45 protein-coding genes (2 of these 45 running past the window's edge) are annotated in these 57,671 nt (G+C 63.9%); 22 read left to right on the forward strand and 23 right to left on the reverse strand.

Going from position 1 to position 57,671, the window contains the following annotated elements; all coding sequences use genetic code 11:
* The 6 genes from ASG57_RS25795 to ASG57_RS25820 all read left to right on the forward strand — a co-directional run.
* Positions 1–1,538, forward strand: the 3' portion of a protein-coding gene (locus tag ASG57_RS25795; RefSeq protein ID WP_057198058.1) for an AMP-binding protein. It extends 13 nt beyond the left edge of the window; only the last 1,538 of its 1,551 coding nucleotides appear in the window; its start codon lies off the left edge, out of view; it ends in the stop codon at positions 1,536–1,538.
* A 372-nt stretch (positions 1,539–1,910) separates the two neighbouring features.
* Positions 1,911–3,509, forward strand: a complete 1,599-nt coding sequence (locus ASG57_RS25800) for an ABC transporter substrate-binding protein (RefSeq protein WP_024337002.1) — start codon at positions 1,911–1,913, stop codon at positions 3,507–3,509.
* Positions 3,510–3,551: 42 nt separating this feature from the next.
* Positions 3,552–4,499: an ABC transporter permease gene (locus ASG57_RS25805; protein ID WP_057198060.1), complete on the forward strand. Its 948-nt coding sequence runs from the start codon at positions 3,552–3,554 to the stop codon at positions 4,497–4,499.
* A 9-nt stretch (positions 4,500–4,508) separates the two neighbouring features.
* The gene (locus tag ASG57_RS25810; protein ID WP_057198061.1) at positions 4,509–5,402 is read left to right on the forward strand and encodes an ABC transporter permease; all 894 of its coding nucleotides are present in this window, start codon (positions 4,509–4,511) and stop codon (positions 5,400–5,402) included.
* Positions 5,402–6,409, forward strand: a complete 1,008-nt coding sequence (locus ASG57_RS25815) for an ABC transporter ATP-binding protein (RefSeq protein ID WP_024336999.1) — start codon at positions 5,402–5,404, stop codon at positions 6,407–6,409. Before ASG57_RS25810 ends, ASG57_RS25815 begins: the two co-directional genes overlap by 1 nt.
* The gene (locus ASG57_RS25820; protein ID WP_057198063.1) at positions 6,406–7,392 is read left to right on the forward strand and encodes an ABC transporter ATP-binding protein; all 987 of its coding nucleotides are present in this window, start codon (positions 6,406–6,408) and stop codon (positions 7,390–7,392) included. The genes ASG57_RS25815 and ASG57_RS25820 overlap by 4 nt, the downstream gene beginning before the upstream one ends.
* Here the strand turns inward: ASG57_RS25820 and ASG57_RS25825 are convergent.
* The 8 genes from ASG57_RS25825 to ASG57_RS25860 form a co-directional block, all read right to left on the reverse strand.
* Positions 7,364–8,176: a hypothetical protein gene (locus ASG57_RS25825; RefSeq protein WP_057198065.1), complete on the reverse strand. Its 813-nt coding sequence runs from the start codon at positions 8,174–8,176 to the stop codon at positions 7,364–7,366. The two genes, ASG57_RS25820 and ASG57_RS25825, sit on opposite strands and share 29 nt — an antisense overlap.
* Before the next feature lie 180 nt (positions 8,177–8,356).
* The gene (locus ASG57_RS25830) at positions 8,357–10,333 is read right to left on the reverse strand and encodes an acetyl/propionyl/methylcrotonyl-CoA carboxylase subunit alpha (RefSeq protein WP_057198067.1); all 1,977 of its coding nucleotides are present in this window, start codon (positions 10,331–10,333) and stop codon (positions 8,357–8,359) included.
* The gene (locus tag ASG57_RS25835) at positions 10,330–11,946 is read right to left on the reverse strand and encodes an acyl-CoA carboxylase subunit beta (RefSeq protein ID WP_057198069.1); all 1,617 of its coding nucleotides are present in this window, start codon (positions 11,944–11,946) and stop codon (positions 10,330–10,332) included. The genes ASG57_RS25830 and ASG57_RS25835 overlap by 4 nt, the downstream gene beginning before the upstream one ends.
* A 114-nt stretch (positions 11,947–12,060) precedes the next feature.
* Positions 12,061–12,927, reverse strand: coding sequence for a beta-keto acid cleavage family enzyme (locus ASG57_RS25840; RefSeq protein ID WP_024336994.1), 867 nt, complete (start codon positions 12,925–12,927; stop codon positions 12,061–12,063).
* Positions 12,928–13,064: 137 nt separating this feature from the next.
* Positions 13,065–13,865, reverse strand: a complete 801-nt coding sequence (locus ASG57_RS25845) for a helix-turn-helix domain-containing protein (protein WP_057198071.1) — start codon at positions 13,863–13,865, stop codon at positions 13,065–13,067.
* A gap of 211 nt (positions 13,866–14,076) precedes the next feature.
* Complete coding sequence (locus ASG57_RS25850) at positions 14,077–14,733, reverse strand: glutathione S-transferase family protein (protein ID WP_057198073.1); 657 nt, start codon at positions 14,731–14,733, stop codon at positions 14,077–14,079.
* Positions 14,730–15,896, reverse strand: a complete 1,167-nt coding sequence (locus ASG57_RS25855) for an acyl-CoA dehydrogenase family protein (protein WP_057198075.1) — start codon at positions 15,894–15,896, stop codon at positions 14,730–14,732. Before ASG57_RS25855 ends, ASG57_RS25850 begins: the two co-directional genes overlap by 4 nt.
* A 126-nt stretch (positions 15,897–16,022) precedes the next feature.
* Positions 16,023–17,159 carry an acyl-CoA dehydrogenase family protein gene (locus ASG57_RS25860; protein ID WP_057198077.1) on the reverse strand — a complete coding sequence of 379 codons (1,137 nt, stop codon included), beginning with the start codon at positions 17,157–17,159 and terminating at the stop codon, positions 16,023–16,025.
* Between the two features lie 263 nt (positions 17,160–17,422).
* Between ASG57_RS25860 and ASG57_RS25865 the strand changes: the two genes are divergently transcribed.
* Positions 17,423–18,973, forward strand: a complete 1,551-nt coding sequence (locus ASG57_RS25865) for an acyl-CoA synthetase (protein ID WP_057198227.1) — start codon at positions 17,423–17,425, stop codon at positions 18,971–18,973.
* Positions 18,974–19,046: 73 nt separating this feature from the next.
* Entirely contained in the window at positions 19,047–20,270 is a 1,224-nt protein-coding gene (locus ASG57_RS25870) for an ABC transporter substrate-binding protein (RefSeq protein WP_024336988.1), read from the forward strand.
* Positions 20,271–20,350: 80 nt separating this feature from the next.
* On the opposite strand, the gene ASG57_RS25875 is transcribed toward ASG57_RS25870, so the two are convergent.
* Positions 20,351–21,121 carry a helix-turn-helix domain-containing protein gene (locus ASG57_RS25875; RefSeq protein WP_057198079.1) on the reverse strand — a complete coding sequence of 257 codons (771 nt, stop codon included), beginning with the start codon at positions 21,119–21,121 and terminating at the stop codon, positions 20,351–20,353.
* Between the two features lie 187 nt (positions 21,122–21,308).
* Here ASG57_RS25875 and ASG57_RS25880 point away from each other — a divergent pair, with 187 nt between their 5' ends.
* The 4 genes from ASG57_RS25880 to ASG57_RS25895 all read left to right on the forward strand — a co-directional run bounded on the left by ASG57_RS25880 (position 21,309) and on the right by ASG57_RS25895 (position 27,605).
* Positions 21,309–23,570: a marine proteobacterial sortase target protein gene (locus tag ASG57_RS25880; protein WP_057198082.1), complete on the forward strand. Its 2,262-nt coding sequence runs from the start codon at positions 21,309–21,311 to the stop codon at positions 23,568–23,570.
* Positions 23,571–23,709: 139 nt separating this feature from the next.
* Positions 23,710–24,279 (forward strand): class GN sortase, encoded by a 570-nt coding sequence (locus ASG57_RS25885; RefSeq protein WP_057198229.1) that lies wholly within the window; start codon positions 23,710–23,712, stop codon positions 24,277–24,279.
* 141 nt (positions 24,280–24,420) lie between these two features.
* On the forward strand, positions 24,421–26,637 hold the full coding sequence (locus tag ASG57_RS25890; protein WP_057198084.1) for an acetate--CoA ligase family protein: 2,217 nt from the start codon (positions 24,421–24,423) through the stop codon (positions 26,635–26,637).
* A gap of 146 nt (positions 26,638–26,783) precedes the next feature.
* Positions 26,784–27,605 (forward strand): MlaD family protein, encoded by an 822-nt coding sequence (locus ASG57_RS25895; protein ID WP_057198086.1) that lies wholly within the window; start codon positions 26,784–26,786, stop codon positions 27,603–27,605.
* A gap of 66 nt (positions 27,606–27,671) precedes the next feature.
* On the opposite strand, the gene ASG57_RS25900 is transcribed toward ASG57_RS25895, so the two are convergent.
* The 8 genes from ASG57_RS25900 to urtA form a co-directional block, all read right to left on the reverse strand.
* Positions 27,672–28,712, reverse strand: a complete 1,041-nt coding sequence (locus ASG57_RS25900) for an aliphatic amidase (RefSeq protein ID WP_024336983.1) — start codon at positions 28,710–28,712, stop codon at positions 27,672–27,674.
* Positions 28,713–28,757: 45 nt separating this feature from the next.
* Positions 28,758–29,135, reverse strand: a complete 378-nt coding sequence (locus ASG57_RS25905) for an FmdB family zinc ribbon protein (RefSeq protein ID WP_057198088.1) — start codon at positions 29,133–29,135, stop codon at positions 28,758–28,760.
* A gap of 95 nt (positions 29,136–29,230) precedes the next feature.
* Positions 29,231–30,460, reverse strand: a complete 1,230-nt coding sequence (gene fmdA / locus ASG57_RS25910; RefSeq protein ID WP_024336981.1) for a formamidase — start codon at positions 30,458–30,460, stop codon at positions 29,231–29,233.
* 28 nt (positions 30,461–30,488) lie between these two features.
* Positions 30,489–31,178: an urea ABC transporter ATP-binding subunit UrtE gene (gene urtE, locus ASG57_RS25915; protein WP_024336980.1), complete on the reverse strand. Its 690-nt coding sequence runs from the start codon at positions 31,176–31,178 to the stop codon at positions 30,489–30,491.
* Positions 31,179–31,401: 223 nt separating this feature from the next.
* Entirely contained in the window at positions 31,402–32,157 is a 756-nt protein-coding gene (urtD, locus tag ASG57_RS25920) for an urea ABC transporter ATP-binding protein UrtD (protein WP_024336979.1), read from the reverse strand.
* 10 nt (positions 32,158–32,167) lie between these two features.
* Positions 32,168–33,310 (reverse strand): urea ABC transporter permease subunit UrtC, encoded by a 1,143-nt coding sequence (urtC, locus tag ASG57_RS25925; RefSeq protein ID WP_057198090.1) that lies wholly within the window; start codon positions 33,308–33,310, stop codon positions 32,168–32,170.
* 17 nt (positions 33,311–33,327) lie between these two features.
* Positions 33,328–34,254, reverse strand: coding sequence for an urea ABC transporter permease subunit UrtB (gene urtB, locus ASG57_RS25930; RefSeq protein ID WP_024336977.1), 927 nt, complete (start codon positions 34,252–34,254; stop codon positions 33,328–33,330).
* A gap of 133 nt (positions 34,255–34,387) precedes the next feature.
* A complete protein-coding gene (gene urtA / locus ASG57_RS25935; RefSeq protein WP_024336976.1) occupies positions 34,388–35,647 on the reverse strand; it encodes an urea ABC transporter substrate-binding protein in 1,260 nt (419 codons plus the stop codon).
* A 171-nt stretch (positions 35,648–35,818) separates the two neighbouring features.
* Between urtA and ASG57_RS25940 the strand changes: the two genes are divergently transcribed.
* Positions 35,819–39,190: a hybrid sensor histidine kinase/response regulator gene (locus tag ASG57_RS25940; RefSeq protein WP_024336975.1), complete on the forward strand. Its 3,372-nt coding sequence runs from the start codon at positions 35,819–35,821 to the stop codon at positions 39,188–39,190.
* Positions 39,180–40,100 carry a response regulator gene (locus tag ASG57_RS25945; RefSeq protein WP_024336974.1) on the forward strand — a complete coding sequence of 307 codons (921 nt, stop codon included), beginning with the start codon at positions 39,180–39,182 and terminating at the stop codon, positions 40,098–40,100. Before ASG57_RS25940 ends, ASG57_RS25945 begins: the two co-directional genes overlap by 11 nt.
* 223 nt (positions 40,101–40,323) lie before the next feature.
* On the opposite strand, the gene ASG57_RS25950 is transcribed toward ASG57_RS25945, so the two are convergent.
* Positions 40,324–41,826 (reverse strand): flavin-containing monooxygenase, encoded by a 1,503-nt coding sequence (locus ASG57_RS25950; RefSeq protein WP_057198231.1) that lies wholly within the window; start codon positions 41,824–41,826, stop codon positions 40,324–40,326.
* 125 nt (positions 41,827–41,951) lie between these two features.
* The gene (locus tag ASG57_RS25955) at positions 41,952–42,710 is read right to left on the reverse strand and encodes a S1 family peptidase (protein ID WP_024336972.1); all 759 of its coding nucleotides are present in this window, start codon (positions 42,708–42,710) and stop codon (positions 41,952–41,954) included.
* A 109-nt stretch (positions 42,711–42,819) separates the two neighbouring features.
* Here ASG57_RS25955 and ASG57_RS25960 point away from each other — a divergent pair, with 109 nt between their 5' ends.
* Positions 42,820–43,455: an HAD-IA family hydrolase gene (locus tag ASG57_RS25960; RefSeq protein ID WP_057198091.1), complete on the forward strand. Its 636-nt coding sequence runs from the start codon at positions 42,820–42,822 to the stop codon at positions 43,453–43,455.
* Positions 43,456–43,537: 82 nt separating this feature from the next.
* Here the strand turns inward: ASG57_RS25960 and mtnA are convergent, their stop codons facing one another.
* From mtnA to ASG57_RS25975, 3 genes are all read right to left on the reverse strand, one after another.
* On the reverse strand, positions 43,538–44,644 hold the full coding sequence (gene mtnA, locus ASG57_RS25965; RefSeq protein WP_057198093.1) for an S-methyl-5-thioribose-1-phosphate isomerase: 1,107 nt from the start codon (positions 44,642–44,644) through the stop codon (positions 43,538–43,540).
* Positions 44,645–44,677: 33 nt separating this feature from the next.
* Complete coding sequence (locus ASG57_RS25970) at positions 44,678–45,553, reverse strand: S-methyl-5'-thioadenosine phosphorylase (protein WP_057198095.1); 876 nt, start codon at positions 45,551–45,553, stop codon at positions 44,678–44,680.
* Positions 45,554–45,821: 268 nt separating this feature from the next.
* Positions 45,822–46,094 carry a phosphopantetheine-binding protein gene (locus ASG57_RS25975; RefSeq protein WP_057198097.1) on the reverse strand — a complete coding sequence of 91 codons (273 nt, stop codon included), beginning with the start codon at positions 46,092–46,094 and terminating at the stop codon, positions 45,822–45,824.
* 359 nt (positions 46,095–46,453) lie between these two features.
* On the opposite strand from ASG57_RS25975, the gene ASG57_RS25980 reads away from it, so the two are divergent.
* From ASG57_RS25980 to ASG57_RS26010, 7 genes are all read left to right on the forward strand, one after another.
* Positions 46,454–47,671, forward strand: coding sequence for an acyl-CoA dehydrogenase family protein (locus tag ASG57_RS25980; RefSeq protein WP_024336967.1), 1,218 nt, complete (start codon positions 46,454–46,456; stop codon positions 47,669–47,671).
* 42 nt (positions 47,672–47,713) lie between these two features.
* Entirely contained in the window at positions 47,714–48,694 is a 981-nt protein-coding gene (locus ASG57_RS25985; RefSeq protein WP_057198100.1) for an amino acid--[acyl-carrier-protein] ligase, read from the forward strand.
* A gap of 40 nt (positions 48,695–48,734) precedes the next feature.
* Positions 48,735–49,610: an acyl-CoA acyltransferase gene (locus tag ASG57_RS25990; protein WP_024336965.1), complete on the forward strand. Its 876-nt coding sequence runs from the start codon at positions 48,735–48,737 to the stop codon at positions 49,608–49,610.
* A gap of 204 nt (positions 49,611–49,814) precedes the next feature.
* Entirely contained in the window at positions 49,815–52,682 is a 2,868-nt protein-coding gene (locus ASG57_RS25995; RefSeq protein ID WP_057198102.1) for a PAS-domain containing protein, read from the forward strand.
* Between the two features lie 204 nt (positions 52,683–52,886).
* Entirely contained in the window at positions 52,887–53,864 is a 978-nt protein-coding gene (locus tag ASG57_RS26000; protein ID WP_057198104.1) for a tripartite tricarboxylate transporter substrate binding protein, read from the forward strand.
* A gap of 177 nt (positions 53,865–54,041) precedes the next feature.
* On the forward strand, positions 54,042–54,527 hold the full coding sequence (locus ASG57_RS26005; RefSeq protein WP_024336962.1) for a tripartite tricarboxylate transporter TctB family protein: 486 nt from the start codon (positions 54,042–54,044) through the stop codon (positions 54,525–54,527).
* A gap of 3 nt (positions 54,528–54,530) precedes the next feature.
* A complete protein-coding gene (locus tag ASG57_RS26010; protein WP_024336961.1) occupies positions 54,531–56,039 on the forward strand; it encodes a tripartite tricarboxylate transporter permease in 1,509 nt (502 codons plus the stop codon).
* Between the two features lie 98 nt (positions 56,040–56,137).
* Here ASG57_RS26010 and ASG57_RS26015 read toward each other — a convergent pair whose 3' ends face one another.
* On the reverse strand, positions 56,138–57,671 hold the 3' portion of the coding sequence (locus ASG57_RS26015) for a bifunctional diguanylate cyclase/phosphodiesterase (RefSeq protein ID WP_057198107.1). Its footprint extends 161 nt past the window's final position; the window shows 1,534 of its 1,695 coding nt (coding positions 162–1,695); the start codon falls outside the window, past its right edge — the gene reads right to left on this strand; it ends in the stop codon at positions 56,138–56,140.

Raw genomic sequence — 57,671 nt, forward strand, 5'->3', positions numbered from 1 at the left:
ACCATGCCCGCCTGCGCCCGCTCCAGCCCGCCTTCATCATGGCGGGCACAGGCGAGTCAGTCACCTATCGCGAACTCGAGGCACGCAGCAATCGGCTGGCACATCTGTTTCGCAGGCACGGCCTGAAGCGGCTCGATCATTATTCGGTCTTCATGGAGAACAATTCGCGCTACCTTGAAGCCTGCGGCGCGGGCGAACGCTCCGGTCTCTACTACACCTGCATCAACTCCTTCCTGACGCCGGGCGAGCTCGCCTATCTCCTCGCCAACAGCCAGTCGCAGATCTTGATCACGTCTGTCGCCAAGCTCGACATCGCGCGGGAGGCGATCCAGGCCTGCCCCGATATCAAGCTCTGCATCGTGGCCGATGGCCCCGGAGAGAGCGAGCGCATCGTCGGTCTTGCCGAGGTGACCGCCGGCCTGCCGACAACGCCGATCTCGGATGAATGGCTCGGCACCGCCATGCTCTATTCGTCCGGCACGACGGGACGGCCGAAAGGAATCCTGCGGCCCCTGCCGGAGGAGCCGCCGAAGCACAATCTGCCGCTGTTCGATTTCCTGACCAAGCTCTGGCACTACCGTGAGGGCATGGTCTATCTGTCGCCCGCACCGCTCTATCATTCCGCGCCGCAAGCCGCCGTGAACCTGACGATCCGCATGGGCGGCACCGTCATCATCATGGAAAGCTTCGACCCCGAGCGTTACCTTCAGCTGGTCGAGCAATGGGGCATCACCCACACCCAGCTGGTGCCGACGATGTTCTCGCGCATGCTGAAGCTGCCGGATGAAGTGCGAAATCGCTACGACGTGTCCTCGCTGGAGATTGCGATCCACGCGGCCGCGCCCTGCCCGGCCCAGGTCAAGGACGACATGATCAAATGGTGGGGACCGATCATCCACGAATATTACGGCGCGACCGAGGGCCTCGGCTTCACGGCCTGCAACAGCGAGGAATGGCTTGGTCATCGCGGCACCGTGGGCAAAGTGCTGCTCGGCGACCTGCACATCCTCGACGAGAACATGCAGGAGTGCCCGACCGGCACGCCTGGCCAGGTCTGGTTCAAGACGGCAACGCCGTTCGAATATTTCAACGATCCCGAGAAGACCAGGGAGGCGCGTTCGCCCGACGGCAGCATGAGCACCGTCGGCGACGTCGGCTATGTCGACAAGGACCGCTTTCTCTATCTCACCGACCGCGCGACCTTCATGATCATTTCAGGCGGGGTGAACATCTATCCTCAGGAATGCGAGAATCTGCTGATCACGCATCCCAAGGTGGCCGATGCCGCCGTGTTCGGCGTGCCCAACGCCGATCTCGGCGAAGAGGTGAAGGCCGTGGTGCAACCGATGCCCGGTGTGGTGCCCGGGCCGGCCCTGGCCGAAGAGCTGATCGCGTTCTGCGCCAAATCACTTTCGCGGCAGAAGGTGCCGCGCTCGGTCGATTTCGAGAAGGAGTTGCCGCGGCTGCCGACCGGCAAGCTCTACAAGAGGCTGCTGCGGGACCGCTACTGGGGCAACAAGGCGTCGCGGATCGTCTGAGGGCTGCAACTCCATCCGCCATCGTCCCGGACAAGCGCAGCGCAGATCCGGCACTTTGGCCATAGGGAGTGGTTTGGCGAAGATTCGGAGTTGCCAGTTCGCTCCGCAACTTCTCCCTGTGGGTATGGTCTCGGGTTGGCGACGTCGTCGCGCCCCGGGACGACAGTGAGATTGGCGAAGCAGCTGCGCGCAATATGATGCAGGAACCTTCCCTTCGCACTGCACTCTCACATTGTGCGAAGACGAAAGCCCTGCGGCCTTGCGTCATCCGAATTGTCGAGGCGGCCCGCGCCTTGCGGGTTGCCTCGATGCGCGCGCCTCGCTATCGTCAGACAAACAGGCCGCAAAAGGCCGTGTCCAGGGAGGATGAGCATGCGGAGCGTGTGGGCGCTCGCCGCGACGGCGGCGTTATCTTTGCTGACGATCTCAACCGCAACGCTCGCCGCCGAGCCCAAGCAGGGCGGGATTCTGCGGATGTATCACCGCGACAGTCCCGGCAATGCCTCGATCCACGAAGGCGCGACCTACTCGCTCAACGTTCCCTTCATGCCCGTGTTCAACAACCTCGTCATCTACAAGCAGGACGTGGCGCAGAACAGCATGGACAGCATCGTCCCCGAGCTCGCGGAGAGCTGGGCCTGGGTGAACGGCAACAAGACGCTGACCTTCAAGCTGCGCCAGGGCGTGAAATGGCACGACGGCAAGCCATTCACCTCGGCCGACGTCAAATGCACCTTCGACATGCTGATGGGCAAGGCGCAGCAGAAGTTCCGGCAGAACCCGCGCAAGAGCTGGTACGACCAGGTCAGCGACATCTCGACCAACGGCGAGTCCGAGGTCTCGTTCAATCTGAAGCGGCCGCAGCCCTCGCTGCTGGCGCTGCTCGCCTCCGGCTACACCCCGGTCTATCCCTGCCATGTCTCGCCGGCGGAGATGCGCACGCATCCAATCGGCACCGGCCCCTTCAAGTTCGTCGAGTTCAAGGCCAATGAATCCATCAAGCTGACCCGCAATCCGGACTATTGGCGCAAGGGCCGGCCTTACCTCGACGGCATCGAGCTCACCATCATCCCGAACCGCTCGACCGCGATCCTCGCCTTCGTCGCCGGCAAGTTCGACATGACGTTTCCGACGGAGGTGACGATCCCGCTGGTGAGGGACGTCAAACAGCAGGCCCCGAACGCGATCTGCGAGATCGCGCCGACGAACGTGTCGACCAACATCATCGTCAATTCGTCCTCGCCGCCGTTCGACAATGTCGACATTCGCCGCGCCATGGCGATGGCGCTCGACCGCAAGGCTTTCATCTCCATCATGTTCGAGGGCCAGGGCGACATCGGCGGGACCATGCTGCCGCCGCCGAACGGCCTGTGGGGCATGCCCAAGGAGATGCTGGAGACCATTCCCGGCTACGGGCCCGACGTGAAGGCCAACCGCGAGGAGGCGAAGAAGCTGATGCAGAAGGCCGGCTACGGGCCAGACAAGCATCTGGCCGTGAAGGTCTCCACACGCAACATCCCGATCTATCGCGACCCCGCGGTGATCCTGATCGACCAGCTCAAGACGATCTATATCGACGGCGAGGTCGACGTCGTCGAGACCGCGAACTGGTTCCCGAAGGTCGCGCGCAAGGACTACATGATCGGGCTCAATCTCACGGGCAACGCGGTGGACGATCCCGACCAGTCCTTCTACGAGAACTATTCCTGCGGCTCGGAGCGCAACTACACCAATTACTGCAACAAGGAGATCGAGAAGCTGTTCGACGTGCAGTCGCAGGAGACCAATATCGAGAAGCGCAAGAAGCTGGTCTGGGACATCGACAAGAAGCTGCAGGAGGACGTCGCGCGCCCCATCGTCTTCCACAGCCGCATGGGCAGCTGCTGGCAGCCCTACGTCAAGGGTCTCACCGTCATGACCAACAGCTCCTATAACGGCTATCGCTACGAGGATGTGTGGCTGGACAAGTAGCGCACGCCGCGGGCGGTTGACGGGTTCGACGGGAGGCGGTGCATGTTTGCCTATCTGGTGCGGCGCCTGTTCCTGATGCTCGTGACCCTGTTCGGGATCTCGATCGTCATCTTCTTCCTGCTGCGCATCGTCCCCGGCAACATCGTCGACATCCTGTTCGCCGCCGCCGGCTATGTCGATCCCGCCGACAAAGCCAATCTGGAAAAGGAGCTCGGCATCGACCGGCCGCTGATCGTGCAATACTGGCACTGGATCAGCGGCTTCCTGCGCGGCGATTTCGGGTATTCCTACGTCTCGGAAAAGCCGGCGCTTCAGGAGATCCTGCCGCGGATTCCGATCACGGCGCGCCTCGCCGGCCTCGCGCTGCTGTTCTCGGCATCGATCGGCATCCCGCTCGGCGTCATCAGCGCGGTGAAACAGGGGACGAAGCTCGACTACGCTTTGCGCGTCGTCAGTCTCAGCGGATTGTCGCTGCCCTCGTTCTGGCTTGGTCTTCTGATCCTGACCGCCTCCGTGGCGATGTTCGGCCAGATGCCGATCTTCAACCCGAATCCGCAGACCTGGCTGGAAGCGTTCGCAACCTACGCCGTTCCGGCCGCCGCCGTGGGCTTCCGCAGCGCGGCGCTGACCATGCGCATTACGCGATCCTCGATGCTGGAGGTGCTGCGGCAGGACTATATCCGCACGGCCCGCGCCAAGGGCGCGTCCGAGGCGACGGTAAACTATCAGCACGCGCTGAAGAACGCGATCCTGCCGGTCATCACCGTGATCGGCATCGAGGCGGCATTCCTGATCGGCGGCCTGATCGTGACAGAGACAGTGTTCAACATACCGGGCGTCGCGCGCTATTTGGTCGAGGCGATCCGCTGGCGCGACTATCCGATCGTGCAGAACCTCGTGATGTTCATCGCGGTGGTGGTGGTGTTCGCCAATTTCGCCGTCGACATGCTCTATGCGGTGTTCGACCCGCGGATCAGGTATACGGATTAGGAGATCAGCTTGGCCGCGATCGACTTCGACGTTGAACTAAGGCGGGCCGGCGCGCATGCGACCGGCGGCTGGCGGCGCGTGCTGTTCATGGCGCAGCGGCATGTGCTGGGCGCAGCCGGCCTCGTCATCATGACATTGTTCGTGTTGACTGCGATCTTCGCCGACTTCATCGCGCGTTATGATCCGCTGACGGTCGATTCCGCTCGCGCGCTGGCCCGCCCGAGCCTGGCACACTGGATGGGCACCGATTCATTCGGCCGCGACGTGTTCAGCCGCATCATCCACGGGGCGCGGATCTCGCTTGCGGTCGGCCTCGGCTCGACCGCTCTCGGCGGCACGATCGGCGTGATCGTCGGGCTGACTTCGGGCTATCTCTCCGGCTGGGTCGACCTCGTGTTCCAGCGCGTCTCCGACGTTCTCCAGGCGCTGCCGCTGCTGGTGCTGGCCCTGGTAATGACAGCGGCGCTCGGGCCCTCGCTGCCCAATGTCATCATCGCCATCGCCATTCCGCTGATCCCGACGGTCGCCCGCGTGATCCGCGCCAACACGCTCGCGCTGCGCGAACAGCAATTCGTGGAGGCCGCCAAATCGATCGGCATGAGCGAGACGCGGATCGCGCTGCGCCATGTGCTGCCGAACACGCTGGCGCCGCTGATCGTGCTGGCGACCGCTCAGCTCGGCTCGACCATCCTCACGGAAGCCTCGCTGTCCTTCCTCGGCCTCGGAATCCCCGAGCCTTATCCGTCGTGGGGGCGCATGCTCTCCGAATCCGCCGCCGAATATGTCCGCACCGCGCCGTGGCTCGTGATCTTCCCGGGTATCGCGATCAGCCTCGCCGTGTTCGGCGCCAACCTGTTCGGCGACGCTCTGCGCGACATCCTGGATCCAAGGCAACGCGGCTGATGGCGGACACAACCGATCTCGTGCTCGACGTGAAGAACCTGAAGACGGTGTTCTTCACCAATTCCGGCCTGTTCAAGGCCGTCGACGATCTTTCCTTCAGCGTGAAACGCGGCGAGACGCTGGCGATCGTCGGCGAATCCGGGTGCGGCAAGAGCGTGACCGCGCTTTCCCTGATGCGGCTCGTGCCCGATCCGCCCGGTCGTATCGTGGGGGGCTCCGTCTCGCTCGAAGGCACCGACCTGCTGGCGCTGAGCGAAGCGGAGATGCGGTCCGTCAGAGGCAATCGCATCTCGATGATCTTCCAGGAGCCGATGACCTCGCTCAATCCGGTGATGCGGATCGGCGACCAGATCGTCGAGGCGGTGCGGCTGCACCGGAACATCCCTTCGAAAGAGGCACAAGGCATCGCGGTCGAGATGCTGCGGCTGGTGCGCATCCCCGAGCCGGCGCGGCGCGCACGGGAATATCCGCATCAGCTGTCCGGCGGCATGCGCCAGCGCGCGATGATCGCGATGGCGCTGGCGTGCCGTCCGGTGCTGCTGATCGCGGACGAGCCGACCACCGCGCTCGACGTCACCATCCAGGCGCAGATCCTGGCGCTGATCCTCGATCTCCAGAAGGAACTCGGCACCGGTCTCGTGCTGATCACGCACGATCTCGGTGTCGTCGCGCAAACGGCGCAGCGTGTGATCGTGATGTACGCAGGCCGAAAGGTGGAGGAGGCGAGCGTCGAGGCGCTTTTCGCCTCGCCCAAGCATCCCTATACGCGCGGGCTGATGGCCTCGATCCCGACGGTGCCGGCATCCGGAGTCCCGGCGCAGGCGCGACTGAACGAAATCCCCGGTACCGTGCCATCGCTGGTGCGGCTGCCGAAGGGCTGCGCCTTCGCACCGCGCTGCAAGCTCGCCATCAAGCGTTGCGAGGCCGAATATCCGCCGCTGGCGGACTGGGGCGGCGGCCATCTCGCGGCGTGCTGGCGCGCGGAAGAGGTTGCGGAGGTGGCATGACAGAGGCGCTGCTCGAAGTCACCGACCTCAAGAAGCACTATGCGGTGCGTGCAGGCGTGCTGCGCCGGCAAGTCGGCACGGTGCATGCGGTCGATGGCGTTTCATTCGCGGTTGGCGTAGGGGAGACGCTCGGCCTGGTCGGCGAATCCGGCTGCGGCAAATCCACTGTGGCGCGGAGCGTGCTGCGGCTGGTCGAGCCGACATCGGGGCGAATCCGCCTCGTGGGAGAAGACATCACCCATCTCTCCAAGTCCGATCTTCGTCCGCACCGCCGCTCGATGCAGATCGTATTTCAGGATCCTTTTGCTTCGCTCAATCCACGCATGACGGCGGGCGACATCGTCGGCGAGCCGCTCGCCGTGCATGGCCTCGCGACCGGCAAGGCGCTGGAGGCCCGCGTCGCGCAGCTGTTCGATCAGGTGGGCTTAAGGCCCGACCAGATGCGCAACTTCCCGCATCAATTCTCCGGCGGCCAGCGCCAGCGCATCTGCATCGCGCGGGCGCTGGCGCTGGGGCCTCGCCTGATCGTGTGCGACGAGCCGGTGTCCGCGCTCGACGTTTCGATCCAGGCGCAGGTGATCAACCTCCTGATCGATCTGCAGCGCCAGCACGGCTTCTCCTATCTCTTCATCGCCCACGATCTCGCCGTGGTCGCTCATATCAGTCACCGCGTGGCCGTGATGTATCTCGGCCGCATCGTGGAGATCGCCGGCAAGGATGAGCTGTTCCGCAATCCGCGGCATCCCTACACGCAGGCCCTGCTCGCCTCCGTGCCGATCGCCAATCCGCTCGCCAAGAAGCTCGCGCCGCTGGTTGATGGGGATGTGCCGAGCCCCGTCAATCCGCCTTCCGGCTGCGCGTTTCACACGCGCTGCCGGTTTGCGTTGGATCGGCGCAGGACGGAGCGGCCGGCGCTGGTGGATGCGGGCGACGGGCATCAGGTGGCGTGTCTGCTCAACGAGGGCACGGGACGGAGCCAGTAGGGTTCAACACTCGGATCACCGGCCACGCCGCCAGAGCCGCGGCAAGATGCTTGAGCGTGTGGCCCGAGATGACGTGCCCGGTCGCTTCGAACACGGCTGCATCGCCGAGCTCAAACAGTTTGGCCAGCACGTAGAAGAGCAGCACGCCGCCGAGCCGCACCCCAATCGCGCCCCGCCGCGGCCGCGTCAACGCCAGCCCCATGGCGAGCGCCATGCCGCCGAACTGCACCACCACCCAAGGCGCGAGATTCTCGCGTGCCACCCAGGCAGCCAGCAGGCCCGCGATCATCGTCAGCACCAGCACCGCTTCGCCTGCGCGTGTGCTGATCCGCTCGCTGGCAGCAATCCCAAGGAATCCCGCAAACGCCACCGCCATGCCGAGGCGATCGGCTACGAGTCGCTCCGGCGCATATGGGTCCAGATGATAGAAGCCCGAGCCCAGGCCAGTGAGGATCAGTCCCACGAAGAACCAGCTTGCGCCCACAGGCGCATCATTGCGGGCGCGCAGCCGCTCGGAGCCCCAGACACCCATCGCAACGAACGCGAGGTTGCTCAGCACGTCCCCCGCATTGGGTATACCCAGCCAGGAGCGGTTATCGACAAAATGCGCGACGTGCCAGGCGGCGGGAGGCAGCGCCGGTGCGAGGAGCGCGGCCAGCGTCAGGACGAAGAGAGCGCCGAACAGCCAGCTTTCGCGCATGGTTGGTGCGGCAAACGCCAGCGCGCTCGACGATGTCGGGAGCGCAGCAGCGGCGTCTCGGGCGGAATCAGTTGCGCGCAACATACGAGCCTCCAGATTATTGAACAGCGTTCAATATTTGTAGACTGAAAATGAACAAGGTTCAATATTGCCTGCAAGCGTGCGATCGCGCGCCACATCTCTCTGAGAGCGTTTGCTTTTCCTGATCAACAGACGCTGGGCTGGGGTGTGCCCATTCGCCCGGCCAACTCCGCATTCGGGGCGCTAGCCCGCCCCGATCTCCGCCACGATCCGGCCCGTGGTCACCTGCTCGCCCTCGGCAGCGTCGATCGCCGTGACGACGCCGTCGATGCCCGCCTTGTGGACGTGCTCCATTTTCATCGCCTCCAGCGTCAGCACTGGCTGGCCGGCGGTGACGCGGTCGCCCGGCTTCACCAGGACGGCGACGACGCGGCCGTTCATCGCGGCGCGAACCTTGCCGTCGCCACCATTGCTGGCTGCAGCCTTCGGCGCCGCGAGCGTGAGATCGACGACCGCGAGCGGGATCCCGCGATGCTGGACGTAGAGCCGATCGCCGTCACGGAGGAAGTTGGCGCTGTCCATCAGGCCGTCATGGCGAAAGCGGATCATATCGGCCGCGAGCTGGTCGATTTCGAATCTGTCCTGGCGGTCACTGGAGGCGACGGTGTAGCCGCCATCGCGCTCTCGCGTGATGTCGAGCTCATGGGCGTGGCCGGCGATTTCGATCTTCGCCGGCAGCGGAAACGTCGCCGCGAGGCTTCGCCCGACCTGCCAAGACGGCGCGCGTGGATTGGTGACGTAGAGTAGCAAGCCCGCCAGCGCCACGTCGAATGCACCGTTCGCATCCGGCGCCAGCAGTTCGTCGCGATGCGCGCCGATGAAGGCCGTGGTCGCCTCACCCCTGGCGAAACCGGGATGACGCAAGCAGGACATCAGGAATGCCTGGTTGGTGGTCACACCGAACGCGGTGAGTTGCTCGAGACCGACGATCAGCCGCCCCCGCGCCTCCTCGCGCGTAGTGCCATGGCTGATGACCTTGGCGATCATGGAATCGTAGAACGGCGGGATCTCCGTGCCGGATTGCAGTGCATGCTCGACGCGGATGCCGTCCGGCACCTGCCAGCGCGCCATGCGGCCCGACTGCGGCATGAAATCCTGCGCGGCGTCTTCCGAACAGAGCCGCACCTCGATGGCATGGCCGGAAAACTTGATGTCCTGCTGCTTGATCGGCAGCGGCTCGCCGCGCGCGACGCGCAGCTGCAACTCGACGAGATCGAGCCCGGTGATCCCTTCCGTTACGGGATGCTCGACCTGGAGCCGCGTGTTCATCTCCATGAAGTAGAACTCGCCGCGGGCGTCGAGCAGGAACTCGAGCGTGCCGGCGCCCTCGTAGCGCAGCGCCTTTACCGCGGCGACCGCGACCTCGCCCATCTTCGCGCGCAGCTCCGGCGTGACCGCGGGCGAGGGCGCTTCCTCGATCAGCTTCTGGTGCCGCCGCTGCACCGAGCAATCGCGCTCGCCGAGGTGGATGGCGTTGCCGTGACTATCCCCGAACACCTGGATCTCGATGTGGCGCGGGTTCTGAATTGCGCGTTCCAGGATGACGGTAGAATCGCCGAACGCGGCCTTCGCTTCCGAACGCGCACTGCGTAGCGCATCGGGGAAAGATGTGGCGTCAGTGACGAGCCGCATGCCGCGCCCGCCGCCGCCGGCAACCGCCTTGATCATCACGGGGAAGCCGATCTTCTTGGCCTCCGCGAGCATGACCTCGTCGCTCTGATCGGCTCCCTGGTAGCCGGGCACGATGGGAACGCCGGCCTTCTTCAAGATCTCCTTGGCGCCGGCCTTGTTGCCCATTGCCTCGATCGCCTGCGGCGAAGGGCCGATGAAGACGAGGCCCGCTTCCTTGCAAGCGCGCGCAAATTCCTCGTTCTCGGCGAGAAAGCCGTAGCCGGGATGGATCGCCTCCGCGCCGCTGGCCCTTGCCGCTGCAATGATCGCTTGGATGTTGAGATAGGATTGCGCCGGCAAGGCTTCTCCGATGCGCACGGCCCGATCGGCCTGACGCACGTGGAGCGCATCGCGATCGGCGTCCGAATAGACCGCGACGACGCCGAGGCCGAGCTTTCGCGCGCTGCGCATCACGCGCAGCGCGATCTCGCCGCGATTGGCCACCAGAACCCTAGAGAACGGCCGGTGCTGCACTGATCCGTTCCTCATGGGCGGGCCACCGAAAACTGCATGCGCTGGGGCGTGCGTGCGTCGCCCTCGCGACAGATCGCGAGCACTTCGGACAGCACCGCGCGGGTGTCACGTGGATCGATCACGCCATCGTCGAGCACGCGCGCGCTGGTGGAGAACACGTCCATCTGGCCGTCGAACACGCCGATGATCTGTGCCTTCATCGCATCGAGCTTGTCCTTCTCGACCGGCTTGCCGCGGCGCGCGGCGGCAGCTTCGGTCACGATCGCCATGGTTTCGGCGGCCTGCTCGCCACCCATCACCGCGGTCTTGGCGTTGGGCCAGGAGAAGCAGAAGCGCGGATGGAAGCCGCGGCCGCACATGCCGTAATTGCCCGCGCCGAACGAGGCACCGCAATAGATGGTGATCTGCGGCACGGTCGCCGACGTCACCGCCTGGATCATCTTGGAGCCGTGCTTGATCATGCCGGCTTCCTCATAGGCCTTGCCGACCATGTAGCCGGTGGTGTTGTTGAGATAGAGCAGCGGCGTGCGGGTCTGGCAGCAAGCCTGGATGAAATGCGTCGCCTTATTCGCGCCGGCGGGATCGAGCGGGCCATTGTTGGTGATGATACCGATCGCCTGTCCCCCGATGCGGGCGTGACCGCAGACAGTCGCCGGGCCGTAGTTCGGCGCCATCTCGGTAAAATCGGAATCGTCGACGATGCGCGCGATCACCTGCTTCATGTCGACCGGACGCTTGTGGTCCATGGGCATGATGCCGAGCAACTCGTCCTGGTCATAGCGCGGCGGCTTGAACTGCGGAGCCACCCTGCCCGGCCGCTCCCATTCCATCGCGGCCATGATCTCGCGCGCGATGCGCAGTGCATCGCGATCGTCCTCGGCGAGATAGTCTCCGAGGCCTGAGACTTGGGTGTGCATCTCGGCGCCGCCGAGCTCCTCCTCGGTCGCGATCTCACCGGTCGCAGCCTTCAGCAGCGGCGGGCCGGCCAGGAAGGCGCGGGTGCGGCCGCGGACCATGACGATGTAGTCTGAGAGGCCGGTCTGGTAAGCACCGCCCGCCGTGGAGGAGCCGTGCGTGACGGTGACGACGGGAAGCCCTGCCGCCGAGAGCCGGGCAAGATTACGAAAGATGTTGCCACCGCGGATAAAATCCTCGACGCGATAGCGCAAGAGGTTGGCGCCGGCGCTTTCGACGAGCTGCACGTAAGGCAGCTTGTTCTCCAGCGCAAGCTCCTGCACCCGCAGCGTCTTGTCGAGGCCATAAGGCTGGAGCGCGCCGGCGTCGATGCCGGCGTCGTTGGCGCTGACCATGCAGCGGACGCCCGAGACGAAGCCGATGCCGGCGATGACACCCCCGCCGGGCACGCTCTTGTTGGGATCGGGAACGTCGAACATGTAGCCGGCAAGCGTCGACAGTTCGATGAACGGCGCGCCGGGATCGAGCACCAGGGCGACACGTTCGCGCGGCAGCAGCTGCCCGCGCGTGTGGAAGCGGTCCTTTGCCGCGGCGGAGGCCGCGCGTGTGCGATCCTCCAGCGCGCGCATGCGGTCGATCAGGCCGAGCATGCCGTCGCGGTTGGCCTGGTAGGCGGCGCTGCCGGGGGAAATGGTGTTTTCGAGGATGGACATCACTTGATCCTGCTCGTCATTGCGAGGAGCGAAGCGACGAAGCGATCCAGACTGCTTCCGCCGAGAGACTCTGGATTGCTTCGCTTCGCTCGCAATGACGGGTGAGGCGATACTTTACCGATTCGTCCCGAAGATCTTCCGTGCCTCCGCCGGGCTCGCGATCTCGCGACCTGCGCGTCTGGCGCATGCGGCGACGGCTTCGATCAGCTGCCCGTTCGACGTCACCTTCTTGCCGTCGGCGAGGTAGAAGGTGTCCTCGAGCCCCGTGCGCAAATGACCGCCGAGTTCGGCGCAGCGCTGGTGCAGCGGCCAGATCTCTTCGCGGCCGATTGCGGTGACCTGAAAATGCGCCTCGGGACGCTTGAGCTTGATCAGGATCGGCAGCAGCTCGGGATCAGCGGGCATTCCCGACGCCACACCCATCACGAAGTTGTATTCGAGCGGGCCCTTGTACATGCCGACCTGATGATACATGCCAACGCAGCGGACGATGCCGACGTCGAAGCACTCGAACTCGGGGATGGTGCCGACCGCGTTCATGACGTCGAGATAGTCCTTCACCTTCTCGACCGCATTGTCGAACATCATCGGCGGCCACGCCCAGGTGTTGTCGGCCTTCACCTTCAGGTAGTTCAGCGAGCCGGCGTTGCAGGCGGCGATCTCCGGCCTGGTCTCGCGAATGCAATCGAGCGCGCCCGAATAGTTCGGCCCCGACACGCCCGAAGTGTGGTTGATGATCACGCCGGGGCACGCTTCGCGGATCGCCTGCTGGATCTCCTTGCTGACTGCGACCTCCCAGGACGGCAGGTGCCCCTTGCCCGGCGCCTGCTGGCGCAGATGGATGTGCATGATGGATGCGCCGGCATCGAACGCAGCCTTGGCCTCGCGCGCCATCTGCTCAGGCGTCACGGGCACGTTGTGCTGCTTCGGATCGGTGAGCACGCCGTTCAGCGCGCAGGTGATGACGGCCTTGTCGGTCATGCCCGTAATGTCTCGCAGGTTGAGGATTCAACGCTTGCGATCATGTGACGCGCGACATGCGGCTTCTTGCGCGGAGAAGCTGGAAAAGCGAGCGGTTATAGGGTGAGTCAGCCGATGGCGTAACCCACCCTACGAAGCTACGAAGCCTCCGCCAGCCGCACCGTCTCGGTGCTGCGATAGATCGCCAGGTCTCGCGAGCCGACGAAGATCGCGCGCGGCTTCAAGCCGTAGAAGCGACGGATCGAGTGGCTGAAATGCGTGGAATCGGGATAACCGATATCCTGCGCGAGATGGGCGAGGTTGAGGTCCTGGTTGGCGAAGTGCAGCAAATGCCGCGCGCGCTTCCAGGCGCGGAAGGACCGGAACGAGATGCCGGTCTCTTCCTTGAACAGGTGCAGGAAGCGCGAGGCGGAGAGGCCAGCTTCAGCGGCACAGGTGTCCGCCGTCACCGGCTCGCCGGAGAAGCGCTCGATGCGAGCAACGGCACGCATCACGCGCGGATCGAGCACGCGGCGCGGCAGCGCCTCGCCAAAGCACATTTCGTCGAATTCAGCTGTGGTGATGTCGCCATAGCGGCGCTGACGCAGCAGCGCATAGGCGGCGAGGATCTTGCGGGCATAGGCCGCCTTGTCCGGCCCGCGCAGCCGCTCGGCCAAAGCCTCGATCACGCCATCCGGCATGCTCTCCGGCTCCAGGGTTACGCTGATGACGGTGCGATAGTCGCTGGCGATGGTGTGCCGCTGGTTCGGCAGGGTCACGATCAACTCGTCCGAGAGATGGAGGTCGTCGATCGTCAGGTGCAGGCTGCCCTTCACCGCAACATAGACGTGGCAGCAGCCCGGGGTTCGCTTGCGGGGGCGACCGAGCAGGCCGGCATAGAATACCCGCTCCGGCGTGATCAGCATCAGATGGTCGGATTCGCGACCTTTATCTTCCATTGGGGTCCTCCTCGCGCGGCTCTCTGGCCGCTGCGGACGGAGGTCACCTTAGCGGAAATTTGCGCGCTGTCACGATAGGATAGCGCTGTCACGGAAACACGGTGAGCCGTTCCGGGGGCCCACAAGACCGAACCCGGAACCTTAAGATCCTCAGGTGCGCAAGGCTCACCGGAGTTCGACGCTGCGCATCGCTCCGAGTGGCTTCCGAAACTTACGCCCTCACCCTCGGCGCAACATTCTGCTCGGCGCCAGCCTTCTGTTCCGCGGCAACTGCACGCTTAAATCCGTCACGCTGCTGCAGACGAGCCCAATAGGCTGCGACATTTGGCCCAAAATCCTTGGCAAGGCCGATGTTCTCGGCAAGCCGGAGTGCATAACCGATCACAATGTCGGCGGCGGTGAAGCGGCCCCCGCACAATGTTTCGGCATTTGCCGTCGCTGCCTCCACCGCACGCAACCGGCCCAGGAACCATTTGGCGTAGTCGCCGGCGACCTGCGGGTTGCGGCGCTCCTCCGGCTCGAGCTGGGTGTATCGGAGCACCAGCGTTTGCGGAAAGGTTAACGTAGCGTCGCTGAAATACATCCAGTTCAGGAAAGCGCCATAGGCGGGATCTTCGGGACCGACCATCAAGGGGGTCGGGCCGTATTTGATGCCGAGATAATGGCAGATGCCGGAGGACTCCGTCATTTTGGTCTCGCCGTCGACCATGAAGGGAATGGTGCCGAGCGGATTGAGCGCAAGATATTCCTTGGCAAACACCCGCGGCGGGAAGGGCAGCATCTTCAGTTCATACGGCAGCCCCATCTCTTCCAGCATCCAGAGCGGACGAAACGAGCGCGCCGCGTCGCAGTGATAGAGCGTGATCATGAGGCCTTCCCTTTGCTGCCGGGCAGCGTGCCCATCATCTTGCATAGAACCATCAGCATGACCTCGTCGGCGCCACCGCCGATCGAGGTCAGGCGGCTGTCGCGATAGGCCCGACTGACCGGCGTCTCGTTGGTAAAGCCCATTCCGCCCCAATATTGCAAGCAGGCGTCGGTGAGCTCGCGGCCGAGTCGGCCGGCCTTCAGCTTGGCCATGGTGGCGAGCCTGGTCACGTCCTCGCCTGCGACCAGCTGCTCGCCCGCACGATAGATCAGCGCACGCAGCAGCTCGACCTCGGTCTGCATCTCCGCGAGCTTGAAGTGCACGACCTGGTTGTCGAGAATGCTCTGGCCGAAAGCCTTGCGATTGCGGGTGTACTCGATGGTTTCGTTGATGATGTACTCATGCGCCTTGAGACAGGCGGCCGCGCCCCACAGCCGCTCCTCCTGGAACTGGATCATCTGGTAGGTAAAACCCTTGCCTTCCTCGCCGATCCGGTTGCACTTGGGCACGCGGACGTTGTCAAAGAATATCTGCGCGGTGTCGGAGGAGCGCATGCCCATCTTGTCGAGCTTCCGCGCCACGGTGACGCCCTTGCTCTTCATGGGAACGCAGATCAGCGACTTGTTGCGATGAACCGGCCCGTCGCCGGTATTCGCGAGCAGGCAGATCCAGTCGGCCTGGGTGCCGTTGGTGATCCACATCTTGCCGCCGTTGATGACGTAATCGTCGCCATCCGATCGCGCCTGGGTCTTGATCGAGGCGACGTCGGAGCCTGCACCTGGCTCGGAGACGCCGATGCAGGCCACGTAGTCGCCGGCAATCGAGGGCGCCAGAAACTCGCGCCGCACCTCATCCGAGCCGAACCGCGCCAGCGCGGGCGTCGCCATGTCGGTCTGGACCCCGATCGCCATCGGCACGCCGCCGCAGGTAATCGCGCCAAGCTCCTCCGCCATCATCAGCGCATAGGAATAGTCGAGGCCCGATCCGCCGAACTCCGCGGGCTTGTTCAGCCCGAGGAAGCCGAGATTGCCCATTTTCTTGAACAGCTCATGCGCCGGGAAGATGTCGGCCTTCTCCCATTCATCGACATGAGGATTGATCTCGTTCGCGATGAACTTTTGCAGGCTGCGGCGGATATCGTCGTGGTCAGCTTTGAATAGCATTCGATCCTCTCGTCATTCCGGGGCGACGCGCAGCGTCAAACCCGGAATACATTCTTCTACGACACGTGCGGCCCGATGGATTCCGGGCTCATGCGCGCCGCGCACGCCCCGGAACGACGGCATCGATCACAGCCCCATCTGCCGCGACGCCAGATCCTTCATGATCTCCTCGGTGCCGCCGCCGATGGCATTGACCTTGACCTCGCGGTAGATGCGCTCGGCCTTGATGCCGCGCATGAAGCCGGCACCGCCGAAGATCTGCACCGCCTCGGAGGCGCAGAAGGCCATGGTCTGCGTCGCCTGGTTCTTCATCATGCAGATCTCCGCGACCGGGCTTTCGCCCTGCTCAAGCCGCCAGGCCAGCATCTCCAGCATCGCTTGCGAGGCCGCAACCTTCTGCGCCATGTCGACGATCTTGTGCCTGATGACCTGGTGCTGCGCCAGCGGCTTGCCGAAGGTCTTGCGCTCCTTTGCGTAAGCGATCGCCTCATCGAGGCAGACGCGGGCGAAAGCGGTGCAACTCGCCGCCATGCCCATGCGCTCGCTGTTGAAGTTCTGCATGATGATCTTGAAGCCCTGCCCCTCCTCGCCGATGAGGTTTTCGGCCGGCACGCGGCACTCGTCGAAATGCAGCGTCGCGGTGTCGGAGGCCCACCAGCCCATCTTCTTGAGCTTGGTCCTGGACAGGCCGGGCGTGTTGCCCTCGATCAGGAGCAGGCTGACGCCGCCAGCGCCCTCGCCGCCGGTGCGCACCGCAACGGTCAGATAGTCGGCGCGCATCCCCGAGGTGATGAAGGTCTTTTCGCCGCTCACGACGTAGTGATCGCCGTCGCGCCGCGCCCGGGTGCTCAGGTTCGCGACGTCGGAGCCGCCACCCGGCTCGGTGATCGCGAGCGCGGAGATCTTCTCGCCTGCAAGAATTTGCGGCAACACCCGTGCCTTGACCGCGGGGCGGGCTGCCCGGGCGATCGGCGGCGAGCCGATGGTGTGGCTCATCAGGCTGGCACTGACGCCGCCGGCACCGGCCCGTGCGAGCTCTTGGCTCGCAACGATCTTCATGAACTGGTCGGCGGCAATCCCGCCATATTCCTCGGGAAAGCCGAGTCCCAAGAGGCCGATCTCGGCGGCCTTGCGATAGAGCGCGCGCGGGAATTCACCGGCCTCGTCCCATTCATGAGCGAACGGGGTGATCTCCTTCTCGACGAAACGTCGCATGACGTCGCGGAAGGCGTCATGCTCGGCGGTATAGAACGGGCTCTTCATCGCAGTCTCGCCCTGTTGGGATTCGCTCGTCCACCATGGCTGGAACCTTGACGGCTCACTTGCGCGGAGTGGCTGACCGCAGTCGAGCTTCCGGGCGAGGAGCAAACTAGCAACTCAACGCAAGACGATTTTCGCCGCGCACAGGCCAACTCTGGCGCAAAAAAACGTTGCTGCACAGACTCCGGCTGGCCCGAGGGCCACGCCGGGCATGGTGCATCGTGCAGCAGGAAGTGGGCGGCACAAGGCCGCCGATGGAGGAATTCTTGGCCGTTCGTTACTACGATTGGATCGCCCATCATGGCCGCCGCACGCCGAACAAGGTCGCGGTGATCGATCTCGCGAGCGATCGCCGCTTCACCTATTCTCAGCTGGATGCCCGCGTCTCGCGCCTGGCCTCGTTTCTGCGCCACCGGCTCGGCGTCTCGCGCGGCGATCGCGTCGCAGTGCTGGCGTTGAACACGACCGATACGCTCGAGGTGCAATTCGCGTGCGGGCGGCTAGGCGCCATCTTCGTGCCGCTGAACACCCGCCTTACCGTTCCCGAGCTCCAGTTCATCACGTCCGACTGCGCGCCGAAGGTGATGATCCATGACGCCGACCTGGCCGAGACCGCGCTCGCCGTCGCAAAGCTCTGCAACGTTCCGACCAGCCTGCTGCTCGGCCCGGGGGGCGCCTACGAGGCCGGAATCGCCGCCGCAAACCCGCTCGACCGAGCCGAGGAAGTCACGCTCGATGACGTCTCGACCGTCATGTACACGTCCGGCACGACCGGGCATCCCAAGGGCGCGACCATCACCCATGGCATGACCTTCTGGAATTGCGTCAATCTCGGCGGTCCCGCCTGCATCGGCCCCGCCTCGGTGCTGCTCACCGTGCTGCCGCTGTTCCACACCGGCGGGCTCAACTGCTATACCAATCCCGTGCTGCATGCCGGCGGCACCGTGATGATCATGCGCGCCTTCGATCCCGGCACCGCACTCGGCCTGATCAACGATCCCGCGCAGGGCATCAACGTGTTCTTCGGCGTGCCCGCGATCTACCAGTTCATGGCGCAGCATCCGGCATTCGCGACCACCGATCTCAGCCGGCTCATTGTCGGCGGTGTCGGCGGCGCACCAATGCCGGTACCGCTGCTGAAAGTATGGGAGGCGCGCGGTGTCGCGCTACAGCAGGGCTACGGCATGACCGAGACCTCACCGGCCGTGCTGGTGCTCGACCGCGAGGACGCGGCGCGCAAGGCCGGCTCCGCCGGCAAGCCGGTGCTGCACACCGAGGTGCGTATCGTCCGCCCCGACGGCAGCGATGCCGATGTCGGCGAACTCGGCGAGCTCTGGGTCAAGGGCCCCAACATCACGCCCGGCTATTGGAACAGGCCGGAGGCGAACAAGACCTCCTTCACCGACGGCTGGCTGCATACGGGTGACGCCACGCGCGTGGACGAAGAAGGCTTCTACTACATCGTCGATCGCTGGAAGGACATGTACATTTCCGGCGGCGAGAACGTCTACCCGGCCGAGGTCGAGAACGTCCTGCACCAGCTCAATGCCATCGCCGAGGCTGCCGTGATCGGCATCCCTGATGCTCAGTGGGGCGAGGTGGGCCTTGCCATCGTCGCCGTCAAGCCAGGACAGAAGCTGACGGAGGGCGAGGTTTTCGCCCATTGCGCGGCCAATCTCGCGCGTTTCAAATGCCCGCGCCAAATCCGCTTCGTCGATGCGCTGCCGCGCAACGCCACCGGCAAGATCCACAAACCCACCTTGCGCAAGGAGTTCTCGGTCGCCTCAGAGATCGACAAGAAAGTCGCCAACGCCTGATCGAAGCGCCCCTCGCGGGGCGCTTTTCTTTTGACGTGCCTGCCTACTCAACAAGAAACTCCAAGGAATTTCCATGAAGAACAAGAAAATCGCCCTGCTCGCGGCGGCAACGGCCCTGACCTTGCTCTCGGCTCAAAGCGCCTTTGCGCAGAAGAAGTACGACACCGGCGCCAGCGACACCGAGATCAAGATCGGCAATGTCGAAGCCTATTCCGGTCCGGCTTCCGCCTACGGCATCATCGGCAAGACCGAGGAAGCCTATTTCAAGATGATCAATGACCAGGGCGGCATCAACGGGCGCAAGATCAACTGGATCTCCTATGATGACGGCTATTCGCCGCCCAAGACCGTGGAGCAGGTGCGCAAGCTGATCGAGAGCGACGAGGTATTTCTGGTCTTCAACGCGCTGGGCACGCCGACACAGACGGCCGTGCAGAAATATCACAACGCGAAGAAAGTGCCGCAGCTCTTCCTGGCCACGGGTGCCAGCAAATGGAACGACCCGAAGGGCTTTCCCTGGACCATGGGCTTCCAGCCAAGCTACCGGGTCGAGGCGCGGATCTTCGCCAAGTACATCCTCCAGGCCAAGCCCGATGCCAAGGTCGCGATCTTCTATGCCAATGACGATTTCGGCAAGGATTACGTCGCCGGCATCAAGGAGATCTTTGGCGAGAAGGCCTCCTCGCTGATCGTCGCGGAGGAGAGCTATGAGACCACCGAGCCGTCGATCGATTCCCACATCGTCAAGCTGAAGGGCACCGGCGCCAACGTGTTCGTCAACATCTCGACGCCGAAATTTGCCGCGCAGGCGATCAAGAAGATCGCCGAGCTCGAATGGAGGCCTATGCACGTGATGACGGACGTCTCGATCTCGATCGGCGCAGTGATGAAGCCTGCCGGGCTCGACGCGTCGGAAGGCGTGCTGTCGGCGAGCTATCTGAAGGACGCATCGGACCCGCAATGGAAGGACGACGAGGGCATGAAGAAGTTTCTCGCCTTCGTCGACAAGTACATGCCGGGCGCCAACGTCGCCGACACCAACATCGTCTACGGCTATGCCGCCGCGCAGACCCTGGTCCAGACCTTGAAGCAGTGCGGCGACAACCTGACGCGGGAGAACGTGATGAAGCAGGCCGCGAGCCTGAAGGACTTTGCGCCCGACACGTTGATTCCAGGTATCAAGATCAACACCGGTCCCAACGACTTCGCGCCGATCGAGCAGCTCAAGATGATCCGCTTCAAGGCCGGCCAGTGGGAGCTGTTCGGTGATATCATCAGCGCGGAAACGGGCGGCTAGCTCGCATCAGCTGAATTAACCAACCCAGATAGCGGCCGGAAGGCCGCTATCTTTTTTGTGCAGGTGATCTCGGAGCCAGGCTATGCCGGCAGGAAGAGCGCAAAGGGCTCTTCCACCGTCCGACGCAAATGCTTTCGATACAGGGCGTAGTTGCCGTCGTCGGGCGCGACGCGCCCCAAGGACGGGTTCGGGATGTTCCTGAGCGGCACATAGGCAATGGGCGCAGCGATCGGCGTGAGCTGCGAACCGGGCCCGGCGCGGAGCGTCGAGATGATGCCGTACATCTCGCCGGAAACCGTCGGCCGCGACACCGTGATCACGCGGTGCTGGCCGTGCTTGATGATGACGAGGTAGATGAAGCCGGACTGATGGGGAACGGCGACTTCGCCGGTATGCTCGTAGGCGGCATCGGTCCGATCGCCCTCCCGAAAGACCAGCGACGAGACCTTCGGCTCCCACACGATCTCGGTGCGATAGGCAAAGATCGCATCCTTGTCGCCGAACGAGGGCCGCAGGGTGACATAGACGTCCTCGAGCCAGGTGACCGCGCGATGCGCATAGGAGCCGAGGCTGTCGGGCGCGACATCGCTCGCGGCCAGAGGCGTCACCATGACTGCGCTTCTGCGCAGGGAGACGCCGAGTGCCTGCTCCAGCCGGACCGTGGTCGCGAGCGTGAACGGCCGTCGGCCGCCAAGCACCTTTTCCAGCGTCGACAGGCTGAGCTTGGCCTGCTCGGCCAGCGCCTGCCGGGAGATCCGCCGTCTGGCGAGCTCCTCGCGAATGGTCTCGGCAATCTCGCGGCTTTGCTCGTCCGTAAGCTGCTTGTCGGTGACTTTATCCTGCGTCTGCATCGTTAGCCCTGCTCCAGCAGCGCCATTCTAGCAGGGCGGACAAACCAGCACAAAACCGCACATGACCGTCCCCGACAAACGAGCCCGGGCCGGGCGCGGCGGAACATTGCCGATCATTCTGCTCGCGAGATCAGCCTCTCCGAACCGATGCTGAGGGCTAGCAGAACATGCTTCGGGAGCAATGCAAATGGACACCTACGACACGGCCGATAGCGACGAGCACCCCTTGTTGAGTCGTCTCATCAAGGTCGGATTGTTCCTCCTCGCGCAAGGCGTTGCGGTGATGCTGGTCGCCTTCATCGCCCTGCTGGTGAGCTTCGGGACAAGTTTGTCGGCAACGACCGAACAGGCCAGTCTGCTCCAGCCCGGCGATGCAAGGTCTGGTACCCTGCTCCTGAAGGAAGACGGCGCGTATGCCGAAGCAGTCCGCCTCGGCACCGACGTTGACATCACGGTGTCCGGCCCGACGCTGCGCGCCCGTGTCACGCAGGTCTTCCGCAACACGAGCAAGGACTGGGTCGAGGCGACTTACGTCTATCCGCTCGCGACCGGCGGCGCCGTCGATACGCTGAAGATGGTGGTCGGCGACCGCGTCATCATCGGCAACATCAAGGAGCGGCAGCAGGCGCGCGTGATCTACGAGGAGGCGCGCCGCACCGGCCGGAAGGCCGCCCTTACCGAGCAGGAACGACCGAACATCTTCACCAACTCGGTGGCCAATATCGGGCCTGGCGAAACCGTGCTGGTTCAGATCGAGTACCAGGAGCCGGTGCATCAATCCGGCAGGGAATATTCGTTGCGCCTGCCGCTCGTGGTCGGACCGCGCTACAATCCGGCACCGATCGTGCAGAGCGTCGACTTCCGCAGGGACGGCTCCGGCTGGGGCGCAGCGACGTCAGATCCGGTTCCGGATCGTGAGCGTATTTCGCCGGAGGTGCTGGATCCCGCAAAACATGCGCCGGTCAATCCGACCAGCATCACCGTGCGCCTGAAGGCTGGCTTCCCACTCGGCGATATCAAGAGCCACCATCATAACGTCAGGGTCGAGAGTCCGGACAGCGCTACGCGCATCGTCACGCTTTCCGACGGCGCAGTCCCCGCCGACCGCGACTTTGAACTGACCTGGAAACCGGCCGCGGAGAAGGCGCCTTCGGTCGGCCTGTTCCACGAGCGGATCGGCGATGCCGACTACCTGCTCGCCTTCGTCACCCCGCCTGGCGCGGACCAGGCGGCGCGCAAGCCGCCGGCGCGCGAGGTGGTGTTCGTGATCGACAATTCGGGCTCGATGGGCGGCACGTCCATCGTTCAGGCCAAAGCGAGCCTCCTTTATGCTCTCGGTCGCCTGCAGCCGAATGACCGCTTCAACGTCATCCGCTTCGACGACACCATGGACGTGCTGTTTCCGGCTTCCGTGCCGGCGGATGCCGCGCATGTCGGTGAGGCGACCTCCTTCGTCAGCGCCTTGCAGGCGCGGGGCGGCACCGAGATGGTGCCGGCAATGCGCGCGGCCCTCACCGACAAGCTGGGCGGCACCGACATGGTTCGTCAGATCGTGTTCCTGACAGACGGCGCGATCGGCAACGAGCAGCAATTGTTCGAGACGATCACGGCGATGCGCGGCCGCTCGCGCGTGTTCATGGTCGGCATCGGTTCCGCGCCCAACACCTATCTGATGACACGCGCCGCCGAGCTCGGCCGCGGTGCCTTCACCCACATCGGCTCCGTCGAGCAGGTGGAGGAGCGCATGCGCGGTCTGTTCGCCAAGCTGGAGAACCCGGCCGTGACCGGCCTCACCGCAAGGTTCTCCGAAGCCACCGCCGATGTCACTCCCGCGATCATTCCCGACGTCTATCGCGACGAGCCGTTGGTGCTGGCGGCGAAACTCGACAAGCTCGCAGGCTCGCTCGAGATCAAGGGCCGCGTCGGCGACCGCCCCTGGACGGTAACGTTGCCGCTGCAAAACGCCGCCGAAGGCAAGGGCCTCTCCAAGCTCTGGGCCAGGCGCAAGATCGCTGATGCGGAAGTGGCGCGCACGCTGCGCGAGACGTCGCCGGAGAACGCCGACAAGACGATCCTGGCGCTGGCGCTCGATCACCAGATCGTCACGCGGCTCACCAGCCTCGTTGCGGTCGACAAGACGCCGAGCCGGCCCGAAGGCGCGCCGCTCAAGCTCGAAGAATTGCCGATCAACCTGCCGGCGGGCTGGGACTTCGAGAAGATCTTCGGCGAACGGCCGCAGGTCCCGGCGCAATTGCGCGAACGCCACGCCGATGCGGGCACTCCGCCAGCGCTGAGGCGCCCGGCACCCGCCGCACCCGATGCGATCCGCCTGCCCAAAACCTCAACTCCGGCCGAGCTCAGGATGTTCGCAGGCGCAATCCTGATCCTGCTCGCCTTGACCCTGTTCGTGTTCAACCGGCGTCGGACCTTGCTCACCGACTCCGCTTGAGAGAGGAGCTCCCCGAACTCCTCTGTCAGCGCGCGCGGCTGCCCGTCCCCTGCAAACGGCCGCGCGCGCCTTTTTGGGAAATGCCGCTTCGGGGGCGATGCGAAGCATCGATCCCGGAATGACCACCAAAGAGAAGCAGATGCCCCGCTTCATCTTCCCCCTCGTGCTGGCCTTGATCGGCCTCCTCCTGCTCGGCGACGGCGCTTACATCCACGCCAAGGCCTGGCTGGCGCAGGTGTTGCTGGAGCGGGCGTTCGAGCGGAGCGTTGCGACGGGAGAGGCCGTCAAGCCATGGTCGTGGGCTGACACCTGGCCGGTCGCGCGGATCGAGGTCAAGCGGATCGGCGCCAGCGCCATCGTGCTGGAAGGCACCAGCGGACAGGCCCTCGCTTTTGGACCCGGCCACGTCCACCAAACGGCCGATGCCGGCGAACGCGGGATTGCCGTCTATGCAGCCCATCGTGACACTCATTTCCGCTTCCTGCGGAACGTTGCCATTGGCGACGTCATCGACGTCACACGTCGCGACGGTCAACATTTTCGCTATCGCGCGGACGCCTCCGCCGTGGTCCGTTTCGATGCATCGGGCATCGAAGCCACGACGCAGGGCTACGAACTCATTCTCGCGACCTGCTGGCCGTTCGACGCCGTCACCCCCGGTCCCGAGCGCTACATTCTGCATGCAACATTGATTGGAGCCGATAGGTAGATCGCTTACCGAATCGACGAGACGCGCCCTGGATCGCTCATTCCATCTGGCGGCATACCGCCCGCGAGGTTGCGACTCCGAAGGACTCGCCATAGAACGGAGTGGCGCTCAACCAAGAAGAACAACAGGTGAGGTCACGCCATGGAAGCCCAGGTGTCTGCTGCGTCCGCGTTCCATCCATGGTCTCCGCCGCCCGATGCCAGTGACATCGTCAAGGGCATCCACGCCATGCTGCACCCGCGCAACATCGTGCTGGTAGGTGCGACCGACAAGCCCGGCAACTACGCCGAGCGCATCTGGAACAATCTGGTCAAATACGGATTTGAGGGCGGTCTCTACCCGGTCAACGCCAAGCGCGAAGCCATCTGGGGCGTGCCCTGCTACAAGGACTTTGCGAGCCTACCCGAAAAGCCCGATCACGTCCTGGTGCTGGTGCCTGCACGTTTCGCCGTGCAGGTAATTCGCGACGCTGCCGCGGCCGGCGCTCGTTCTGCCACCATCGTTACCTCAGGCTTCAGCGAACTGCAGGATGAGGAAAGCCAAAAGCTTGCCGCCGAATTGCAGGCGGCCGTGCGCGAGACGGGTCTTGCCGTCACCGGGCCGAATTGCCTCGGCAATCTGAGCGCCGGCGAAAAGCTCTTCACCAATATCGACGATCGTATCGTCACCATGGAACAGGGCGCGGTGGCGATCGCCGGACAATCCGGCGCCATCGTCATGGCGATCCGTCAGGCGCTCGAGGATCGCGGCGTCGGTGTCGGCTACATGGTGACGACTGGCAACGAGGCCGGGCTCGAGACGCCGGACCTGATGCGCTATTTCGCCGAAGACCCGAGCATCAAGGTGATCGTCGTCTACCTCGAAGGCGTGCGGAACACGAAGGCTTTTCGCGAAGCCTGCAAGGCGGCGCGCGCCGCGAGCAAGCCGGTGATCGCCCTCAAGCTCGGCGCGTCCGAGGGCGGCCGCGCCGCGGCGATGGCGCATACCGGCGCGCTCGCGGGCTCGATAGAGACGTTCGACGCGATTGCCACGCGCGAGGGCGTGATCCGGGTCGCCGGGCTCGACGAACTGATCGAGACGACCGAATGCTTCGTTCACGCGACCGTGCCCAAAGGCGACCGGCTCGCCGCCGTCACGCTCTCCGGCGGCAAGCGCGGCATGCTGATCGACGCCTTCTACGCAGCAGGCTTGAACTTCGCGCCGCTGAGCGCGCATGTCAGCTCCGAGCTGGCGAAGATGCTCGGTCCGGGCTCGATCGTCGGCAATCCGCTCGACGCCGGCTTTGCCGCAGTCGTCGATCCCTCTGTCTATATGAAGTCGATCAAGCTGATGATCGACGACCCCGATATCGACATCGTCATCGTCGATGCGGAGCTGCCGAAAGCGCAGCACGAGCTGCGCGAGCGCAATTTGCGTATCGTCAACGATATGGCGAGCAAGGCCGGAAAGCCCGTGATCTATATCAGCGCGATGTCGATCGGTTTCACTGAATTCACTAAAGAATTGCGCAAATCGCTGCCGCATCTCGCGGTCATGCAGGGCCTCGACCGCGCGGTGACCGCGATCAAGTCGCTGCTCGACTATGCGAAACTGCGCAAGGAGGTGCCCGACATCGTCTCGAGCTCGAAGCCCGCCGCGCGCGCCGTGCTGGAGAAGACCTTGAGGTCGGCGACCGGCGCCGCGCTCGACGAGGTCGCCTCGAAGAAGCTCCTCAAGGCCTATGGCATCCCGATTTCGAAGGAGGCGATCGCACAGACTGCGGCGGAGGCCGTGAAGATCGCCAGGCAGATCGGATTCCCGGTCGTGGCAAAGGTCGTCAGCGCAGAGATTCTGCACAAGTCCGACATCGGCGGCGTGGTCCTGAATATCAACAGCGCGGCGGAGGTGAAAAAGGCGTTCGCCGACATCACGGCGCGGGTAGCGAAGCTCAAGGGCAAGCCGAGGCTCGACGGCATTCTGATCGCGCAGCAGGTCAAGGCGGAGCTGGAGCTCGTGATCGGCGCCTCGCTCGACGCCGAGATGGGGCCCGTCGTGCTGTTCGGGACCGGCGGCATCGACATCGAACTGATGAAGGACGTCGCACTCGCCGGCGCGCCCCTGGATGAAGCCGAGGCGCAGCTCCTGATCGGCCGCACCAAGGCCGGCATCAAGATGCGCGGCTATCGCGGCAAGCCGGCCTTGCACGAAGCCTCGGCGCTAAAGGCGCTGGTCGGCCTGTCCAACCTGATCGCAGACGCCGGCGACCGGATCGCCTCGGTCGACATCAACCCGTTTCTCATCAACACCAGGACGGGCGTGGCGGTCGATGCCCTGATCGTCCTCAACAACGCCGCGGCGAGGCACGCGGCCGGACATTGAGGTGCCATTGGGAGGATTGCCACTGGGATCGTCCGCCAACTCGGTCCATCCGCATGAGCATCGGTGCGTTACGCTTCGCTAACCCGGCCTACTTAACGTAGCGAACTCCTTCCAACTTCCCCGCTTTGGGCCTAGAATCGCCCTCCATGGCACGCGCGAGCAATCTTGTGATCGGAACGGCGATGCTGGCGGCGATCGCCGTGGCATTCGGCGGCCTGCTCGGCGTGCAGAAATGGCGCACCATCCAGAGCCGCAGCCAATTGCGCGTGGTGTTCGAAGGCGGTTCCGCGAGCGGACTGCGGCGCGGCGGGCCGGTCAATTTCGACGGTGTACCGGTCGGCCAAATCCAGTCGATCAAGCTGGATAGTCCCCGCAGGATCGTGGCGCTGGTGATGCTCGACAACAGCGCGCCGATCCGCAAGGACACCGTCGCAGGCATCGAGTTCCAGGGTCTCACCGGCATCGCCGCGATCTCGCTGATCGGCGGCGCCCCCTCCGCACCGCCGGTGCCGCTTGACGCGGACGGCATCCCCATATTGACCGCCGATCTCAGCGACGCCGAGTCCATCGTGGAGACGCTGCACAATGTTGATCGCACCATCGTGAGCAACGCCCCCGCGATCAAGGAGGGACTGCACACGTTCGAGAGCTATACCGCCGACCTCAGGAGCAAGGGCGGAGAAATCGACTCCGTCATGGCCAAGGTCGACAGCGCCTTCGCGGGCTTCGACAAGGCGGTCGCGAAGATCGAGGGCGCGGTCCCAGGCTTCGTCGATGGCAAGGCCGACGAACTGTTCGAGAAGATCAAGGAACTGCATGAGCTTGCCGGCACCATGAAGAAGAAGTCGGCGGGCTACATCGAGGACATCCGCCGCTCGCTGCTCGATGTCAGCGAGACCGCCAACAAGATGGCGGGGACCCCCGTGCCGCCGCGACCACCGCGCAGGCCTACGGAGCAGAGGCGCTAGCTCAGCCCACGCGTGGCGCACAAGGCTCTGTCGGCGTACGATCCCGCGACGTGCGGCAGCAATGCCTCAGTAATTGCTTGGAGCCGCTCCGTTCGGAATGCCATCGATCGGACACTCGTCGGTCCCCGGTGTCGAGCGGGTCATCGCCTCGACCATGTCCCGCGTGCCCTCGGGGTCCTTGATCCAGTTCTTGTAGAAGTCATACGGGCACGCCGCGACGCCACGCGGACTGTCACCGGAATTGATCATGCCGGTGTAGCCGCGGTGGACCAGCTTGTAGAGATGATTCTGGGACTGACCGTTGCGGCGCGCATCCCGGATCAGATGCTTGGAGAGCTGGGCGTACTGGATGCCGTAATCCTCCTCGCCGCACTCGCCGAGCGTGCGGCCGTCGAAGCCGATGATGGCGGAATGGCCGAAATAGGAATAGACGCCGTCGAAGCCGGCCGCATTGGCGACCGCGACATAGACGTTGTTGGCCCACGCCATCGCCTTGGAGATCATGACCTGCTGCTCCTTGGCCGGATACATGTAGCCCTGGCAACGCACGATCAGTTCGGCGCCCTTCATGGCGCAGTCGCGCCAGATTTCCGGATAATTGCCGTCGTCGCAGATGATCAGGCTGACCTTGAGACCCTTTGGCCCCTCCGAGACATAGGTGCAATTGCCGGGATACCAGCCCTCGATCGGGACCCAGGGCATGATCTTGCGGTACTTCTGCACGATCTCACCCTTGTCGTTCATCAGGATGAGAGTGTTGTAGGGCGCCTTGTGCGGATGCTCCTCGTGGCGTTCACCGGTGAGCGAGAACACGCCCCACACTTTCGCCTTGCGGCAGGCCTCGGCGAAAATCGCGGTTTCCTCGCCCGGCACCATGGACGCCGTCTCGTACATCTCCTTGGAGTCGTACATGATGCCTTGCGTGGAATATTCCGGGAAAATCACGAGATCCATGCCGGGCAGGCCGACCTTCATGCCCACGATCATGTCGGCGATCTTGCGGGCGTTCTCGAGCACCTCGGCCTTGGTATGCAGCCGGGGCATCTTGTAGTTCACCACCGCGACGCCGACCGTGTCATTGCTGCTGGAAATGTCGCCGTGAAGCATGTTGACCGCTCCTGTCTTCTATCCGTGTGAGGTCATCGCGTCTGGTTAGTGGCTGATCATCCAGGGCCGCGCCGTCGGAAAACCCTTGGCGCCGCTCCTGGTCTTGGTCACCAACCGCGTGGGCTTTTTCCTGTCCGTCGCGCCCTTGTCCTTGACGGTCTTGCCCGTCGAGCAGCAGCCGCAACCGGGGCCATGCGAGGCCTTGTATTGTGCCAGCGTCTGCGGTGCGTGCGTGCTGCGCTCGTTGACCGCGTGCGCCTTGCGCCTGTCGGCCGGCATGCAGAAGAAATTCGGTGCGGTCAGGATCACCCGTGGCGCCAGCGTCTCGCAATGCGGGCAGGCTTGCGGATCGTCGCACTCCGCCATCGGACGCAGGTCCTTGAAAGGTCCGCAATCGTCACAGAGATATTCGTAGACTGGCATCGCATCATCCCCACGCATCTTGCCTGTTCAACACACCTGGCGGTTGATGCAGGACGGACGAAACGCCGGCCGTCCCGCATCCCCTCGCGCAGGGATTACTTGTCCGGAGAGATCGGCATCTGGATGTCGCCGGTGATGTGCTTGATCGGGCCCGCCGCCGACGGCATGACGTCGAAGTCGAATATCTCCGTCGGCAGCCACAGCGTGGCGCAGGCGTTGGGCACGTCGACGACGCCGGAAATGTGGCCCTGGCACGGCGCAGTACCGAGGATCGAATAGGCCTGGGCGCCGGAATAGCCGAACTTCTTCAGATACTCGATGGCGTTGAGACAGGCCTGGCGATAGGCGATATGGACGTCGAGGTAATGCTGCTTGCCGGCCTCGTCGACCGAGATGCCTTCGAAGATGAGATAATCCTTGTAGTTCGGCGTGATCGGCGACGGCTTGAAGATCGGATTCTTGATGCCGTATTTCGACATGCCATCCTTGATCACCTCGACCTTCAGGTGCAGCCAGCCGGCCATCTCGATCGCACCACAGAAGGTGATCTCGCCGTCGCCCTGGCTGAAGTGCAAATCGCCCATCGAGAGGCCGGCGCCGGGCACGTAGACCGGGAAGTAGATCTTCGAGCCGCGCGAGAGGTCCTTGATGTCGCAATTGCCGCCATGCTCGCGCGGCGGGACGGTGCGCGCACCTTCGGCGCCGATCTTGGCCTTCACGTCTCCCTTGGCGCGGCCGCCATGGGCGGTTGCCGCGAAGGGCGGATTGGCCAGACCAGGCACGCGGGTCGGATTGGTCGAGATCAGTTCGGCCTCGCGCTTGTTCCAGGTCTCCAGCATCTTCGGATCGGGCAGACAGCCGATCAGGCCGGGATGGATCAAGCCGGCAAAATTGACGCCGGGCACGTGGCGGGAGGAGGTATAGAGACCCTTGATGTCCCAGATCGACTTCTGCGCCAGCGGGAAATGATCGGTCAGGAAGCCGCCGCCGTTCTGCTTGGAGAAGAAGCCGTTGAACCCCCACAGGCTCTCCTTGAGCGGGCCGACATCGAGCAGATCGACGACAAGAAGGTCGCCGGGCTCGGCACCCTTGACGCCGATCGGACCCGAGAGGAAGTGCACGATCGACAGATCAATGTCGCGGACGTCGTCGGCGGAATCGTTGTTCTTGATGAAGCCGCCGGTCCAGTCATAGGTCTCGATGATGAAATCGTCGCCAGGATTGACCCACGCCACGATCGGAATGTCGGGGTGCCAGCGGTTGTGCACCATGTCGTTTTCATAGGCCGACTTGGTGAGATCGACCTTGATCAGTGTCTCTGGCATCGAGAGGCTCCCCTTTGACTACGGTTGGTTAGACGGACAGATATTTCGAGACCTGTGCGGCATCGACGGCGTCGCGCGGATCGTCGCGCACGATCTCGCCGTTCTCGATCACCAGCACGCGGTCGGCGATATCGAGCGCAAAGCTCAGCACCTGCTCGGACACGACGATCGAAAGACCCTTCTCGTCGCGGATGCGCTTCAAGGTGCGCGCCATCTCCTTGATGATGGAGGGCTGGATGCCTTCGGTCGGCTCGTCCAGCAGCAGCACCTTCGGCTTGGTCGCGAGTGCGCGGGCAATGGCGAGCTGTTGCTGCTGACCGCCGGAGAGATTGCCGCCGCGGCGGCCTTTCATCTCCAGCAGCACCGGGAACAGTTCGTAGATATCGTCCGGCACCTCCGATCCACCGGACACGACGAGGCCTGTCTCGATGTTCTCCTTCACCGTCATGGTGGAGAAGATCATGCGACCCTGCGGCACATAGGCGAGGCCCTTGGCGACGCGCTCGTAGCTCTTGAGATTGCCGAGCTCGGCGCCATCCATGCTCACCGAGCCGCTCTTCGCGGGCAGAATGCCCATCAGCGACTTCATCAGCGTGGTCTTGCCCATGCCGTTGCGGCCCATGATCGCGACGATCTCGTTGGGCGCGACCTTGACATTGAGCCCGTGCAGCACCTCGCTCTGGCCGTAGGCGACGTGGAGATCGGAAATTGCCAGCATCGGTGCGCTCCTAGGCTCGGTATGCCTTCCTTCTCCCCTTGTGGGAGAAGGTGGCTCGGGCGAAGCCCGCGACGGATGAGGGGTCCACATCTGCGAATACGAACGGCGGTCTGATGCGCGGAGAGATACCTCTCACCCGGATCGCTTGCGCGGTCGGACCTCTCCCACAAGGAGAGAGGTGCACCGTCCGAGCCGCGACTAGCTCACTCGATTTCGCCATCTCTCAATGCCCCAGATAGACTTCGACGACCTTGGGGTCATTCTTGACCTTCTCCATCGTCCCCTCCGAAAGGATCTGGCCCTGGTGCAGCACGGTGACCTTGTGCGCGATATCCTCGACGAATTTCATGTCGTGCTCGATCACCAGCACCGAACGGTTCTTGATGATGCGGTTGAGCAGCTCGGCGGTCTTGGCGCGTTCGGACACGCTCATGCCGGCGACGGGCTCGTCGAGCATCAGCAAGTCCGGATCCTGGATCAGCAGCATGCCGATCTCGAGCCACTGCTTCTGGCCATGGCTGAGCTCGTCGGCATAGGTGTTGAGCCTGTCCTTGAGGAAGATCATCTCGGCGACCTCCTCGACCCGGTCCTTCACCAACTGATCGCGCTGAAAGGTCAGCGAACCGAACACGGTGCGACCGCGCGGGAACGAGATCTCGAGGTTCTCGAACACGGTGAGGTCCTCGAACACCGACGGCGTCTGGAACTTGCGTCCGACGCCGGTTTGCACGATCTCGTTCTCCTTCATCTTCGTGAGCTCCTTGCCACGAAACTGGATCGAGCCCGAGGTCGCCTTGGTCTTGCCGCAGATCAGGTCGAGCACCGTGGTCTTGCCGGCGCCATTGGGGCCGATGATGACCCGGATCTCGTTCTCCTCGACGTAGAAGGAGAGATCGTTGACCGCCTTGAACCCGTCGAACGAGACGGTCAGTCCGGAGACCGCGAGCAGGAAATCCTTGGGCTGATGTCCGACGAGCATGACGATCTCCTCACTCTGCCGGTGCGCTGTCGGCGACCGAATTGCCGTTCCAGCCCGCCTTCGCCTTGCGCGAGGCGAACAGCCGGTCGATGCGGGGCTGCACGTAGTCTGCCCACAGCCCGGACAAGCCGTTCGGGAAGGCGAGCACGACCGCGATGAACAGCGCGCCAAGGCCGAACAGCCAGAGCTGCGGGAAGGATTCAGAGAGGCTGGTCTTGGCGAAGTTGACCAGGATCGCCCCCCATATCGCGCCGAAGATCGACATCCGTCCGCCGACCGCGGTGTAGATCACCATCTCGATCGACGGCACGATGCCGACGAAGGATGGCGACATGAAACCGACATTGAGCGCGAACATGGCACCGCCGATCGCGGCGAAGACCGCGGCCATGCAGAAAGCGAAGATCTTGAAGTTGGCCACGCTATAGCCGGAGAAGCGGACACGGTCTTCCTGCTCGCGCATGGCGACCAGGATGCGGCCAAGCTTGGTCAGGCGGATGAACTGCGCGATGCCGATGCAGGCGAACAGCAGCACCACCTCGACGAAGTAGAGGATGATCTTGGCATGGTCGGGCCGGATGTCCCAACCCTTGAGCGTGCGCAGGTCGGTCATGCCGTTGATGCCGCCGGTATAGCCCTGCTGACCGACGATCAGGATGGTTAGAATGGCGGCGACGGCCTGGGTGATGATCGCGAAATAGGTGCCGCCGACGCGACGCTTGAACATCGCGGTGCCGATGATCAGGGCGAACAGGCCAGGTACCAGGACGATGGCGAGGATGGTGAAGGTGAGGCTGTGAAACGGCTGCCAGAAGAAGGGCAGTGCCGTGATCTGATTCCAGTCCATGAAATCGGGGATGCCGGGCGTCGACTGGATCTTGGTGTTCTCGACGCTGGAGGCCTCGAGCTTGAGGAACATCGCCATGCAATAGCCGCCGAGGCCGAAGAACACGCCCTGCCCCAGGCTCAAGATGCCGCCATAGCCCCAGCACAGCACGAGGCCGATCGCGACGAAGGCGTAGGTCAGGTATTTCGCGACCAGATTGAGGCGGAACACGTCGAGGGTCAGCGGCAGGATCACGAACAGCACCACCGCCAGGGCAATGAAGCCCATGAGCTCGGATCGATTGAAGAAGCGTGAGTTGATGATCATGACTTGCCTGCTTCTCGTTATTTGCGGACTTTGAGGGCGAAGAGACCCTGCGGCCGCAGCATCAGGATGCCGACGACGGCGAGCAGCGTGAGCACCTTGGCCATCGAGCCCGACATAAAGAATTCGAGGGTCGATTGCGTCTGCGAGATCGAGAAGGCGGAGGCGATGGTGCCGAGCAGGCTGGCGGCGCCGCCGAACACGACGACCAGGAATGTGTCCACGATGTAGAGCTGTCCCGACGTCGGCCCGGTCGAGCCGATCATGGTGAAGGCGCTGCCGGCGACGCCCGCGATGCCGCAGCCGAGCCCGAAAGTGTAGCGATCGACCTTCTCGGTGTTGATGCCGACCGCGCCGGCCATGATGCGGTTTTGCACGACCGCGCGCACCTGGCGGCCCCAGCGCGACATGTAGAGAACGTAGGCGACGGAAATGGTAATCAGCACGGTGAGGCCCATCACGAATATGCCGTTGATGGGCACCTCGATGCTGTCGGTGACGCGCAGCGAGCCGAGCATCCACTGCGGCAGCTCGACGCCGACCTCGCGCGCGCCGAACACGGAGCGATAGGCCTGCTGCAGCATCAGGCTGAGACCCCAGGTGGCCAGCAGCGTATCGAGCGGGCGCTTGTAAAGGTGCCGTATCAGCACCCACTCCACCAACATCCCCAGCGCGCCGGAGGCGAAGAAGGCCAGAATCATCGCGAGGAAGAAGTAGCCGCTGAACAGGCTCGGCAAATAGGACTGGAAGAAATTCGAAGTCATCCAGGTGACGTAGGCCCCGAGGATCATGAACTCGCCATGGGCCATGTTGATGACGCCCATCTGGCCGAAGATGATCGCGAGACCGAGCGCCATCAGCACGTAGACCGAGAACAGGATCAGCCCGGCAAAGCCCTGCATGACGAAGATCGAGCCAAGATCACCAAGCGAGTAGTCGCCGAACATCGATATCCTCCGTCGGGGGTAAGGGTCCCGCGTCGCGATGCAGAGTCGCGACGCGGGGTCTTGGGCATGGACTTGCAATCCACGCCAGGGAGCGGTTTTGTCGTGAGGGAAAGTGCGGCGGAAGCCGCGGCCCTTACTGGTAGCCCTTCGGGAACGGATCCGGCTCGACCAGGTCGGCGGTCTCGTAGATCAGCTCGAACTGGCCATCGAGCTTGGCGCGGCCAACCCGCGTCTTCGACCAGAGGTGATGGTTCTCGTGGATGCGCACATAGCCTTCCGGCGCCCCCTTGAACTCGACGCCCGGCGAGGCGGCGGCGATCTTGTCCACGTCGAAGGAGCCGGCTTTCTCGACGGTGAGCTTCCACAGCCACGGGCCGAGATACGCAGCCTGGGTGACATCTCCGATCACGGTCTTCTCGCCCCACATCTTCTTGAACGCCGAGACGAAAGCCTTGTTGTTCGGGTTGTCGAGCGACTGGAAGTACTTCATGCAGGCATACGCGCCTGCGATGTTCTCGCCGCCGATACCGTCGATCTCGTCCTCTGTCACCGAGATCGTGAGCAGCGGCTGCTTCGAAAGGTCGATGCCGGCCGCCTTGAGCTGCTTGTAGAACGCGACGTTGGAGCCGCCGACGACGTCGGTGAAGATCACGTCCGGCTTGGTCAGCTTGATCTTGTTGATGACGGAGTTGAACTGCGTCGAGCCGAGCGCATAATATTCCTCGCCGACGACCTTGCCCTTGAGCACGTTCTCGACATGCTTGCGGGCGATCTTGTTGGAGGTGCGCGGCCAGATGTAGTCCGAGCCGATGAAGAAGAAGGACTTGGCGCCCTTCTCCTTGGCGATCCAGTTGAGACCCGCCAGAATTTGCTGGGTCGCCTCCTGGCCGGTGTAGATCACGTTCTTGGATTGCTCGAGGCCTTCGTAGAAGGTCGGGTAGTAGAGCATGCCGTTATATTGCTCGACGACCGGCAGCACCGCCTTGCGGGAGGCCGAGGTCCAGCAGCCCATGATCGCCGCGACCTTGTCGTTGACGAGGAGCTTTTTCGCCTTCTCGGCGAAGGTCGGCCAGTCCGAAGCGCCGTCCTCCTGGATGAACTTGATCTTGCGGCCGAGCACGCCGCCCGCGGCATTGATCTGCTCGATCGCGAGCTTCTCGGCCTGGATCGAGCCGGTCTCGGAGATCGCCATGGTGCCGGTCGCCGAATGCAGGATGCCGACCGTGACCTCGGTGTCGGTGACGGCAAGGCCGGTGGTGTTGACCGCCGAGGTCGCCGGCGCCTGTGCAAAGGACGCCCGCGGCAGCATCGTGATGGCCGGCACGGCCGCCATCCCCATCAGCAACTTGCGCCGGAGCGGCGACAACGGGCCTTTGTTTGCTTCGTCTGACATGAGCACCCCCACTTTTGTTCGAGAACACGCGTTTGGTGCCGTGAGGATGGCTCGAATTCATGCAGCTCAAGCATACGCAAGATCGCGTATACTGCACCGCAAAATGCCGACGTAGGCTTCTGGTACGGAATTTGCGAGGGCTCCGGGCCGGTATCGGAAGTGGGGTAAAGCGTGGCAGGGCGGCAGCGAATAGACCGCGTCAGGCGCCAGTACAACCAATGGGTCGCCAACCAGACGCTGGAAGACTACGCGCTGCGCTTCACGGCGAAGAGCGCGCGCCGCTGGTCCGCCGCCCGGGTCGCCAACACCGCGCTGGGCGCGATCTCGTTCCTGGCGATGGAGGCGATCGGAGGCACCATCACCCTGAACTATGGCGTCACCAATGCGACCGCCGCCATCCTCGTGGTCTCTCTGATCATCTTTTGCTGCGGCGTGCCGATCGCGTACTATGCCGCCAAATGCGGCATCGACATCGACCTGCTGACGCGAGGGGCCGGATTCGGCTATATCGGCTCGACCGTCACCTCGCTGATCTACGCGTCCTTTACCTTCATCTTCTTCGCCATCGAAGCCGTGATTCTCGCATCCGCGCTCGAGATGTGCTTCGGGATTCCGCGGCCGGTCGGCTATCTCGTCAGCGCCGTCGTGATCATACCGCTGGTGGCCTACGGCATCACGCTGATCAGCCGCTTCCAATTGTGGACGCAGCCGCTGTGGGTGATCCTTCACATCATCCCGTTCGCGGCTATCGCCTGGCATAACCCGAACTCATTTACGGAGTGGCGCAAGTTCTCGGGCGACCACGGCGACCTCAACGGACATTTCGACCTGTTGCTGTTCGGCGTTGCCGCCTCGGTCGTGTTCTCGCTGGTCGCGCAAATCGGTGAACAGGTGGATTTCCTGCGCTTCCTGCCGCGCGATCGCCGCGCTTCGAGGGTCTCCTGGTGGATCGCGCTGATGAGCGCAGGACCGGGCTGGATCGTACTTGGCGCGCTGAAGCTCCTGGCCGGCTCGTTTCTGGCCTTCTTCGCACTCAGCCACGGCGTGCCGCCCGAGGAGGCCGCCGAGCCGGCGCACATGTATCTCGAAGCGTTCCGCTATGTGCTGTCGCAGCCCGAGCTCGCGCTGGCGTTGACCGGCACGTTCGTGATCCTGTCGCAAGTCAAGATCAACGTCACGAATGCCTATGCCGGCTCGATCGCCTGGTCGAATTTCTTCTCGCGCCTGACCCACAGCCATCCCGGACGCGTGGTCTGGCTGGTCTTCAACGTCATCGTGGCGCTGCTGCTGATGGAGATCGGCGTCTACAAGGCGCTGGAGCAAACTCTGGCGCTCTATTCGAACGTCGCGATCGCCTGGGTCGGCGCACTGGTCGCCGACCTCGTCGTCAACAAGCCGCTTGGATTGCGACCACAGCAGATCGAGTTCAAGCGCGCGCACCTCTACGACGTCAATCCGGTCGGCGTCGGCGCGATGACATTGGCGACCATCGTCTCCATCAGCGCGTTCTACGGCCTGTTCGGACCCACCGCGAAGGCGCTGTCGGCCTTCATCGCACTTGCGGCCGCCTTCTTCGCCGCGCCGCTGATCGCCTGGGCGACAGACGGCAGGTACTACATTGCACGCAAGCCGAAGCGGAGCTGGCAGAATATCGAAGCGATCCAGTGCTGCATCTGCGAGCACTCATTCGAGCCGGAGGACATGGCCTCCTGTCCAGCCTATGCGGGGCCGATCTGCTCGCTCTGCTGTTCGCTGGACGCGCGCTGCCACGACCTTTGCAAGCCTCACGCGAGGTTCCAGGCGCAGGTGTCTGAAGCGCTGGGAAAGCTGATGCCGCAGCCGATCTACGCCCGGATCAACTCGCAGGTCGGCCATTATATCGGCGTGTTCGTGATCTCAGCCGGCCTGGTCGCGCTGGTGCTGGGGCTGATCTATCTGCAGACTTCAGCAAGCGTGCATGGCGAGAATGCGCTGGTTTCCGACGTGCTCTGGAAGGTGTTCTTCTCACTCAGCATCATCATCGGCGTGGTTGCATGGCTGTTCGTGCTGGCGCAACAGAGCCGCCGGGCCGCAGAAGCCGAGACGCGGCGTCAGACCGCGCTGCTGATCCAGGAGATCGACGCGCACAAGCGCACGGATGCGGAGCTCCAGCGGGCCAAGGAGGTTGCCGAATCGGCCAACCTCGCCAAGAGCCGGTACGTGGTGGGCCTGAGCCACGAGCTGCGCTCACCGCTGAACGCGATCAGCGGCTATGCCCAGCTGCTCGAGCAGGACACGACGCTTGGCGCCAAGCCGCGCGACCAGGTCCGCGTCGTCCGCCGTAGCGCCGACCATCTCTCCGGCCTGATCGACGGCATCCTAGACATCTCCAAGATCGAGGCAGGGCGGCTGTATCTGTCGCGCGACGAGGTGCGGCTCAGCGAATTTCTCGACCAGCTCGTCGGCATGTTCCGCCTCCAGGCCGCAGCCAAGGGCATCGACTTCGTGTTCAGGCGGCCGCCGCATCTGCCGCGCGTGGTCTATGCCGACGAGAAGCGGCTGCGTCAGGTGCTGATCAACCTGCTCTCGAACGCCATCAAGTTCACGCAGTCGGGCAGCGTGCAATTCGTGGTGCACTACCGCAGTCCGGTCGCAGAATTCGAGGTAATCGACACCGGCCCCGGCATCCGGGGCGACGATCTCGAACGCATCTTCGCGCCCTTCGAACGCGGCGAGATTGGCGTCTCGCAGCCGCAGACCGGCACCGGCCTTGGACTAACCATCAGCCGGCTGCTCGCCGGCGTGATGGGCGGTGACATCAAGGTGACGAGCACCGTCGGCGCTGGCTCGACGTTCAAGGTCAAGATCCTGCTCTCCGAGGTCACCAATCCCCAGCGCATCGCGCCGGTGGAGGCGCCGGTCTCCGGCTATCACGGCGCCCGCAAGACCATCCTCGTCACCGACGATGACCCCGTGCACCGCGACCTCCTGCGCGAGGTGCTGACGCCGCTCGGCTTCATCCTGCTCAGCGCGCCCGATGGTGCGGGCTGTCTTGCGCTGGCGCAGCATTGCCGCCCCGATCTGTTCCTGCTCGACATCTCGATGCCAACCATGGACGGCTGGGCCGTTGCCGAGGCGTTGCGCGAGAGCGGCCATCACCAGGCGCGCATCCTGATGGTGTCGGCAAGTGCGTTGGAGGCCCACGGAGCGCCGTTGGCGCAGCCCTTCCACGACGGCTACCTGATGAAGCCGATCGACATCCCACGCCTCCTGGAGACGATCCGCCAGCTCCTCAAGATTGAGTGGCAATACGGTTCGTATGAGGTTCCGATGCCGCTATGGCGTGCCGAGACCGGGTCAAAGCCGCCGGCGCGGCACATCGAGGCGCTGATCGGGCTCGGTCAGCTCGGCTATGTCAAGGGCATCCAATTGAAGCTGGACGAGATCGGCACCGAGCATCCGGAGCATGCCGACTTCGTCGCACAGATGCGCTCGCTGGTCGATCGCTTCGATCTCGATCGATATATGGCTACATTGAAGACGTTGCACGCGCATGAACATTGAGTCGAAGAAGCGCGACGTCGCGCTCGTTGTCGACGATTCCCCGGAGACGCTACGGCTGCTCACAGACGCGCTCGACGGCGCCGGCATGACGGTCATGGTGGCGCTCGACGGTGCCGCCGCGATGCGGATCATCGATCAGATCACGCCGGACATCGTGCTACTCGATGCCGTAATGCCTGGCATCGACGGTTTCGAGACCTGCCGCCGGCTCAAGCGCGATGCCGGTCTTGCCAATGTCCCCGTGATCTTCATGACTGGTCTTGCCGAGACCGAGCATATCGTGCGTGGACTGGAGGCCGGTGGTGTCGACTACGTGACCAAGCCGATCGTGATCGAGGAGATGCTGGCGCGCATTCGCGTCCATCTCGGCAATGCCCGGCTGACCCAGAGCGCACGCGCCGCACTCGACGTCTCCGGCCGATTTCTGTTCGCGGTCAACCGCCAGGGCCACGTGCTCTGGGCGACGCCGCAGGCTCAGAAGCTGCTGTCCGATCATCACGGCGCGCAAGCGGACGACTTCGTGCTGCCGCCGGCGCTGCTGCAATGGCTCGAGCAGGCCAAGGCCAAGGGCAGCGCGAAGTCTCCGGGAGCTTCGTTGCCCGACAATCCGCAGCTTCGGCTCTACTACATGGGCGAAACCGCGCCAAACGAGTTCCTGCTGCGGCTCTCCCGGGAATCCGGCACCGCGCTGCCGCCCGAATTCACGAGCGAGCTGGGCCTCACCACCCGGGAGGGCGAGGTGCTGGCCTGGCTCAGCAAGGGCAAGACCAACCGCGACATCGCGCAAATTCTGGGCCTCAGCCCGCGCACGGTCGACAAGCATCTCGAGCAGATCTACGCCAAGCTCGGCGTGGAAAACCGGACGGCTGCAGCGGCGATTGCGACGAATGCGACGCGGAGGAATTCGTGAGCTGTGGTCTGAATGGGTTGAGACGCCGCTGGTCCAACAACCGCTGTCGTCCCGGACAAGCGAAGCGCAAATCCGGACCCCATAGCCACAGGAAGAGGTTTGGCGAAGACCTGAGTGACCCGCTCGCTTCGTAACCAGTCCCTGTCGCTATGGTCCCGGGTTCGCTTCGCGCCCCGGGACGACAGTGTGTAGCGAGCGCTCCCCCGCTACACCGACAACGTCCTCACCCGTAGACGAACGCCTTGTCGTCCAGATCCGTCTTCGGAATCTCGTCCTTCTCGGTCCAGTAATCCTGGCTGTGTTGCCACTCGGGCTTGTCGCCGCGCTTGGGCAACAGGTCCATGTTGCGCATCATGTAGCCGGGATTGAAGTTTTCCGGATCGATCCAGGGCAGGATCGGCATGTTGTGGTCCTCGGGGCGCAGCTGGACCTCGACCTTCTTCGCACCTTTGGCCTTCATGTGTCCGAGCAGCCTGCAGACGAAATCGGCGACGAGGTCGACGCGCAGGGTCCAGCTGGCACGGAAGTAGCCGAACACCCAGACCATGTTGGGCACGCCCGTGAACATCATGCCGCGATAGGTGACGGTGTCGCCGAAGGCGAGCGGTTTTCCGTCGATCTCGAACGCGATGTCACCGAGCGCCGCAAGATTGAAACCGGTCGCGGTGACGACGACATCGGCTTCCAGCAGCTTGCCCGATTTGAGCTGGATGCCATTCTCGACGAAACATTCGATCTCGTCGGTCACGACCGAGGCCTTGCCGCTGGCGATTCCCTTGAACAGGTCGGCATCCGGCACGAAGGCGATGCGCTGCCGCCAAGGCCGGTATTTCGGCGTGAAGTGCGTCTCGACGTCGTAATCGGGACCCAGGACGGCGCTGATCTGGCCGATCAGCTCCTTCTTGACCTGCTCGGGCTTGGATACGCAGAGCTTCGTGAACGCATCCTGCTCGAACAGGATCTTCCGCCGCACGATCTCGTGGATCCAGGCCTCATCGACCTGAAGCCGGCGCAGCTCTTCCGCAATCTCGATGGCGTTGCGGCCGAGACGGAAGTAGGTTGGCGAGCGCTGCAGCATGGTGACATGCGCGCATTTGTCCGCGATGTTCGGCACCAGCGTCGCCGCCGTGGCGCCCGAGCCGATCACCACCACCTTCTTGTTCGTCAAGTCGATATCATCCGGCCAGGTCTGCGGATGGACGATGCGGCCCTTGAAGCGATCCATGCCCTTCCATTCCGGCGTGTAACCTTCGGAATGGCGATAGTAGCCTTGGCACATCCAGAGGAAGTTGGCGGTGAAGGTCCTGGGCTTGCCGGTGTCGGTCGTCACCGCCTCGATGGTCCAGAGGTTCTGCTCGCTCGACCAGCTCGCGGAATTGATCTTGTGCTTGTAGCGAATGTGCTTGGCGAGATCGTTCTCCTCGATCACCTCGTTCATGTAGGCGAGGATCTCCTCGGCGGTCGCGATCGGCGGGCCGACCCAGGGCTTGAAGCGATAGCCGAAGGTATGGAGATCGCTGTCCGAGCGGATGCCTGGATAGCGATGCGTGGTCCAGGTGCCCCCGAACGTCGCCTGGGTTTCCAGGATGACGAAGCTCGTTCCCGGAAGCTGCTTCGTGAGATGATAGGCGCTGCCGATGCCGGAGATGCCGGCGCCGACGATCAACACGTCGAAATGTTCAGAAACCTGCTTGGCCGTGGCGTGACTGCGAACAGCGACATTCATTGTTGCTTCTATGCCTTGCTTGTTTTTGTGGCCGCCCTTGACTGGGCGGCGCGTTTCCTCCGCAGCGGGCATGATCACCCGCCGCGCTTCCGCTTCAAAATGACATAGATCAAATCGCGGTCAAATCACAGTGCCGCACCCCAGCTCCGCGCGGCCTGCAAGATCCACTCGCGATAGAGCGTCAGCGGCGTCACGCCGGTCAATCCGCCGCAACCAGCCGTGCCGTTCGGCCCAGTGGACCAGCTGATGAGGCCGACAAGCACGGGACCGCCCGGCCTGTCCTCGAATACCGGGCCGCCGGAATCGCCGGTGCAGGCGCCAATTCCGTCGCGAACACCGTTGGTTACGGGGTCGACCAGGCGAACCTGGAGCGTACCGGGCCGCCCGGTCGCAACGAGGCCGGCAACGCGCGTCATGCCGCCGCTCTTGCCGTCACCACGAACGGTGACACCGATACCGGCGATGACGAAGCGGCTGCCGACCTGGATTGGAATCGTCGGCATGCCGACTGTCACCGTGGATTTTCCCTTGAGTGGAATTTCCAGTTGCAGCAGCGCCACGTCGGCGGTGGCGCGGTGCGCCTGCATCGCCTGCATGTTGAAGTTCGGGTGAATCGCGACCGTACGCACGTTCAACAATTGCGGCTGGCCGTCAGCACCGCGATCAACGATCTTGTAGTCGGCGCCGGGTTGCACGCAGTGCGCGACCGTCAGGACCACGCGTGGTGCAATCAAGCTGCCGGTGCAGAAATTGCCGCGCGAACCGACGATGGTGACGACGGCACGCGCGACACCATCGGCCTGTGGCGTGCCGCCACCGACGATGGCACGGGCAGGCGTGGCGAGCAGCAGCGCTGCAGCGATGAACATGGCAAGCTTCGTCATGGGAACACGCTCCGGCGACAGCACCGGTGAGGAGGAGGACGGCTTCGGACTGGCTCTTGCCGATAGCGCATGCTAGCCCTCTTGGAAAGGAATTGACGAGGGCAGGACATTGGCGATCGAGGCTGTGATCTTTGATTTTGGCGGCGTGCTGACGAGCTCACCATTCGAGGCGTTCACGCGGTTCGAGATCGAGCGCGGACTGCCCGCCGACATCATCCGGCGCACCAACGCCGCCAACCACCTGGAGAACGCCTGGGCCAAGTTCGAGCGGGCCGAGGTGGACATCGACACTTTCGACGAATTATTCGCCACGGAATCGCTTGCACTGGGCGCGGAGGTACGCGGACGCGATGTGCTGCCCTTGCTGCAGGGCAGTCTACGTCCAGAGATGGTCGAAGCCCTGAAGCGCATCAAGGCGCAATTCAAGACCGGCTGCATCACCAACAACCTTCCGGCCAACGCCATCGGGAGCATGACCGGACGTTCCCTCTACATCGCCGAGGTCATGGTGCTGTTCGACCACGTGATCGAATCCGCCAAGATTGGCCTGCGCAAGCCCGACCCGCGGATATATCAATTGATGGTCGAGACGCTAAAGGTCGATCCGAACAACTGCGTCTATCTCGACGATCTCGGTGTGAACCTGAAGCCCGCGCGCGAGATGGGCATGACGACGATAAAAGTGACGAGCGGCGCCCAGGCCATCGCCGAGCTCGAGAAGGCCACGGGCCTCAAGCTGGGCTAGCTGGCGCGTCACTCTTGGTCATTGCTGCTTGTCGCAAGAGCCCCTCGCAATGACGTGGCAACATCTCGCCTGGTAAACTGCACTATTCCGCAGCATCTGCGACCCGCTCCGGGAACGCAGCCGCCAGCGAGGCTCGATCCGGCTTCAGCACGCCGCGCTCGGTGATCAGGCCGGTGACGAGCCGTGCCGGCGTCACGTCGAAGGCGTAGTTCGCGACCGGCGACCCCTCCGGGACGATGCGCACCGTCTCCAGCCTTCCGTCCGCGGTGCGGCCGGTCATGTCGGTCACCTCGGTGCCGCTGCGCTGCTCGATCGGGATGCCGCGGATGCCGTCGTGGACGGCGAAGTCGATCGTTGGCGATGGCAGCGCGACATAGAACGGCACCCCGTTGTCATGCGCGGCCAGCGCCTTCAGATAGGTGCCGATCTTGTTGCAGACGTCGCCATTGGCGGCGACGCGGTCGGTGCCGACGATGACGAGATCGACCATGCCATGTTGCATCAGGTGTCCGCCAGTGTTGTCCGGGATGACCGTGTGCGGCACGCCGTGATGGCCGAGCTCCCAGGCTGTGAGCGAAGCGCCCTGGTTGCGCGGGCGGGTCTCGTCGACCCAGACATGGACGTTGATGCCGCGTTCGTGCGCGAGATAGATCGGCGCCGTCGCGGTGCCCCAGTCGACGGTGGCGAGCCAACCGGCATTGCAGTGCGTGAGGACGTTGACCGTCTCGCCCGGCTTCTTCGCCGCAATCGCCTCGATCAGCTTCAGACCGTTGCCGGCAATGCCGCGATTGATCTCGACATCCTGCTCGGCGATCTCGTCGGCGCGCGCGTAGGCAGCTTCCGCCCTTTCAACGGGATCGACCGGCGCGAGCGTCCTGCGTATCTCGTCCAGGGCCCATTTCAGATTGATCGCGGTTGGCCGTGCGACCACGAGCGTGTCGTAGGCCCGTTTCAGACCGGCGTCGGAAGCGTCCTCGCGCATCGCGAGGGCCATGCCGTAGGCGGCAGTCGCCCCGATCAGCGGCGCGCCGCGTACCAGCATGTCGCGGATCGCAACGGCCGCGTCTTCACACGAGGTCAGGCGCGCGATGACGAACTCATGCGGCAGCCGGCGCTGATCGATCGCGCCGACGGACCAGCCGTCGCGCTCGCGCCAGATGCTGCGAAAATGTTTGCCGTCGACCTTCATGGCATTCTGCCTTCTTGTGCTTCGCCTTGCGCCTCAGCCGCGCAGGATGCGACCCGCCACCGCATCGAGCTTCTTCAGAAGCTCCGGATCGCGCGCCTCAGGCGCCGTGATCAGCGCGGTGTCGAGCGCCCGGTCGGAGCCGATCGGGCACGGCTCGTGCTCGCGCGGAAAATCCCTTGCCAGCCGCGCCACCAGCGCCTTCGCCTTGTCGGCGTTCGACGTCAACACGCGAATGATGTCCTGCACGGTGACGGCGTCATGATCGGGATGCCAGCAATCGAAATCCGTCACCATCGCGACGGTGGCGTAACAGATCTCCGCCTCACGCGCGAGCTTCGCTTCGGGCATATTGGTCATGCCGATCACGGAATAGCCAAGGGCCTTGTAGGTCATGCTCTCTGCGTAAGTAGAGAATTGCGGCCCCTCCATGCAGACATAAGTGCCGCCGCGGGCGATCGCGATGCCCTCGGCGTCAGCCGCCGCCGCGAGATGGAGCCGCAGCCGCGGCGAGACCGGGTGCGCCATGGACACATGTGCGACGCAGCCGCGGCCGAAGAATGAGCTCTCGCGCTTGTGGGTCCGGTCGACGAACTGGTCGACGAGAACGAAGGTGCCGGGCGGCAGTTCCTCCTTGAAGGAACCGCAGGCCGAAAGCGAGATCAGGTCGGTGACGCCGGCGCGCTTCAGCACGTCGATATTGGCGCGATAGTTGATATCGGAGGGAGAAAGCCGGTGACCCTTGTCATGCCGCGGCAGGAACACGATCGGCAGACCGGCGATGGAGCCGCGCCGCAATGGTGCTGACGGCTCCCCCCACGGACTAGCGATCACCTCTTCGTGGGCCCCCTCGAGGCCCGGCAGGTCATAGATGCCCGAGCCGCCGATGATCCCCAATATCGCCTGCGTCATGCCTGCTCCACCCTGTCCGCCACGTGTGACACGGCTGAGCTATGCCAGTTTTGCGGCGGTTTTGGAACGGGGTGGCCGGGTGATGCCGGTGGTGTGAGGGACGGAGGGGCGAGCCTCACATTTGGTGTCGCCCCCGCGAACGCAGGGACCCATAACCACAGGCAGGCAAAGACCAGTCGTTGGGCACTCCGATCGTCAGTGATCGAGATTCCGCGGTATAGGTCCCCGCATACGCGGGGACGATAGCGGAGAAAGAGGCGCGCCCGGCTTAAGCCGCGTTCGCGAGCTGCAGCTGCGTCGCGACCATCCGCTCCAGCGTCTCGACCGACTGGAAATTCTCCGGCGTGATCTCGGACTGCGGGATGGTGAAGTCGAACTCGGCTTCGACGCCGAGCATCAGATTGACCATGTCCATCGAAGTCAGGCCGACGTCGACTAGCTTTGCCTCCGGCGTGACGTCGGCAGTGAGCGAGTTCTGCTCAAGGATATCCTTCACCAGCTTGATGATGCGATTGCGCAAATCGGTATCGAAGGCCTGCATCGGCGAATTCCCATGTGTCTATCGAGGTCGGATCGGACTGCCGGCTACGATGGGCACGGCCTGCCGGTCCTGCAATGGGCGGCAGCAATACTTCGCGCTTCTTAGTAAACGATGACTCAGATTGTCCGGAATCCGGGATTCTTCCAAAGTCCTAACGCGGTGCTGGAAAATCTGGTGATGCAAACAACCCGCCTTTAACTGTTCGTTCGGAATTGGGTTTTGTTTACCCTCTATTTCATCGACGAATTTGAATTAAATCCCTAGCCTCGTCTCACAAGCAAAGATGGCCGGAAGATCGCTTCAGGCGGCATCGCGACTGATGCTGGCGATCTCGAACGGCAAACCGGAGGCGGACGAGTATGAACGTGCGTGAAGCAGTCCTCACTGTCGACGAAATGCAGGCGAGCTTTCTCGAGCAGGGCCCGTCCCTGACCGAGCGCGCCGCCCGGACCGCCGCAGCGGCAGCGGCCGACGCAGACGGGGTCGATCGCGACGCCCGCTTCCCGCACAAGGCCTTCGACGTCGCGCGTGAGCAGAAGCTGCTGGGCGTGATGATCCCGGTCGAGTTCGGCGGCTTCGGCGCCTCGATCTATGACGTTACTGACATCTGCTACACACTCGGACGCGCCTGCGCTTCCACGGCGATGATCTACGCGATGCATCAGACCAAGGTCGCCTGCGTCATCAGGCACGGCCATGGCATTCCCTGGATGGAGACCATGATGCGCCGGGTCGCCCGCGACCAGTGGCTGCTCGCCTCCTCCACCACCGAGGGCCAGAATGGCGGCAATATCCGCGCCAGCGCCGCCGCGGTCGATCATGCTGGCGACACCGTCTCCCTGGTTCGCGATGCCACCGTGATCTCCTACGGCGCCGAGGCCGACGGCCTCGTCACCATCGCCCGCCGCGCCACCGATGCCGCAGCCTCCGACCAGGTTCTGATGGCGCTCGCCAAGGACGATTATTCGCTGAAGCGGACGCTCGGCTGGGAAACGCTCGGCATGCGCGGCACCTGCTCGACCGGCTTCGAGCTGAAGGTCGATTGCCCTGCCGACCGCGTCTTCCCGGAATCCTACGACAAGATCCACGCCCAGACCATGACCCCGTTCGCACATCTGTGCTGGTCGTCGGCCTGGGCCGGCATCGCCGCTGCGGCCGTGACCCGCGCGCAGGCTTTCATCCGCAAGGCGGCGCGCTCTTCCGGCGGCCAGATGCCCCCGGCCGCGGCCCACTTCACCGCCGCCAAGATGTCGCTTGCCAAGCTGCGCGCGCTGATCTCTGCCAACACTGACGCTTTCGCCCGCGCCGAGCATGACGAGCGTGCGCTGAGCTCGCTCGACTTCCAGTCCGCGATCACGCTGCTCAAGGTGCAAGCTTCCGAGCTCGCGGTCGAGACGGTGATGCATGCGATGCGCACCGCGGGTCTTTCCGGCTACCGCAACGACGGCGAGTTCACCATGGGCCGCCACCTGCGCGACGTGCTGTCGTCACCGATCATGATCAACAATGACCGTATTCTCTCCAACGCCGCGACATCGACGCTGATGAGCGGCGTGCCGACGAGCCTTCGCGACTGAACCAAGAAGAAGAATTTTTTTCATATAGCAGGACACCGACCTATGAGCATTGCCGTCCTCCCCAATTCGCCCGATACCGCGCCGCAGATGATCGATCCGCTCGATCATCTTGCCGACAAGCTGTTCCACCGCATGGGCGCCGACGGCGTCTATGCCCGCACCGCGCTTTATGAAGGCATCGTCGAGCGGCTGGCCGCACTGATCACGAGCCATCGCGAAGCCGGCACCGAAGTGATGCGCTTTCCACCGGTGATGAGCCGCGCCCAGCTGGAGAAATCCGGCTACCTCAAGAGCTTTCCGAACCTGCTCGGCTGCGTTTGCGGACTGCACGGCACCGAACGCGAGATCAACGCCGCGGTGAGCCGCTTCGATGCTGGCGGCGACTGGACCTCTTCACTGTCGCCAGCCGACCTCGTGCTGTCGCCTGCCGCCTGCTATCCCGTCTATCCGATCGCGGCGAGCCGCGGACCGTTGCCGAAGGGCGGCCTGCGTTTCGATGTCGCTGCCGACTGCTTCCGCCGCGAGCCGTCGAAGCATCTCGATCGCCTGCAATCGTTCCGGATGCGCGAATATGTCTGCATCGGCAGCCCCGACGACGTCGCCGACTTCCGCGAGCGCTGGATGGTGCGGGCGCAGGCGATCGCGCGTGACCTCGGCCTCACCTTCCGCGTCGACTATGCCAGCGATCCATTCTTCGGCCGGGTCGGCCAGATGAAGGCGGTGAGCCAGAAGCAGCAGCAACTCAAGTTCGAGCTCCTCATTCCGCTGCGCTCGGACGAGCAGCCGACGGCCTGCATGAGCTTCAACTATCACCGCGAACATTTCGGCACGACCTGGGGAATCCAGGACGCCAATGGCGAGCCGGCCCATACCGGCTGCGTTGCCTTTGGCATGGACCGGCTGGCCGTCGCCATGTTCCACACCCACGGCACCGATCTTTCCGCCTGGCCCGCCAAGGTGCAGGACGTCCTGGGCTTTCAGCCGCATGTTGCGGCCGGTGCTCACGGCGAAGGCTGGCGCTAAGCAACTCACGAGGCTGACCATTTCCACGGGCAAGACGAGCGTGATCCATACCAAGGTCCGATGCCGCGAGATCACGGAGTCCGATGTCGATAAGATCGCGGACTTGCTGACGCGCGGCTTCGTCGGCCGTTCACGCGAATACTGGATTCAGGGCCTGCGCCGGCAGGCCTTCCGAGCGGTGCCGGAGGGCTATCCGCGCTTCGGCTACATGCTCGACGATGACGGCACGCCGGTCGGCGTGCTGCTTCTGATCTACACGGCGCGCCAGCGTGGCGAGGAGACGGCTGTCCAGTGCAACCTGTCGAGCTGGTATGTCGATCCGGCCTATCGCAACTACGCGCCGCTGCTGACCAAGATCGCGCAGCGGCACAAGGACGTCACCTATTTCAACATCAGCCCGGCGCCGTGGACCTGGCCGATCATCGAGACGCAGGGCTTTCGCGCTTATTGCCGCGGGATATTCTTCTCGATCCCTGCGCTGGCGCGCGCGCCGCGGTGGAGCGAGATCGAGGTCATCCCGCCGCATGCCAAGGAGATCAAGGGACTTTCCGCCGCCGAGACCGAGCTCTTGAGGCGGCATGCGCGCTACAATTGTCTCAGCCTTGTCTGCCGCACGCCGAAAGGAACCTTCCCCTTCATCCTGCAACCGGTGCGCATCCGCCGCGGCTTCATCGCCCCGCCCGCCATGAAGCTGATCTATTGCCGGAGCATGACGGAATACGCCGAATGCGCGGGCCGAATCGGCCGGCTGCTGTTGCGGCTCGGCAAGATTTCGGTCGCCGTCGATTCCAATGGCCCAATTCCCGGCCTCGTTGGTATCTATACCGAGCGACGGGGTCGCAAATATTTCAAGGGGCCGCACCAGCCACTTCTGGGCGACCTCACCGACACGGAGCTCGTGCTTTACGGGCCGTAGAGGGCACGGCCGAGAGTTGGCTGCCGTGCCGGCGACGCACGATATCTGGCCAGCCCACGCAGGCACCTCTTACTTCATACGCATCCACGCATCGCCGGTCATCCTCCGTAAACTACCGCGCTTAAGGGATTTTTCCGGCCTCTTCGCTAGCCTCGGCAGCTGAATTAGGTTGCGTTAAGTCTGTTGCCTGCCGAGTCCCGCCCGATGACGTCGACCCGCGACAAAGAGCTTGGTGCACTCCGCGAGCAGGGCCCGGACGCCCTGGTCGCGCTGAGCCAACTCGCGCTCGACCATATGGAGCAGGGTGTTTGCGTCTACGATGCCGACAATCGCATCTTGCTGGTCAATCAGCGTTACCTCTCCTTCTTCAACATGTCCGCCGACATCGTGCGCGTCGGCACGAGCTATCGAGAGGTGCTCGCGCACAGCGCCAGGCGCGGCAACTTCCCGGAAAGCGAGCTCGACGCGCTCTATTCGGCGCGGATCGCGCGGATCGCGGCCGGAAAGCCGTTCCGCACCGAGCAGCGGCTGGCGAGCGGCCTTGTCATGTCGCTCGAGCTGAAGCCTCTCCCCGGCGGCGGCTGGATGACGATCTGCGACGACGTCACCCGACTCGCCCGGCTCGAGGCGGAATTGCGCGTGCAAACGGAGCGCAGCCAGCACGCGCTTGCGAACATGTCGCACGGTCTCATCATGTACGACGCCGACAGCCGCGTGGTCGTCTGCAACGAACGCTTCCTCAACCTCTACAATCTCGATCCTGGAATCGTGAAGCCGGGAGTCTCGCACCGCGCGGTGCTCGACCATTGGATATCGCGCGGCAACCTGCCGGGGATGCCGGCCGACGAGTTTCACAGCTCCAGAATGGAGGACGTGCGCGCCAAAAGAGAAAAATCCCTGCTGGTGATGCGCTACGACGGACGCATGGTGCAGACGATCTCCCGCTTCCTGCCCGACGGCGGCTGGGTGACCGTGCACGAGGACGTCACGGAGCGGCTGCAATACGAGGAAACGCTGAGGCGGCAGAACTTCATTCTCGATGCGGCGCTGGAGAACATGGCGCACGGGCTCGCCTTCTTCGACAGCGATATGCGCCTTCGCGTCTGCAATACCACCTACCGGAAGATCTACCGTCTGTCGCCGGAGGAGACCAGGCCCGGGACGCATCTCGCCGAGCTGATCGAGCGCTCGATGGCAAACGGCGCGTTCTCGTCCGAATACAGTCCGCAACAGCTGCTGGAAGCCGCAAGGACGAGCATTGCGAACCGCGATTCATCGCCGATGCGCCGGCACATGGCGGACGACACGATGATCTCGGTACGCTATTGCGCGCTGGCCGAAGGCGGCTTCGTCGCCACCTACGAGGACATAACCGAGCGCGAGCGTGCCATCGAGCAGCTCAGCGAACAGTATCGCCGCTTCGATGCCGCGCTGAACAACATGAGCCAGGGCCTGTGCATGCTCGATTCGAGCCTGCGCGTGATCGTCTGCAATCGCCGTTATCTCGAGATGTACGGACTGTCGCCGGAGATCGTTAAGCCCGGCGTCTCGATGCGAGAGATCATGGACTACAGCTGCGAGCTCGGCATCCACCCGAACACGACCGGCGCCAAGCTCTATGCCGACTATGTCGAGCGGTTGCGCGAGGGCGAGCACACGCTGCATCGGCACTTGAGCGACGGCCGCATCATCAAGCTCAATCACAAACGGATGGAGCACGGCGGCTGGGTCGTCACCTACGAGGACGTCACTGAGCGCCACAAGGCCCAGGCCCGGGTGGCGCACATGGCGCGGCACGATTCGCTCACCGACCTGCCCAATCGCACGCTGTTCCGCGAGAAGATGGCTGAGGGACTGAACCAGGTTGCGGTCGCCGGCGGCGCCATGGCCGTGCTTTGCTTCGACCTCGACAACTTCAAGACCGTCAACGACCGCCTCGGCCACGCCGCAGGCGATCGCCTGCTGCGCTGGGTCGCAGCGCAGCTGAAAGCGAACGTCGGCGAACACGATACCGTCGCGCGCCTCGGCGGCGACGAGTTCGCCGTCCTGCAGCGCGGACCACAGCCGCAATCGGCTGAGGAGCTCGCCCGCCGTCTCGTCGACATCATCGGTCATCCTCCGCCGCTGGAAAGTCAATCAGTCCATGTCGGCGTGTCTGTCGGTATTGCGATCGCACCTGACCACGGGCTCGACGCGGACGAGCTGATGAAGTGCGCCGACCTCGCGCTGTACCAGGCCAAGGCCAGGGGACGCGGAATCTATCAGCTGTTCGAGCCCGAGATGGAGGAAGAAGCACGCAGCCGGCACGCGCTCGAGCAGGATCTGGGTGGCGCGCTCGAGGGTCGTCAGTTCCACCTGGTGTTCCAGCCGCAGATGCGGCTCGATTCTTCCGAGCTCACCGGCTTCGAGGCATTGCTGCGCTGGAAACATCCCTCACGCGGCATCGTTTCTCCCGCCGAGTTCATTCCGATTGCGGAGGAGAACGGGCTGATCGTGCCGATCGGCGAATGGGTGCTGCGCACGGCCTGCGCGGTCGCCGCGTCCTGGCCCGGCGTCGCCGTTGCGGTGAACCTGTCTCCGGTGCAGTTCCGCTCGCGCGGGTTGGTCGGGATGGTCACCAGCGCGCTTGCAGAAGCCGGCCTGCCGCCGCAACGGCTCGAGCTCGAGGTGACCGAGACGGCGCTGCTCGATGACAGCGAGGCGACGATCGAGATCCTGCACCAGCTTCGCGCGCTAGGAGTGCGCGTCAGCCTCGACGATTTCGGCGTCGGCTATTCATCGCTGAGCTACTTACGAAAATTTCCTTTCGACCGCATCAAGATCGACCGCTCCTTCGTCGGCACGCTCGGGGAGAGCCCGGAGAGCGTTGCGATCGTCCGCACCATCGCAAGCCTCGGCTCAGTGCTGGGCGTCGAGACCACGGCGGAGGGGGTGGAGACGGAAGAGCAACTCGACTTCGTCCGCGAATGCGGCTGCACCGCCGTCCAAGGCTATTATTTCGGCAAGCCATGTCTCGCATCCGACGTCGGCCGCACCATCGAGACACTGAGCATGGTCCGGCGCGTGGCCTGACCGCTTCCCGGCGCCAAATTCCGTCACTCGGCACGAAGCCTGACGACGAATTGTCGCACAGACCGGCTTTGCCGACATTGCCTCACCGGCTTCCTCACAGGGCGTGCGCAATGTGCTTTTCTTCTCTCTTGATTTCAGGAACAATCGCCTCACAAGAACGAGAGGCGGCGGTGCAAGAGACGCCGCTGCGAGGGAGGGGTTTCAATGTCGGGACACGGGCTGAAGACGATCGCATTTGCCGCGCTGCACGCTGTGATGGGCGCATTGCTCCCCACTGCGGTCAGCGCGCAGGACTATCCCACCAAGCCGATCACGTTGATCGTGCCATGGCCGGCCGGCGGATCGACCGACATCTCGATGCGCGCGATCGCCGACAGTGCTTCGAAGACCCTGGGGCAGCCGATCGTCATCGACAACAAGGCGGGCGGCGGCGGCACGGTCGGACCTGCGACCATGGCGGCGGCGGCGAAGCCGGACGGCTACACCATCTCGCAAATCCCAATCACGGTATTCCGTCTTCCGCTGATGCAGGAGGTGTCGTGGGATCCAGCGAAGGATTTCACCTACATCGTCCATCTCACCGGCTACACCTTCGGTGTGACGACCAGCGCGGAGTCGCAGTTCAAGAGCTGGAAGGACGTGGTCGAGTTCGCCAAGGCGAATCCGGGCAAGGTGACCTACGCCACGCCCGGCGCCGGCACTTCGCTGCATATCGGGATGGAGCAGATCGCCGGGATGGCCGGCATCAAGCTGACGCAGGTGCCGTTCAAGGGAGGTGCAGAGACCAATGCCGCCGTGCTCGGTAAGCATACCATGCTTCAGGCTGATTCCACGGGATGGCGACCGCTGGTCGACGCGGGCAAGCTGCGGCTGCTGATGGTGTGGACCGGCGCCCGCTCGCCGAATTACCCCGATGTGCCGACACTGAAGGAGCTCGGCTATCCCATGGTCTATGATTCTCCGTTCGGCATCGCCGGCCCGAAGGGGATGGATCCCAAGATCGTCGGCAAGTTGCACGATGCCTTCAAGAAGGCCCTCGAGGACCCCGCGGTGATCGCGACGCTCGCCAAATACGACATGGTGCCGAACTACAAGAACACTGAGGACTACAAGAAGTTCGTCGTCGAGGTCACGGATTCCGAGCGCAAGGTGATCAACACGCTCGGGCTGGCGAAGAAGTAGGGTTCGGCTGCCTGCCACAGATGCTGACGTCATCCTGAGGTGAGCCGCACTGGCGGCTCGCCTCGAAGGATGGACCGGGCACGGTCGCCCCTTCGAGGGCCTCGCTACGACCCGCCACCTCAAGGACAACGGCTTCGCCGCTGCGTTCGGGTGACGGTGACCCATAAGGTTCGTCATATGAACAACGACACCAATGTCAAACTCCGCCTCAGCAACTCCGAGCTCTGGGGCGGGCTGATCGGGCTCGCACTCGGCGGCTTCGTGATCTGGTCGGGGCTGAAGCTCAGGCTCGGCACCATCAACGATCCCGGCTCCGGCTACGTGCTGTTCTACACCGGAATCCTGATGTGCGTGTTCGCGAGCGCCATCATCGTCTCGGCGATCACCGAGGGCGGGCCGACGCTGGCCTCACGCTGGGAGAATGTGCGCTGGAGCAAGCCGCTTCTCCTCATCGCCTGCCTCATCGCATTCTCCCTCGCCCTTGAGCCGTTGGGCTTCCTGTTGTCGTCGATCCCGTTGATGCTGCTGCTGTTGCGCCTGATCGATCCCGTGCGCTGGACGCTGGCGGTTCCGATCGCCGTGCTGGTGCCGGTCTGCATGTGGTGGGTGCTCAAGCGCCTGCTCTTGATCCAGTTGCCCTCAGGCCTGTTCGGGATCGGCTGACCCATGGATACGCTCGTCAACGTCGCCCATGGTTTCGGCGTCGCGCTGCTGCCGATCAACCTGCTCTATTGCTTCATCGGCGTCTTCATCGGCACTCTGGTCGGCGTGCTGCCAGGCATCGGGCCGATCTCGGCGATGTCGCTGCTGCTGCCGGTGACGCTCTCCGGGACGCCCGAATCCGGCATCATCATGATGGCCGGCATCTATTACGGCTCAATGTATGGCGGCTCAACCACCTCGATCCTGGTCAACATCCCCGGCGAGGCGGCTTCCGTCGTCACCTGCATCGACGGCCACCAGATGGCGAAGCAGGGGCGTGCCGGTCCCGCGCTCGGCATCTCCGCTTTCGGCTCCTTCGCCGCCGGCACGTTTGCGCTGATCGCCTTGATGCTGGTCGCGCCGAAGCTTGCCAGCGTCGCCATCGCATTCGGTCCGGCCGAGTATTTCAGCCTGATGGTGCTCGGCCTCGTCGTGCTCACCTTCCTGACGCAGGGCTCGATGCCTAAGGCACTGTTGATGGCATGCATCGGCGTCGTGCTCGGGCTGGTAGGGCTCGACAGCATCACCGCGCAGCCGCGGCTGACCTTCGGCCGCATGGAGCTGATCGACGGCATCGGCCTGGTGCCGGTGGTGATGGGCCTGTTCGGTGTTGCCGAGGTGCTGCTCAACACCGAGCAGGCGATCAAGCGCGACATCATCAACACCAAGATCACTCATCTCTTGCCCACCAGGAAGGACTGGAAGGCGAGCGCGGGTCCGGTCGGCCGCGGCACCGTCCTCGGCTTCTTCCTCGGCATCCTGCCGGGCGGCGGCGCGGTGGTGGCCTCATTCGCCTCCTACGCGCTGGAGAAGCGCCTGTCGAAGACGCCCGAGCGTTTCGGCCATGGCGCGATCGAGGGCGTCGCCGGGCCCGAGTCGGCCAACAACGCCGCGGCGGGCGGCGCCTTCATTCCGTTGATGACGCTTGGCATCCCCCCGAATGTGGTGATGGCACTGCTACTCGGGGCGTTCGTCATTCACGGGCTGCAGCCCGGACCGCTGCTGATCACGCAAAACCCCGGCCTGTTCTGGGGCATCGTGGCCAGCATGTATATCGGCAACGTCATGCTGCTGATCCTGAACCTGCCGATGATCGGCATGTGGGTGCAGCTGCTCAAGCTGCCCTACAACATCCTGTTCCCACTGATCATCCTGTTCACGATCCTCGGCGTGTACTGCTCGAGCAACAACGTGTTCGACGTCTATGTGATGATCGCGTTCGGGATCATCGGCTATTTCATGCGCAAGCTCGGCTTCGAGCCGGCACCATTGGTGCTCGCCTTCGTGCTGGGGCCGATGATGGAGAACAATCTGCGCAAGTCGCTGATCCTGTCGCAGGGCGATCTCTGGACCTTCGTGCAGCGTCCGATCTCGGGGGCGTGTCTTGCGTTCGCGCTGGTGCTGCTGATCGCGCCGCTGTTGCCCGCGCTGCGCAAGAAGCGCGAGCTCGTTGCGCTGGACGAGGGGGCGTGAGGAACCTGCAGGGTGGATGAGCCGAAGGCGTAGTCCACCTCTCCCTCCAAGGAGGCCAACGCGGTGCGTTACGCCTTCGGCGAAGCCACTTGCGGCTCTTACCCCGCCGCAGGCAGCGCGCTGTCCGGCGGAGCGCCCCATGGGCGGTCGGCCGAGGCAAGCCCGATCAGACGGCCCTGGATGTAGTCGCAGCCCCAGTCGCGCAGCATGCTCGCTGCTTCTTCGTCCTGCACCCATTCCGCCACCGTCTTGATGTCGAGGCGGCGGGCGAGATCGATCAGGGTCTGCACGAAAGCGCGGTCGTCGGCGGAATGGGTGATGTTCTGCACGAAAGCGCCGTCGATCTTCACGATGTCCACGCCGAGCTTGCGCAGATTGCGGAACGAGGTGTAGCCGGCACCGAAATCGTCGATGGCGATACGGCTGCCGAAATGCTTGAGGCGGCTGACGAAGGCACGGACATCGTCGATGTCCTGGATCGCGACCGTCTCCGTGATCTCGATGATCAGCCGCTCGGCAACACCGGGATGGGCCAGCATCAGCGATTCGATCCCCGCCCACCAGTCCGGATCCATCGTCGTATCAGGCGAGATGTTGAGGCTGAGGCAGACGTCGGGTGCGGCTGCGAGCTCGGCGACCACGAGTTCGAGCACGCGATGATCGACCAGGCGGATCAGGCCGAGCCGCTCGGCGACCGGCACGATGTCGGGCGCGAGCAGCACCTGGCCGTTGCCCTGGTCCATCCGCACCAGGCATTCATGGAATGCGCGCTCGCGCGAGACGGCCGAGACCACGGGCTCATAGGCTAGCCTGATGCGCCGCTCGTTGAGCGCAGTGACGATCTCGTCGGTGACGCGGATGTTGACCCGGCGCTGCGCGTCGCGCGCAGCATCCGGACGCCATACCGCGAACGAGCCGGCGCGGCGGCGCTTGGCAGCGTCAAGCGTCTCATGGGCGCGATTGACGGCTTCATCGGTGTTGCGGGCATAGCGCGGCAGGCTGACCGCGCCGATCGACGCGGTGACCGAGACCGGGCCTGATTTCGTCGGCACCACGTCGGTGCGAATGCCGGCGAGGAAGCGCTCCGCGGCAACGTTCATGTCGTCGACGGTACAGTTCTTGAGGATCAGGCCGAACTTGTTGCCTGAGAAGCGACCAAGCACGTCGCCGCCGCGCAGACGCGCGCGAATCCGCTTGGCGACATCGAGGATCACGGCATCGGCGACATCGAAGCCGAAGGCATCGTTGACTCGGGCGAGATGATCGATCCCGACCAGCATGAAGGCGGCGGTCGAACGGAAGCGGGTCGCCTCCTCGATCGCCTCTGCCAGCGCGCCGAGCAGATGGGAGCGGTTGAGCTCGCCGGTCAACGGATCGAGCCGGGCCAGCTTGGCCAGCTCTTCGTCGCGGGCGTGACGCTCGTTGTTGATGCGGACAGCACCGATCGCACGCGTGGGGCGGCCATCGGGGCCTGCGAACCAGCGGCCGGTCTCCTCCACCCAGACCACGGGGTCGGAGGCGTTCATGCGTACGCCATACTCAACCCGGTACGGCGTGCCATCGGCGCCGTGCACGGCGGAGGTCTGCGCCAGAGCTGCGCTCCGCAGCGTTTGCGCGGGCTCGATCAGCTTG

The sequence above is a fragment of the Bradyrhizobium sp. Leaf396 genome (assembly GCF_001424605.1).
GTDB lineage: Bacteria > Pseudomonadota > Alphaproteobacteria > Rhizobiales > Xanthobacteraceae > Bradyrhizobium > Bradyrhizobium japonicum_C.

Excerpts from the sequence above, each read along its gene's own strand:
- ASG57_RS25800 (WP_024337002.1), top strand. The coding sequence starts at position 1,911 with ATGCGGAGCGTGTGGGCGCTCGCCGCGACGGCGGCGTTATCTTTGCTG.
- ASG57_RS25805 (WP_057198060.1), top strand. The coding sequence starts at position 3,552 with ATGTTTGCCTATCTGGTGCGGCGCCTGTTCCTGATGCTCGTGACCCTG.
- ASG57_RS25815 (WP_024336999.1), top strand. The coding sequence starts at position 5,402 with ATGGCGGACACAACCGATCTCGTGCTCGACGTGAAGAACCTGAAGACG.
- ASG57_RS25820 (WP_057198063.1), top strand. The coding sequence starts at position 6,406 with ATGACAGAGGCGCTGCTCGAAGTCACCGACCTCAAGAAGCACTATGCG.
- ASG57_RS25825 (WP_057198065.1), bottom strand. The coding sequence starts at position 8,176 with ATGTTGCGCGCAACTGATTCCGCCCGAGACGCCGCTGCTGCGCTCCCG.
- ASG57_RS25830 (WP_057198067.1), bottom strand. The coding sequence starts at position 10,333 with ATGAGGAACGGATCAGTGCAGCACCGGCCGTTCTCTAGGGTTCTGGTG.
- ASG57_RS25835 (WP_057198069.1), bottom strand. The coding sequence starts at position 11,946 with ATGTCCATCCTCGAAAACACCATTTCCCCCGGCAGCGCCGCCTACCAG.
- ASG57_RS25840 (WP_024336994.1), bottom strand. The coding sequence starts at position 12,927 with ATGACCGACAAGGCCGTCATCACCTGCGCGCTGAACGGCGTGCTCACC.
- ASG57_RS25845 (WP_057198071.1), bottom strand. The coding sequence starts at position 13,865 with ATGGAAGATAAAGGTCGCGAATCCGACCATCTGATGCTGATCACGCCG.
- ASG57_RS25850 (WP_057198073.1), bottom strand. The coding sequence starts at position 14,733 with ATGATCACGCTCTATCACTGCGACGCGGCGCGCTCGTTTCGTCCGCTC.
- ASG57_RS25855 (WP_057198075.1), bottom strand. The coding sequence starts at position 15,896 with ATGCTATTCAAAGCTGACCACGACGATATCCGCCGCAGCCTGCAAAAG.
- ASG57_RS25860 (WP_057198077.1), bottom strand. The coding sequence starts at position 17,159 with ATGAAGAGCCCGTTCTATACCGCCGAGCATGACGCCTTCCGCGACGTC.
- ASG57_RS25870 (WP_024336988.1), top strand. The coding sequence starts at position 19,047 with ATGAAGAACAAGAAAATCGCCCTGCTCGCGGCGGCAACGGCCCTGACC.
- ASG57_RS25875 (WP_057198079.1), bottom strand. The coding sequence starts at position 21,121 with ATGCAGACGCAGGATAAAGTCACCGACAAGCAGCTTACGGACGAGCAA.
- ASG57_RS25880 (WP_057198082.1), top strand. The coding sequence starts at position 21,309 with ATGGACACCTACGACACGGCCGATAGCGACGAGCACCCCTTGTTGAGT.
- ASG57_RS25885 (WP_057198229.1), top strand. The coding sequence starts at position 23,710 with ATGCCCCGCTTCATCTTCCCCCTCGTGCTGGCCTTGATCGGCCTCCTC.
- ASG57_RS25890 (WP_057198084.1), top strand. The coding sequence starts at position 24,421 with ATGGAAGCCCAGGTGTCTGCTGCGTCCGCGTTCCATCCATGGTCTCCG.
- ASG57_RS25895 (WP_057198086.1), top strand. The coding sequence starts at position 26,784 with ATGGCACGCGCGAGCAATCTTGTGATCGGAACGGCGATGCTGGCGGCG.
- ASG57_RS25900 (WP_024336983.1), bottom strand. The coding sequence starts at position 28,712 with ATGCTTCACGGCGACATTTCCAGCAGCAATGACACGGTCGGCGTCGCG.
- ASG57_RS25905 (WP_057198088.1), bottom strand. The coding sequence starts at position 29,135 with ATGCCAGTCTACGAATATCTCTGTGACGATTGCGGACCTTTCAAGGAC.
- fmdA (WP_024336981.1), bottom strand. The coding sequence starts at position 30,460 with ATGCCAGAGACACTGATCAAGGTCGATCTCACCAAGTCGGCCTATGAA.
- urtE (WP_024336980.1), bottom strand. The coding sequence starts at position 31,178 with ATGCTGGCAATTTCCGATCTCCACGTCGCCTACGGCCAGAGCGAGGTG.
- urtD (WP_024336979.1), bottom strand. The coding sequence starts at position 32,157 with ATGCTCGTCGGACATCAGCCCAAGGATTTCCTGCTCGCGGTCTCCGGA.
- urtC (WP_057198090.1), bottom strand. The coding sequence starts at position 33,310 with ATGATCATCAACTCACGCTTCTTCAATCGATCCGAGCTCATGGGCTTC.
- urtB (WP_024336977.1), bottom strand. The coding sequence starts at position 34,254 with ATGTTCGGCGACTACTCGCTTGGTGATCTTGGCTCGATCTTCGTCATG.
- urtA (WP_024336976.1), bottom strand. The coding sequence starts at position 35,647 with ATGTCAGACGAAGCAAACAAAGGCCCGTTGTCGCCGCTCCGGCGCAAG.
- ASG57_RS25945 (WP_024336974.1), top strand. The coding sequence starts at position 39,180 with ATGAACATTGAGTCGAAGAAGCGCGACGTCGCGCTCGTTGTCGACGAT.
- ASG57_RS25950 (WP_057198231.1), bottom strand. The coding sequence starts at position 41,826 with ATGAATGTCGCTGTTCGCAGTCACGCCACGGCCAAGCAGGTTTCTGAA.
- ASG57_RS25955 (WP_024336972.1), bottom strand. The coding sequence starts at position 42,710 with ATGACGAAGCTTGCCATGTTCATCGCTGCAGCGCTGCTGCTCGCCACG.
- mtnA (WP_057198093.1), bottom strand. The coding sequence starts at position 44,644 with ATGAAGGTCGACGGCAAACATTTTCGCAGCATCTGGCGCGAGCGCGAC.
- ASG57_RS25970 (WP_057198095.1), bottom strand. The coding sequence starts at position 45,553 with ATGACGCAGGCGATATTGGGGATCATCGGCGGCTCGGGCATCTATGAC.
- ASG57_RS25975 (WP_057198097.1), bottom strand. The coding sequence starts at position 46,094 with ATGCAGGCCTTCGATACCGATTTGCGCAATCGCATCATCAAGCTGGTG.
- ASG57_RS25980 (WP_024336967.1), top strand. The coding sequence starts at position 46,454 with ATGAACGTGCGTGAAGCAGTCCTCACTGTCGACGAAATGCAGGCGAGC.
- ASG57_RS25985 (WP_057198100.1), top strand. The coding sequence starts at position 47,714 with ATGAGCATTGCCGTCCTCCCCAATTCGCCCGATACCGCGCCGCAGATG.
- ASG57_RS25995 (WP_057198102.1), top strand. The coding sequence starts at position 49,815 with ATGACGTCGACCCGCGACAAAGAGCTTGGTGCACTCCGCGAGCAGGGC.
- ASG57_RS26000 (WP_057198104.1), top strand. The coding sequence starts at position 52,887 with ATGTCGGGACACGGGCTGAAGACGATCGCATTTGCCGCGCTGCACGCT.
- ASG57_RS26005 (WP_024336962.1), top strand. The coding sequence starts at position 54,042 with ATGAACAACGACACCAATGTCAAACTCCGCCTCAGCAACTCCGAGCTC.
- ASG57_RS26010 (WP_024336961.1), top strand. The coding sequence starts at position 54,531 with ATGGATACGCTCGTCAACGTCGCCCATGGTTTCGGCGTCGCGCTGCTG.